Origin of the sequence: Bradyrhizobium denitrificans (assembly GCF_013179005.1) — a bacterium.
GTDB lineage: Bacteria > Pseudomonadota > Alphaproteobacteria > Rhizobiales > Xanthobacteraceae > Bradyrhizobium > Bradyrhizobium denitrificans.
In genome coordinates, this window is record NZ_JABFDP010000004.1 from 229,962 (window position 1) to 287,632 (window position 57,671).

The following is a 57,671-nucleotide window of genomic DNA, read 5'->3' on the forward strand; positions in this document are numbered from 1 at the left end:
TTCGCCATTGCGTTCTCTCACCATCGCTGTCGACGGGTTCGGCGCGATATCGGCCTTGCTGCTGGCTCCGTCGCAGATGCGGGCCTGCTTCGTGTTCGCTCATGGCGCCGGGGCCGGCATGACGCACGGCTTCATGACGGGCGTGGCCGAGAGCCTCGCCGCACACGGCGTCGCAACGCTGCGTTTCCAGTTTCCCTACATGGAGAAGGGTAGCAAGCGTCCCGACCCGCCCGCGCTGGCGCAGGCGGCGGTGCGCGCCGCTGTCGCCGAAGCCGCGCGCCTCTATCCGGATCTGCCGCTGATCGCGGGTGGCAAATCCTTCGGCGGTCGGATGACATCGCAGGCGCAATCTGTGCGTCCGCTGCCGCGGGTTGCAGGCCTCGCCTTCTTCGGCTTTCCGCTGCATCCGGCCGGCAAACCGTCGGTGAGCCGCGCCGAGCATCTCGATGCGATCGCGGTGCCGATGCTGTTTTTGCAGGGCACGCGTGACAAACTGGCGGACATCGCACTGCTGGAGCCCGTCGTAAGGCGGCTGGGGCCGCTTGCGACGCTGCATGCGATCGACCAGGCCGATCACGGCTTTCATGTTCCCGCACGCTCCGGCCGCAACGATCAGGCGGTCATCACGGAGTTGACCGCGGCGTTCGCAGCATGGCTGGATGGCGTGATATTGGCACGCGAAAGCTGAAGCGGCGAGGATTGCTCGAAGCGCAGTCGCAAAATTTGCCGCGACAACAAGCGGGAAATATTGCAACAAGTCCCGCGCCACCGGCGGTCGGGCCCGCCTGTGACAGGATCTTGGAGAGCTGGATGTTCGGATACGCCAAAGTCGTGCTGGGAACCTTCCTCGCCCTGGCTTCAATCGCCGCTGCGCGAGCGGACGAGACCAAGCTTCGCATCGGCGTACTCAGGCTGTCGTCCTCGGCCCCGGTGTTCATCGCGCTCGACAAGGGCTATTTCCGCGACGCCGGGCTGGACGTCGAGCTGAAGTTCTTCGATGCGGCCCAACCGATTGCGGTCGCGACGGCCACCGGTGATGTCGACGTTGGCGTCACCGCGTTCACGGCCGGCCTCTACAATCTTGCGGGCAAGGGAGCCTTGAAGATCATTGGGGGAATGAGCCGCGATCGTCCCGGCTTCCCGCTGATCGGCTACTTCGCCAGCAACAAGGCTTATGAGTCGGGCCTGAAGACGCCAAAGGACATCGCCGGCAAGCGCGTGGCGATGACCCAGGTGGGATCGAGCTTTCACTACTCGGTGGGGCTGCTCGCCGAGAAATACGGCTTCAAGCTCGCCGACGTGAAGATCGTGCCGCTGCAATCGATGTCGAACATGGCAGCCGCGATCAAGGGGGAGACCGTCGACGCGGCGCTGATGCCGGTCTCCGCAGCGCGCAAGCTGATGGACGAGGGCGCCATCAAGCATCTCGGCTGGGTCGGCGACGAGACCCCCTGGCAGGTGAGTGGCGTCTTTGCCGGTCCGAAGACCCTGGCGAATGCGGCGTCGGTCAGCAAGCTGCTCGCCTCGCTGCAGCGCGCCGAGCGCGAATATCATGACGTGGTGCTGGCGTCGGTGAAGGATGGCACCGCCGCGATCGACGACAGGACGAAGCCGCTGCTGGACATTATCGGCAAGTACACCAATTTGCCGGTCGATCAGGTGGTCGGCAATTGCGCCTATATCGATCCCGACGGCAAGCTCGACGTGAAGAACATCGACAGCCAGATCAAATGGCTGCAGGCGCAGGGCTTTGCGGACCCGGGCTACGATGCCGCAGCGATCATCGCCAAGGACTATGTGAAGCCGGATTGACCGGAGCGAGGCTCCCGGAGCTGCAGCGGAAGCAACTGACATGGATCTGATCGCGCAGGGCATCAGCCATCGGTTCGATCGGCTCGAGGTGCTCGATGACGTATCGTTCACGGTTGCGGCCGGCGAGGTGGTTGCGATCGTCGGTCCGTCCGGCTGCGGCAAGAGCACGCTGCTGTCGATCCTCGGCGGGCTGCTCCAGCCGAGCGCGGGACAGGCGCTGCTGCGCGGCGCCCCGCCGCCGGGCTGCCTCAATCCTCTGACCTTCGTGTTCCAGGATTTCGCCCTGCTGCCCTGGGCGAGCGTCGCCGAGAACGTCGCCTTCCCGCTCCTGCATACGTCGCTGTCGGTGGCGCAACGCACCGCTGTCGTCGACGATGTCCTGCAGCGGACCGGACTGAGCGACTTTCGCGCCGTCTATCCCAAGCAATTGTCTGGCGGCATGCGGCAGCGCGTCGGCCTTGCCCGCGCATTGGCGGTCCGTCCGGCGATCCTCCTGATGGATGAGCCGTTGTCCGCGCTGGATTCGCAGACCCGCGAGCTGCTGATGGAGGATTTTGTCGACCTGCTGGCCGACGGTACGCTGGGCGCGGTCTATGTCACGCATAATCTCGAGGAGGCGGTGCGGCTCGCCGATCGCATCGTCGTGCTGTCGCGCCGTCCTGGCCGCATCCGCAAGATCGTCAATGTCGCATCACCCCGTCACAGCCGCGGTGATGCCGCGACGCGGGCGCAACTCCTGGAGCTGCAGAACGAGCTATGGGTGCTGATCCGGGACGAGGCGATCGATGCCGAGCGCGAGGTTCAGCATGCTTGAGCGGACCTCGAAGGATCCGACCGAGACGGCCGGCGTGCAGCCGGCGCGACACGTGCCGTTCCGCGGCGCTGGCTTCACGCCGGCCGCGAGCCGCTGGGCCGGTTGGCTTGGGCTCGCCGCGGTGCTCGTTGTCTGGCAGTTGGTCGGTGGTCTTGCACTGGTCAATCCGTTGTTCCTGCCGACCCCGGCGATGATCATGCGCGCATTGTATCGGCTGGCGGCGAGCGGTGCGCTGTGGCAGCACGTCTCGGCGTCGTTCGTGCGCATCGTCGCCGGCTGGGCGCTCGGCACGGCCTCAGGCATCGCCGTTGGCTTCGCCATCGGCCTGTGGCGGATCGCACGCAGCATCGGCATCACCTTCGTCTCGGCGCTGTTTCCGATCCCAAAAATCGCCGTGCTGCCGCTGCTGATCCTCTGGCTCGGCATCGGCGAGCAGCCGAAGATCGCGACCATCGCGCTGGGCGTGTTCTTCTCGACCACGATCTCGGTCTATAGCGGTGTCGATGCCGTGCCGCGCAACCTGATCCGGATGGCGCAGAGCTTCGACGTGCCGTTTCCCACGATCGTGCGCAAGGTGATCTGGCCCGGTGCGCTGCCGTCCATCCTGGCGGGATTCCGCATCACTGCGTCGGTTGCACTGATGCTGGTGGTCTCGGCGGAGATGATCGGCGCCGAGACGGGCATCGGCACGTTCGTGCTGCAGGCCGGCAACCTGATGCAGACCGATCAGCTGATGGCCGGCATCCTGGTGCTCTCATTGTTTGGCCTTGCCGTCGGCCGGCTGATCAGCCTGCTCGAGGCGCGGCTCCTGCACTGGCGCTGAGCGCGTCAGGCGTTGCCGCGGTCCTCCCGGAACAGATCGAGCTTCTCCTGCACCGGCCGGTCGGAGAACGAGAACAGCACCGCATCCTCGTCAGCCTCATGGCTGACCCATTGCCAGCTCGGGACGACGAACAGATCGCGCGGACCCCATTCAAACGTGTGGTCGCCGATGCGGCTGCGGCCCTTGCCCTCGATCGCGGTGAACACGGTCGCATCCGTCGACCGATAGCGCGCCGTCTTGTATCCCTTCGGGAGCAGCTGAATGAAGGTGCCGATCGTCGGCATGGCGAAGTCGCCGGTCTCCGGGTTGGAGAATTTCAGCTTCAATCCGTGGCACGCATCCCACTCCTCGCGCCGCTTCGCGCTCTCCAGCGCCTCGCGCGTATAGGCGTAGGGATAGTTGAAGATCGGCGAGGTCCTGGATCGGCGCTTGGCGTCGACCGGCAGCAGATTGTGGCCGTAGCGTGCGAAGCTGTCACCGGCCGGCCGCGCGACCTTCTGTTGATCCTCCGCCGACCCTTGCGCAAACGAGGCGTCGAGGAACTGCACCAGCGGAATGTCGAGACCGTCGAGCCAGAACATCGGCTCGGAGGTCTCGTTGCCATGATCGTGCCAGGTCATCGATGGCGTGATGACGAAGTCGCCGGGCTGCATCAAGGTGCGCTCGCCGTCGACGGTCGTGAATGCGCCCTGGCCTTCCAGCACGAAACGCAGGGCCGACTGGCTGTGCCGATGCGCGGGCGCGATGTCGCCGGGGATCACCATCTGGATGCCGGCATAGAGCGAGGTGGTGATCTTGGATTGGCCGCGCAGGCCTGGATTTTCCAGGATCAGCACGCGCCGCTCCGCCTCCTTGGCGGTGATCAGCCGCCCGGCTTCGATCATGTAGTCGCGAATGGCCGCGAACTGCCAGAGATGCGGCCGGCATGCGCTTTTCGGCTCCGGCGTGATGAGATCGCTCATCACGGTCCACAGCGCAGTCATGTTCTCGCCGTCGATCTTCTTGTAGAATGCCTCGCGTTCCGGCGTCGAAACTGCGGCCATGCCTGCCTCCCGGGATCAGATGTCGTTCTTGATTGACAGTATACTGCCAATTTGATTACCGTCAAACACAACCAGAGCCATGATATCGGGAGGAATGCCATGATGAAGCTGCACGGCTATTTCCGCAGCAGCGCGTCCTATCGCGTGCGGATCGCGCTGAACCTCAAGGGGCTCACGGTCGCGCATCTGCCGCATCATCTCCGCAAGGGCGAGCAGCGCGCCGCTGCCTATCTCACGCTCAACCCGCAAGGCCTCGTTCCGACGCTCGAGGACGACAGCGGCACCGTGCTGATCCAGTCGCTTGCCATCATCGAATGGCTGGACGAGACGCATCCCTCGCCGCCGCTGCTTCCGCAGGACCCATTGCGCCGGGCGCAGGTCCGCGCCTTCGCGCAGGTGCTGGCGTGCGACACCCATCCTGTTCAGAACCTGAAGGTGCTCGCGCGGTTGCGCGAGCTTGGCCTGCCTGAGGACAAGGTCACGGGATGGGCGGGCTGGGCCAATCGCGAGGGGCTCGCGGCCTGCGAGGCGCTGGTCAAGCATGAACCCGGTCCGTTCTGCTTCGGCGCGACGCCGACGCTGGCCGATCTCTGTCTGGTGCCGCAGCTCGGCAATGCGCGCCGCTTCGGCGTCGATGTCGCGGCCTTCCCGCGTCTGTTGCAGGCCGAAGCTGCAGCGAAGGCCTTGCCCGCTTTCGCAGACGCCGCCCCGGAGCGCCAGCCAGATGCCGAGTAAGCCGTCCGACATCACGATGGACGCGGTCTACACCAAGCCGGGCTATCTGTTCCGGCGGATGCAGCAGATCGCCGTCTCGATCTTCGTCGAGGAATGCCGGGAGTTCGATCTGACACCGGTGCAATATGCGGCGCTGGTCGCGATCCAGAATCACCCGGGCATCGATGCGACCAGGCTGTCGGCCGTGATCGCCTTCGACCGCTCGACCCTCGGCAGCGTCATCGAGCGGCTCGAGGCCAAGGGCCATATCGAGCGCAAGCCGTCGGCCGAGGACAAGCGCGTCAAGCTGCTTTATCTGACCAAGGCCGGCGCGACACAGCTGCGCAACATCCTGCCGTCGGTCGATCGCGCGCAGGCGCGCATGCTGGCGCCGCTGAAGGCCGCAGACCGCAAGACATTGCTGGCCTTGCTGGGGCAACTGGTCGACCTCAACAACGAGGTGTCGCGCGTGCCGCTGCGGGCCGAGGATGCGCTGGAACATCTCGGCAGGACCGGCTGAGCGCAGCGAGGGGCGAAGACCGCCTGCAGTCGCGCTCACAGCCGCATCACCGCCTGACGGTCGATCTTGCCGGTGCCGGTCTTCGGCAGCTCGTCGATGAAGACGATCTCACGCGGATATTTGTAAGGCAGCAGCTTCGCCTTCACATAATCCTGCAACGCTTTCGTCATCGTCGGCTCATCGCGGGCTTCGCCGTTGGTCACCACCACCGCCTTCAGGCTCATGCGCCGGTCCGGCAGCTCATGCGCGAACACGGCGCATTCGCGAATGTCGGGGTGCTCGGCGAGGCAGAGCTCGACCTCCAGCGGATAGACCCATTGTCCGGAGATCTTCACCAGATCATCGGCGCGGCCGCGGAAGAAATGAAAGCCGTCGGCGTCGCGGACGAAGCGGTCTCCGGTGTAGATCCAGCCGCCGTCGCGGATCGTTTCCGCGGTCTTGTCCGGACGGTTCCAATATAGCGGCGTGTTGGAATCGCCGCGGACCCAGAGAATGCCCTCTTCGCCGGTCGCGACCTCGTGCCCCTCGCTGTCGCGCAAGGCGATCTCGTAGCCGGGGACGCGCAGGCCGGCGGCGCCAAGCTTCTTCCGGTCTTCGCGATTGGACAGATAGACGTGCAGCACTTCGGTCGAGCCGAGACCCTCGACGATCTCGAGGCCGGTGAGGGTCCTCCAGCTGTTGAAGACCTCGGCCGAAAGCACCTCGGCCGCGGACACCGCCAATCGCAGCGACGAGAAATCGGTCTCCCGCGCGCCGTCCGCCTTGGTCAGCGCCGTGTACAGCGTCGGCAGCCCGAAAAACACGGTCGGGCGGAAGCGGCCGATGGCGTTGAAGATCGCGGCAGGCTTCGGCTGGCCCGGCAACAGCAGCGTGGTGGCGCCAGCGGAAAACGGAAAGGTGATCGCGTTGCCGAAGCCATAGGCGAAGAAAATTTTCGGCACCGAGAAGCAGATGTCGTCCGGCCTGAGACGCAGCACGTTCCGTGCGAACGCCTGCTCGCTATAGGCCATGTCGTGCTGCAGATGGACAATGCCTTTCGGACGGCCGGTCGAGCCGGACGAATACATCCAGAACGCCATCTCGTTGCGGTGGGTGTCGGCCTCGGCCAGCTCCGTCGCGAAGCCGTGCAGCCATCCATCGGCCGTGAGCGTCGACGGTGCCGACGTGCCTGGCGTCACGCCGTTCACGACGATCAGCGTGTGCAGCGCGGTCTCTGCGCAGGCCTGCGCGTCGAATCGCGCGGCGAAGTCCGCGTCCGCGACTGCGATCTTGGCGCCGGAATCGGCGAGATAGAACTGCAGCAGATCTGGCGGGGTGAGCGTGTTGATGAGCAACGGCACAAAGCCGGCCCGGACCGCGCCGAAGAACGCGGCCGGATAAGCGGGCGTATCGTCGAGGAACAGCAGGACGCGGTCGCCGCGCGCGAGTCCGAGCGATGCGAAGCCGTGCCCCCAGCGGCAGGCGTCCGCGCATAGTTCGGCATAGCTGCGCTGTCCGGCCGGACCGATCAGCGCGGGCTTGTTCGCGTTGCCCCGGGCGAGATTGTCGAACAACACCCGGCTCGCATTGTAACGATCGGGAATCGCGAAGCCGATTTCGCGGGCGCCAGCGCTGTCGCGCGGCACCTCGTCTGCAATCCCGGTCGTCATGCGTGGGCTCCCGCTTTGCGCGACGCCTCGTAGCGCTGCATGAATTGCGGCGCCATGGCCCGCAGCCTCGCGTCATCGATGCGGCCAGAGCGGGTGATGTAGCTGTAGGCGAAGTCCATCAGATCGAGCTTCATGTGGGTTGGAAACGATTCGTACCAGCCGGCACTGGTGCGGGCGGCGGTCACGAGCTTCTTGACGATGGGCTGCCGTTCGGCCTGGTAGCGGGCGAGACCTTCGGGGAGCTTGTCTTCGGCGTCGAGCGCCTTGACCAGCGCGATGGCGTCCTCGATGGCAAGCCGCGTGCCCGAGCCGATCGAGAAATGCGCTGTATGCAGCGCGTCGCCGATCAGCACCATGTTCCGGTGCCACCAATGCTCGTTCCACACCCATGGGAAATTGCGCCATACCGACCTGTTGGAGACCAGCGCGTGACCGTCGAGCACGGGCGCGAACACCTGCTCGCAGACGCGCCGGGACTCGTCGACCGACATCTCGGCAAAGCCATAGGCCTGCCACGTCGTTCGATCGCATTCGACCAGGAACGTGCTCATGTCCGATGCGTAGCGGTAATGATGCGCGTTGAAAGTGCCGCGGTCGGTTGCGACGAAGGTCTGGGACAGTGTCGGAAAGGTCTTCGAGGTCCCGTACCAGGCGAACTTGTTGCTGGAGTAGGACACCGAGAAGCCGAAATCACCTTCGAAGCTGCGGCGTACGAGCGAGTTCAGCCCATCGGCCGCGACGATCAGATCGTAGCCCTGCAACTGGTCGAGTGATTGAATGGGCGTGCCGTAGCGTGCGCTGACGCCGACGCTCTCGGCGCGCGCCTGCAGGAGCTTCAGCAGTTCGAGCCGGCCGATCGCGGAGAAGCCGACGCCGTCGATCTCGACGCTCTCGCCATGCAGAGTGAGCGTGATATTGCGCCAGCTTTCCATTTGCGGCGCGATCGCGTCGACCGTCTCGGGATCGTCTGCGCGCAGGAACTCGAGCGCCTGGTCGGAGAAGACCACGCCGAAGCCCCAGGTCGCGCCGGCCGGGTTCTGCTCGAACAGGTCGACGATTGCGGCGGGATGCCGCTTCTTCCACAGATAGGCGAAATACAGCCCGCCAGGGCCGCCGCCGAGCACGGCGATGCGCAAGGACGTTCTCCCAATTGACAGTATACTGTTTATTTTGGATCGGAGACTAATGCCTCATTCGGATCCAGGCCAGCGAAATCTTATTGCCGGCGAGTGGACCGAAGGGCTGCAATTCAGCGGGGCTGGTGGGTGCCAAAGATCTTGTCGAGCGCCGCGACATACGCCGCCTCGACCAGTTCCGGCGCGTGCTGTCCGAGCGCCTCCATCTTCACCCCGGAATTGATTTCCAGCACCTGCCAGTGCCCGCCGGCCATGACGACGTCGACCGAGGCGTAGCGGATGTCGATGACGCGCGCGGCCTTGCGCGCCAACGCGGAGCAGGTCTCGCGCACCGGGCCGTCTGTCAGCAGCACCGGCTGGGCTCCGAATTCGAGATTATGCCGCCAGCTCAGCAGACTCTGCTCGCCTGGAGGGATGATCGCGTGCAGCGCCGACACGTCGAATTCGTCGGCGAGGCGCCGCAGCAGTTGCGCGTGCTGCTGGGCCGGCGCGATCGCGAGCGCGAGCTCGCGCAGCGAATGAACGCCGTCTCCGGTCACGACCGGCCGCTGCTTGCGATAGACGATCAGCGGCACATCATCGAGCATGATCACGCGAACCTCGTCGGCGATCTCCAGCAGAGGTGCGATGGCCACGCTCGCGCCCGTTTTGAAGATGTGCGTGACGGCGTCCTTGAGTTCAGCGGGAGATGCCGCACGCCTGACCGCACGGCCCGACGTCCCTTCATTGGGCTTCACCACCACCCCATGCGGGTGCGCTTCGAGCAATTCCAGGATGGCGGTCCAGGCCGGCTCGGCGGCGCCGGTGACCGCCGGCGCGAGGAAGAACGCGTGAGGCACCGCGGGAACGCCGGATGCGGTCAGCAGCCCGGCGGTGGCCGCCTTGTCGCAGGCAATTCTGTGCGCCACTGCACTGTTCAGGCCGAGATCATAGCCGAAGATCAGGTGACGCCGGGTGGCATCCTCAAGCGATAGCAACCAGCCGCCGTCGCGGATCTCGAGACGGAGGCCGCGTTTCGCGCAATAGCGCGTGACGGCGGCCAACTGAAGATGCGGATGGTTAATCATTGCTCAAGGATTGGGCCGGAGATGCGGAATTAAAGTGCTGGAAAACCACAATCTCGGCAAGTAAATTACCCATATCGTTTGTGTACGAATGAACGGCCGATCGACGCAATCCGGCACGAGCCGGCATGCGTTTGATCGTGATCAATGGTGCGTCCATGCGGGTTGATTATTCGCTGTTTTCACGTACATCAGGCGCCGAAATCGCTGGATCTATAGGGTTTTTGCGGTCTTGCCTCCGTCACGACTTGTTTCTTCCAACTTCAGCCCACGTGAAAAAACAAACGACATGAGCGCGTTCTATAAAGAGAAAGTTCTTTCCGTTCACCACTGGACGGACACTTTGTTCTCCTTCCGGGCGACCCGTGATGCGGGCTTCCGTTTCCAGAATGGCCAGTTCGCGATGATCGGCCTCGAGGTCGAGGGCCGCCCCTTGCTGCGCGCCTACAGCATGGCGAGCGCCAATCACGAGGAGGAACTCGAGTTCTTCAGCATCAAGGTCCAGGACGGCCCGCTGACCTCCCGGCTGCAGAAAATCAAGGAAGGCGACACCATCCTGGTCGGCCGCAAGGCGACCGGCACGCTGATCCCGGACAATTTGCTGCCCGGCAGCCGGCTGCTGCTGCTGTCGACCGGCACAGGGCTGGCGCCCTTCGTCAGCCTGATCAAGGACCCGGATGTCTACGACCGCTTCGAGAGCATCGTCCTGGTGCATGGCTGCCGTCAGGTCGCCGAGCTGGCCTATGGTGAGAGCGTGGTCGCCAAGCTGCGCGAGGACGAGTTGTTCGGACCGCTGCTCGACGGCAAGCTGCAGTATTATCCGACCGTCACCCGCGAGCCGTTCCGGAACCGCGGCCGGATCACCGACCTGATTTCCTCGCAGCAGCTGTTCAACGATATCGGCCAGCATGAGCTCGATATCGCCAAGGACCGCATCATGATGTGCGGCAGCCCGGCGATGCTGGAAGAGCTCAAGGGCATGTTCGAGTCGCGTGGCTTCCTCGAGGGCAGCGGCAACGAGCCCGGTCATTTCGTGATCGAGAAGGCGTTCGTCGAGCGCTGAGCCGCGAACCGTCCGATCCTGGACGTCGTCAAAGAGCGCCTCGACGCAATCGGGGCGCTCTTTTTGTTGGCAATATCCTCCTTGCACGCGTGGAACTGGCTGTGCGATTTTCACGCGCAGAACCGGACCCTCAGACGTCCGGCGCGAAGGGAGGGGAGTTGGATTGCCCGAACGGCGGCCATCCCCGTGACAGCAAGGGGAACGGCCATGGATTCCATCGTTCGCAGGCAAACGCTCGGTGACCTCCTGCGGCGGGGCGCGGCGCGCACGCCGGGCAAGACCGCCGTCATCTGCGGCGAGACCAGCTGGACCTATGCCGAGTTCAACGCCATCGTTGACCGCCTCGCGGCCGGCCTCGCCGCCCGCGGCGTCGTCAAGGGCGAGCGCGTCGCCATCCTCGCCCGAAATTCGCATGCATTTGCCGCCCTGCGCTTCGCGCTGGCGCGGCTCGGGGCCGTGCTGGTGCCGATCAACTTCATGCTGAAGCCGGAGGAGGTTGCCTACATCCTCAAGCATGCCGGCGCGCGGATGCTGGCCACCGACAGCGGCTTTGCCGGAGTGGCGCGCGACGCCAAGGCGCTGGCGCCGGCCGTGGAGCAGCTCATTTGGCTGCCGTCGGAAGAGCCCAGTGAGCGGCAGACGGATATGATCGATTTCGCCGATCTTGCCTCGTCCAAGGCGCAAGTGCCGGCCGTCGAGATTGCCGGCAGCGACGTCGCGCAGATCGTCTACACCTCCGGCACGGAGTCGCTGCCGAAAGGCGCGATGCTGACCCATGACGCGGTCATCTGGCAGTATGTCAGCTGCGTGGTCGATGCCGGCATCGCCGCCGAGGACGTGACGCTGCATGCACTGCCGCTCTATCACTGCGCGCAGCTCGATGTGTTCTTCGGTCCCTCGATCTATGTCGGCGCCACCAACATCATCACCGCATTCCCGACACCGGACAATCTGCTGCCGCTGATCGCGAAGTACCGCATCACCTCGTTCTTCGCGCCGCCGACCGTGTGGATCTCGATCCTGCGCTCGCCGCTGTTCGAGACCACCGACGTCTCGACCTTGCGCAAAGGCTATTATGGCGCATCGATCATGCCGGTCGAGGTGTTGCGCGAGCTGGCGCAGCGGCTGCCGAAGGTGCGCTTGTGGAATCTGTATGGCCAGACGGAGATCGCCCCGCTGGCGACGATGCTCGGTCCTGAGGACCAGCTGCGTAAGCCCGGCTCTTGCGGCCGCGCCGTACTCAATGTCGAGACCCGGGTCGTCGATGACGACATGAACGACGTCGCGCCAGGCGAGGTCGGCGAGGTCGTGCACCGCTCGCCGCATCTGATGCTCGGTTATTTCCACGACGACGAGCGTACCGCGGCGGCCTTCCAGGGCGGCTGGTTCCACTCCGGCGATCTCGCGACCATCGACGAGGAAGGCTACATCACCATCGTCGACCGCAAGAAGGACATGATCAAGACCGGCGGCGAGAACGTCGCCAGCCGCGAGGTCGAGGAGGCGCTGTATCTGATCCCGGAAGTGTCGGAGGTCGCCGTCGTCGGCCTGCCGCATCCACGCTGGGTCGAGGCCGTGGTTGCGATGGTGGTGGTGAAGTCGGGCTGCGATCTGACGGAAGAGGCGGTGCTGAAGCAGGCATCGGCCAAGCTTGCGACCTTCAAGACGCCGAAGCGGGTCGTGTTCGTTGATGCGCTGCCGAAAAATCCAAGCGGCAAGCTGCTGAAGCGGCAGTTGCGCGAAGCCCATGCCGGGCTGTTCGCCGAGGGGTAAGCGGCTGCCGCCTCAAATCGCCGGCTGCCCTGTCCGCGTCTCGGGAGGCCGGTCCGGCGCGGCGGACCGATACCGCAGCGCCGCAGCGGGTGGCCTGCGGCTGTCGACGTCGTGATCAGAGCGGCGGCCGATCGCGCGTGCTTGTGTAACGAATGTTTCGCGATACGCGTAGTATCGTGATGATCGACCTTTCGCGAGCCGCCCTGAGGCCTCCCCATGGATACGCTGCTGCTTCCGTTCTCACCGCGCTATATCGTGCTGACGATCTGTGCTTCGGCGACGGCGCTGCTGCTCATTCTCGGCGTCTACGACCGCAAGATCCTCGATCTTGTCCTCATTCCCCTGCTGATCTTCGGTGCGCTGACGCTGCTCGGCGTGCGCGATCTCTTGCAGAGCAGTCACGCCGTCCTGCGCAATTATCCGATTTCAGCACATCTGCGTTTCCTGCTCGAAGAGATCCGGCCGGAGATGCGGCAGTATTTCTTCGAGAGCGAGAAGGACGGCATGCCGTTCTCGCGCGACACCCGCGCGGTGGTCTATCAGCGCGCCAAGATGGTGCTCGACAAGCGGCCGTTCGGCACCCAGGAAGACGTCTATCGCGAGGGCTATGAGTGGATGCATCACTCGGTGGCCCCCAAGCCGCGTGCCGAGGAGAAATACCGCATCACCATCGGCGGGCCTGATTGTGCCAAGCCGTATTCGGCCTCCGTCTTCAACATCTCGGCGATGAGCTTCGGCGCCTTGAGCCCGAACGCGGTGCGCGCGCTGAACGGCGGCGCCAAGCGCGGCGGCTTTGCGCATGATACCGGCGAAGGCGGCTTCAGTCCGTATCACGCCGAAATGGGCGGGGACATCATCTGGGAAATCGGCTCCGGCTATTTCGGCTGCCGGCATCGCGACGGCAGCTTCGATCCCGACGCCTTCGCGCGGGTTGCGGCGACCGAGCAGATCAAGATGGTCGAGCTCAAGGTCAGCCAGGGCGCCAAGCCCGGCCATGGCGGCGTGCTGCCGGCGGCGAAGGTGTCGGAGGAAATCTCCAAGATCCGCGGCGTCGCCATGGGCGAGGACTGCATCTCGCCCCCAGCGCATCGCGCCTTCTCGACGCCGATCGGCATGATGCAGTTCATCGGCGAGATGCGGCGGCTGTCGGGCGGCAAGCCGGCCGGCTTCAAGCTGTGCATCGGCCACCCCTGGGAATTCCTCGCGATCTGCAAGGCGATGCTCGAGACCGGCATCTATCCGGATTTCATCGTCGTCGACGGCAATGAGGGCGGTACCGGTGCGGCGCCGCTGGAGTTCATGGACCATCTGGGCATGCCGATGCGCGAGGGCGTCAACTTCGTGCACAATGCGCTGATCGGGCTGAATGTGCGCGACCGCATCAAGATCGGCGCCTCCGGCAAGGTCGCCACCGCGTTCGATATGGCGCGGGCGATGTCGATCGGCGCCGACTGGTGCAATTCCGCCCGCGGCTTCATGTTCGCGCTCGGCTGCATCCAGTCGCTGAGCTGCCACACCGACCGCTGTCCGACCGGCGTCGCGACGCAGGATCCGACGCGGGCCCGCGCGCTGGTCGTGCCGCACAAGGTCGATCGCGTCTACAACTATCATCATGCGACCCTGCATGCGCTGGCCGAACTGCTCGCTGCCGCCGGCCTTGAACATCCGCAGGACCTGCGCCCGATCCATTTCTCGCAGCGGACCTCGACCACGGAGGTCGCCTCGTTTGCCAAGCTCTATCCGTCACTACGCCCAGGCGAACTGCTCGACGGCACCCAGGATGTCCGCTTCCGCGACGCCTGGGCGATGGCGCGTCCGGACACGTTCGCGGCGGTGCAGTGAGGCGCCTCGCGCGATCTTTTTTGGGAACCTCCGGGCTCGAATTCCATCTAAGCCAGGTGTGCTCAGCTGGGATGATCGACAATGCCTTGGACCACCACAGCCTCTGCGGTGCCGAGCGGCGAGGATGACCTGATCCGACGGGCGAGAGCCCGCGACGAGGCCGCCATTCGAGCCATCCTGCAGGCCAACAACCGCCGCCTGTTCCGGATCGCCCGCGGAATTTTGCGCAATGACAGCGAGGCGGAGGATGTCGTGCAGGACACCTATGTCCGTGCGCTCACCCATCTCGGCGAGTTTCGCGGCCAGTCCAGCCTGTCGACGTGGCTGGTTCGGATTGCGATGAACGAGGCGATGGGGCGCCTGCGTGGAGCGCGGCCGGCCTTGCCATTGGACGAGCAGCGAGAGGACAAGTCGGGCGCCGAGGTGATCGAATTCCGCGCAACATCGAGCGATCCGGAGAAGTCCGTGGCGCAGCGCCAGATCCAGGCCGTCGTCGAGCAGGCCATCGATGATTTGTCCGAGCCGTTTCGCCTCGTGTTCATCGCCCGGGTCATCGAGGAGATGAGCATCGACGAGACGGCGGACCTGCTCGGATTGAAGCCCGAGACCGTCAAGACGCGCCTGCATCGTGCCCGCGGTATGCTGCGCGAGAACGTCGAGAAGGAAATCGGCCCCGTCCTTCTGGACGCGTTTCCCTTTGCCGGACAGCGCTGCGAGCGGCTGACGGATGCCGTGCTCCGGCGTCTGGGACTTTCGACCTGAAGATTCTCGGGAACGCCGGCGGAGATTTTTCATCCAATCGCTGTGCAGCCATTCACCCGCCGGCGACGAGATCCGGCGGCACAGGAGATTGAAGCCATGTTCAAGCGTATCGGCACGACTATCGTCATGCTCTGCCTCACGAGCAGCGTCGGGCTGTCCCAAGGCGCCAAGCTCAGCGATCCGCAGATTGCGCATATCGCCTACACGGCCGGTGAAATCGACATCAAGGCGGCGAAGCAGGCGTTGGGCAAGGCCAGCAGCAAGGAAGTCAAGGAGTTCGCGCAAGGCATGGTGCGCGATCACGAGGCGGTCAACATGCAGGCCCTCGCGCTCGTCAAGAAGCTGAAGGTCACGCCTGAAGACAACGACACCAGCCGCGCGCTGTCGAAACAGGCCAGCGAGATGCTCGACGAACTGGGCAAGCTCAAGGGTGCCGCATTCGACAAGGCCTATATCACCAACGAGGTCGCCTACCATAAGACGGTGAACGGTGCGCTGGACACGCAGCTCATTCCGTCGGCAAGCAACCCCGAGCTGAAGGAGCTTCTGCAGGCCGGCCTAAAGCTGTTTCAGGGACACGAGCAGCATGCCGAGCATGTCGCGGCGGATCTGAAGTAGGATCAGCCCATGTTTCCCGAGCGTATTGCTCTCCTGAGTGTGGTCGTGCTCGGCCTGATCGTTCCGGCGCGCGCGGCCTCGATCCGGATTACGATAGACAAGCTCGTGTTCTCGCCGACCATGGCTTTGGCCAAGGTCGGCGACACAGTCGAATGGATCAACAAGGATGCGCTGACCCATACGGCGACGGCGCAGAATGGCAATTTTGACGTCACTCTGCCGCCCAGCAAGACAGTCAGCTCGGTGCTCAAGAAGGCAGGCACGGTCGACTACTATTGCCGCTTTCACCCGAACATGAAAGCGACCCTGACCATCGCGCCGTGACGCCGCAAGGCTCAATGCGGATTTTCCAGGCTGAACGTCTCGGACTGCTCGTCATAGGCGAACAGCTCGGCGTAGCGCCCCCAGGAGACGATGGTCTGCAGGGTCTCGTCGGCATATTGCTCGGACATGTAGTCCTCGAGCTCGATGCGGAAGCGCGCGGCGGGGGCGGCGTGCGAGGGGCGATCGTCGAGCACGCGACGGATCAGGCCCATCAGCGGCACGTTCTCCATCAGATGCGCCGCGAACAGCTTCTTGCGCTCGTCGGTCTCGAGATGCGCGAAGCGCTGGCCGGCCTCCGTCAGGGTCAGGTCGCCCTCGCTGAGATGGGCGAAGCGCAACAGCTGCAACGCCTCGGCCAGCGGAAAGATCTCGTCGACCTCGAGCTGCAGATGTCCGGCGAGCACCGGCAGATCGGCGTGGCCATTATAGGGTTCGCCGGCCAGCGCCTCGATCAGGCCGGAGATCGAGTTGGAGGAGACATGGCTGAGCACCATGCCGACGCCGGCGTTCGCGGTGCTCGGCAGCTTCGGCTCGGGCCGCTGCGTCATGCGGGCATAGAGGCTGTCGACCAGCTGGCGGAATGCCGGGTCGAGCCGGTTGCGCGGATGCGGCAGGTCGACCTTGAACTCGGCGGCGACGCGGCCGGGATTGGAGGAGAACACCAGGATGCGGTCGCACATCAGCACCGCCTCCTCGATGTTGTGCGTCACCATCAGCACCGATTTGATCGGCAGCCGTCCGTCGATCCAGAGATCGACGAGGTCGGTGCGCAGGGTCTCGGCGGTCAGCACGTCGAGCGCGGAGAACGGCTCGTCCATCAGCAGCAGGTCGGGATGCACGACCAGCGCGCGGGCGAAGCCGACGCGCTGGCGCATGCCGCCGGAGAGCTCCTTCGGGAAGGCGGATTCGAAGCCGTCGAGACCGATCAGGTCGATCGCCGCCAGCGCGCGCTTGCGCCGCTCGGCGCTGTCGATACCGAGCGCCTCGAGGCCGAGTTCGACATTCTGCAGCACGGTCAGCCAGGGAAACAGCGCGAAGGATTGAAACACCATGGCGACACCGCGCGGCGGGCCCGCGATCGTTTCGCCGCGGCATGTCGCTTGGCCCGAGGAGGGCGACACCAACCCGGCGATGATCCGCAGCAGGGTCGATTTGCCCGACCCGGAGCGTCCGAGCAGACCGACGATCTCGCCGGCGCGGATCGTCAGATCGACCTTCTCCAGCACGATGAGATCCTCGCCGCTGCCCTTTGGAAACAGCCGGCTGACGCTCTTGATCTCGATCAGCGATGTTTCTTTGACCTGGTCGCGCATGAACATCTCTCCCGGTCAGCCGAGCCGCAGCCGGCGTTCGCCGAAGGCATAGAGCGGCCGCCACAGCAGCCGGTTGAACAGAGTGACGAGAATGCACATCACGGCGATGCCGAGCACGACGCGCGGGAAATCGCCGCGCTCGGTCGCAGCCGCAATATAGGCGCCGAGCCCCGAGGCGGTGAGATGAGTGTCGCCCCAGCTCGCGACCTCGGCGACGATCGCCGCGTTCCACGAGCCGCCGGAGGCGGTGATTGCACCCGTGATGTAATAGGGGAAGACGCCCGGCAGCACGACCTTGAACCACCAGCGCCAGCCGGTGAGGTGCAGGCTCGCCGCGGCCTCGCGCAGGTCGGTCGGGAAGGCGCTGGCGCCGGCGATGACGTTGAACAGAATGTACCACTGCGTGCCCAGGATCATCAGCGGGCTCAGCCAGACATTGGCATTGAGACCGTAGCGCACGATCAGCACGACGAAGACCGGGAAGGCGAGATTGGCCGGGAAAGCCGCGAGGAATTGCGCCAGCGGCTGGATGCGCTCGGCGAGCTTCGGCCGCAGTCCGATCCAGACACCGACGGGAACCCAGATCAGCGAGGCCAGCGCGATCAGCACGGCGACGCGGATCAGCGTGATCAAGCCGTAGCCGGTCGCGCTGAGGACGTCGGAGGGCGCCAGGGTCGCCGAGAGGTAGAGATAGGTCTTCCAGCCGGCATAGGCGCAGCCGATCACCACGACCGCGAGCCAGAGGCCGTCGACAAGCTGCGACGGCGGCGCGCGGCGCACCGGTCCGCTCCACGCCGTCGGCCAGTTGAGGCGCAGGTTGGAGAACGCGCGATTGAGCGCTGCGAAAGGTACGGACAGCTTGCGCAATGCGCGCGTGCGCCGGAACAGATCGAGCATCCACGAACTCGGCGGATCGCCGGAGGCGGTCTGCTCGAAGCGGAATTTGTCGGCCCAGGCCACGATCGGGCGGAACAGCAGCTGGTCATAGGCGGTGATGACCAGCAGCATGGTCAATAGCGCAGCGCCGATCGCGGCGAGGTCCTTCTGCTGAATCGCCAGCGCGACATAGGAGCCGATGCCGGGCAGCGTGACGGTGGTGTTGCCGACGGTGATCGCCTCCGACGCCACGACGAAGAACCAGCCGCCGGACATCGACATCATCGCATTCCAGATCAGGCCCGGCATCGCATAGGGCACGTCGAGCCGCCAGAACCGCTGCCAGCCGGAGAGGTGGAAGCTGCGCGTGGCCTCCTCGAGATCCTTCGGCACGTTGCGCATCGACTGGTACATGCTGAAGGTCATGTTCCAGGCCTGGCTGGTGAAGATCGCGAAGACGCAGGCAAGCTCCGCGCCCAGCACCTTCCCCGGGAACAGGTTCATGAAGAACACGACGGTGAAGGTCAGGAAGCCGAGGATCGGCACCGATTGCAGGATGTCGAGCAGCGGGATCAGCACGATCTCGGCGCGCCGGCTCTTGGCCGCCAGCGCGGCGTAGACGAAGGTGAAGACCAGCGAGCAGGTGATGGCCAGCAGCATGCGCAAGGTGGTGCGCAGCGCGTAGAGCGGCAGGTTGGACGGGTCGAGCGAGACCGGGGCGGTGTCCAGCGCCGACAACGGCTGCGTGGTCTGCTCGCCGCCATAGACGATCAGCACCATCGCGCCGACCACGATGATCAGCGCGACCACGTCCCAGATGTTGGGGCGCACGGTCTCTCGCAGCACGGCCGTCCGAAAATCCTGGAGCATCATCTGCGTGTCTCGTGTCGTCCCGCAACCATCGGCGGTGGCTGCGGGGGTCTCCTTGTGATGGCGCTGAGAGCTGGTTCGAGCCGGCGGATCTGCCAGCCGAATCCGCACCCTAAGTGCGCTGTGTGATGGTTTGATTGCAAGCGGGGACCGCCGGAACTGGCCCCCTGTGCCGGCCTATCAAAGGATACGCCGGCCGCATCTTCACGTTCCCGCGACGTCGGATATCCTGGTCATGCACGGTCGTCGACCCTAACCCCGGCAGACAGCGCGTCAGTTGCGAAACGCGCTACCCCACATTCGGCTCGCCGCCGTCCGCTGCCAGCTTCGTGGCCAGGATCTTGTCGATGCGGCGGCCGTCGAGGTCGACGATCTCGAAGCGCCAGCCGTCCAGTTCAAAACTCTGGCCGACCTCCGGCACGCTGCCGAAGTGCTGCAGCACCAGGCCGGCCACGGTGTGATAGCCGCGATGCGGCGGCACCTCGATCGCGAGCAGATCGGCGAACTCGTCGAGCGGCATCCAGCCGGAGACCAGCAGCGAGCCGTCGTCGCGCCGGACACAGGCCGGCTCAGGGGGGCCTTCCTCGGAAGAGAAGGCGCCGACGATGGATTCCAGAATGTCCGCCGCCGTCACGACCCCCTCGAACGCGCCGTACTCGTCATGCACCAGCCCCATATGCACGGGGGCGACCTTGAGAATCGCAATGACGTCGCGGGCGTCGACCGTCGAGGGAATGATCGGCACCTCGCGCACCAGGCTGCGCAGATCCGGCGTCTCGTCACGCAGATAGGCGGCCAGCAGGTCCTTGGCCTGCAGGACGCCGATCGGACGGTCGCGCTCGCCGTCGGACACGGGTAGCCGAGAATGCGGGCTCCGGGCGAGCAATTCGCGGATCGCCTTGGGATCATCGTTGAGATCGACGACATCGACCTCCGGGCGCGGCGTCATGATGGCGCCGACCGGGCGGTCGCCGAGCCGCATGACACCGGCGATCATCTCCTTCTCGCCGGGCTCGAGCACGCCGGCGGTCTCGGCCTCGCGCACCAGATGGTGAATCTCCGCTTCCGAGACTTTTTCCTCGGCCTCGCCAGACCGGCCGAGCAGCGCCAGGATCAGCTTGCCGGACATATCCAGCAGCACCACCAGCGGCAGCGACACCTTTGCGAGCACCTGCATCGCGGGCGCGACGCGCACCGCAATCGCTTCGGGATCGCGCAGCGCCAGCTGCTTCGGCACCAGCTCGCCGACGATCAGGGTCGCATAGGTGATGATGGTGACGACCAGGCCGACGCCGACGATATCGGCGACAGATGCGGACAGTCCGAGCTCCAGCAGCCATTGCGCCAGGCGCTGGCCGAGCGTCGCGCCGGAGAACGCGCCCGAGAGCACGCCGACCAGGGTGATGCCGATCTGGACGGTCGACAGGAAGCGGCCGGGATCGGACGCCAGCGCCAGCGCCCGCCGTGCGCCACCGATGCCCTTTTCGGCCAGCATCGCCAGCCGGGCTGGCCGCGACGACACGATCGCGAGTTCAGACATCGACAACAGGCCGTTGACGACGATGAGGACGACGATGATGGCGAGTTCGGCTGAGAGCATTGCGACCTGGTGTGGCGCCCGGAGGGGCGGGAATGGAAACAGGTCCTAGCATATGGGGATGGCAGGCGCCCATTGCCTGTGCGGTGGCCGCATGGCGGCCTGCGGCGGCGGTCGACTTGGCAGGACAGGCACCGGTGGGGCCTAAACCCCGCTGTTATCCCGGGCAAGCGTTTGGCGGCACCCCGCCGAAGCTGGTGCGCCGGGCAGGGCTGGCCCGGGATGACGGCGATTGTGGAGCGCGCGGTGTGGCTCGTACCGGCATCCAGATGCTGAGTGCCGCACCGTGCGAGCAGGCTGGCCTCAGAAATCCCCGTGCAGCCGTCCCGAGAAGATCGAGACCGGGCCGCGGTCGGCGTTGTAGGCGGGGTTGTTGACGAACTGATAGTCGGCCGTGAAGGTCAGGTACTTGTTGATCGAGTAAGCGTAGTAGGCCTCGATGATGCTCTCGCGGCGATAGTTCAATGCGCCGTCGCCGATCAGCGGGCCCAGGCCGCCTGCGGCAAGGAAGGCGCGGTGGTCGCGCGACAGGCCGTTGGTCACACCGGCGAGGCCGATCGTGTCGTCGGGGCGGCCCCAGCGGTTGCCCTTGATCGAGGCGCCGAGCGACAGGCTGTTGTCGATGTCGGTGAAGGCCATGATCTCGGTCTTGCCGTCGTTCCAGCTCCAGCGGCCGAACAGGCCGAACTCGTCCGATAGCGCCTGGTCGAAGCTGACGACATAGCCATATTTGCTGCGGCCGCGGCGGGTCTGGCTGATGTCGGCATTGAGCGCGGGATTGTCGAGCGTTTCGCGATAGCTGCCGGAGAACACGCTGTTGAACCAGCCGATGGTGCGCAGATGCCCTGGCTGCGAGAACAACTGATAGCGCATCTCCAGCTCGACGACGTAGCTGCCGCGGCGGAAGACGTTCATGTCGAAATTGTTCGAGTTCGAGACCGCGTCCATCAGGAAGTAGCCGGAGCGCAGCGCCCAGCTCTTCTGGTTCAGCTCGGCGGTCGCGCCATAGGTCAGGCCGAGCTTGTCGGCCGCATAGTCGAACGCGCCGGGCGCCCAGATCGACCAGTTCATGAAGTCCTTGCGCGCGTCCTTGGCGTAGGCGTTGCCGTCGAACACGTCGAGCACGGGGAATTTGCCGATCTGCAAGGTGAGCCGCGACACGTCCTGCTTGCCGGAGAGCTGCAACTGGCCGGAGCCGAGCTGCTCCTGCTCGCCGCCGAAGCCGAAGGTCTGGCGCAGGAAAAGCCGCGAGGTGTTGTAGTGCGGATAGGGAAAGTCAGACTTCTGCGCCTCGCCATTGGCGAAGCCGCCAAGCCCGACCGTGTTGCTGAGGCCGAAGCCCTGCAGCAGTTCGGGATTGTAATAGACCTCGCCGCCGTCCCACAGCCGCGCATTGATGAACAGGCTGTTGCTCCAGGTTTCCTGGAACTGGCGTGCCGGGGTCAGGCTGTTGGTGCCGGTGTAGGGAGCACGAAACGACGGATATCCCTGGCCGATGACGGTGGCCTGGCCATGGATCTCCCAGCGATCCGACTCTGGATCGGACGGATCGCTCTTGAGCTTGAGATCCGGGCCGTCTGCAAAATCGAGCTTGCGGTTGAGCCCGACGCGCAAGGTCTGAAATTCGAGCGTGGAAGTGTAGCTGGCGCCGTTGGAGAAGCGCACGCCGCCGTTCTCGAACTGGCTGTAGAGATATTCCAGCCGCCAGCTCCAATGCGGCGCGAGGCGCGCTCGATGCCGGCGCCGGCCGTCCAGCCGACCCGCGTCGTCAGCAGCTTCTCGTCGCCCGCCGCCGTCGTGTTGATGAAGCGGCCCCCGGTCCATGCAAGGCCGCCGGTGGCATAGACCAGCCAGTCGCCCTGGGCGTAGCCGATCCGGCCGCGTGCCGATGCGACATAATCCCACAGCTCGGACACGCTCGATCCCGGCCTGTTCAGCATTGCGACGGTGTGGTTGGAGGTCAGCGAGTTCGGGAAGCTGAAGTCGCCTTCGAATCCGAGCAGCAGGCCGGAGCGGGTCACCCAGTTGTAGCCGGCCTGCACGCCGCCGGTGAGGCCGCTGAACCGGCTGCCCGCGCCTGCTCCGCCGATCGGATCAATCAGGGAGGCCTGGGCATGGTCACGCGTGTAGCCGGCGTGCGCGCCGACATAGATCCCGCTCCAGTCGAACACGGTCTGCGCCATCCGCGCCTTGACCGGGAGATCGGCGGCGGCAGCCGGCGCTGCCAACGGACCAAGCGCGGCAATGGTGCCGGCCAGGACCATGTCCCAGGTGCGGTTCGAGCGAATCATGGTGGCAGAGTCCCCAAAGCAAAGCTCACGGCGCGAGCCGATTCAGAACCCCATTGCCCGCGCACAGTCACGAGAAGATTACGAAGTCGCCCATGATCGACCGGAAATGTGGATGACCAGGGGCGATTTGTGGATCATCTTTATTGCGATTAATTTGCAAAAGCAAGATCGCGGTGAACGTTCGGGCGTCTTCCCTTGGGGCTGTCTGTATTGGGGCTGTCTGTAAAAGAAGCAGCCCGTCCGGGGCGGCCGGACGGGCTGTCAAAACATCTAATCGGCCGATGAGGATCGGCGGCGGGGCCAGGGGAAGAGAGGGACAGGCTGCTCCGCCAATGGTGGCCGTCACTCCAGGACCATCAATAGCGGCAGGTCCGGACGCGACCGACATACTGGCCGTAGACGTCGTATTGCGGCACCCAGCGGCAATAGCGATAGCCGCCGTAGTAAGGGCCCTCGTTGCTGGCGGCGATAGCGCTGCCGACGACAGCGGCTCCGACGAGGCCGGCGCCGACGCCCCAGCCCCAGTGATGAAAGCCGTGAGCCTCGGCAGGGGTGGAGGTCGCTGCGACACTGCCGGTGACGGCGAGCGTGGCAAGCGCGAGGGCGGTAATCCTGGTCCTGATCGACATGATGAAAGCTCCTGTTTTGCGTTGGAGCGGCCGGTAGCCGGCCGCTTGCACAATTGGACGGAGGCTTCTCGAAAGCGGTTCGAATCGCCCGATCGCCATCGGGGCGCGCGGAAAATTTGTGATGCCGCTGAAGGGGTTGGGAGAAGTTCAAAGACGTGCAAGCGGGCCGGCGGCAAGCCTGTTCACGTCGAAGTGTCCGACCTCCTCCAGCAGCGTGCAGAACGCGCGTGCGCCGTGTGCGAGCACGCGCTCGCCCTTTTCGGCCGAGGCCTGCGTGGCGTCGCCGACCGCACCGCTCGCATTGAGATCCTGCGTCTGCCAGGCGAGCGGTGCCGGCCGCTGCGTCGACAAGACGCGATAGGTCTTTTCCATCTCGGCAGCCGACGATGCGAAATCGGCGATGGCTTCACTTCGTACCAGCTCCGGATGGCAGGCGAGCATGATCGAGGTTTCGACCGCGCCGCCATGGATGCCGTGGCGCATCTCGTCGGCAGAAAACAGGCCGTCGGGGACGCCGAAGCGCGACCATGACGTCGTCACCACCAGCATGCGATGGACGGCGCGCAGTTCCTGGGCGACCAGGGTCATCGCGGCGCTGTTGCCGCCATGGCTGGTGACGATCACCAGCTTGCGGAGGCCGGCGCGCGCGACGCTGTCGCCGATCGCCCGCCAGCTCTGCAGCGCGATCTCGGTCGGTACGGTCAGCGTGCCCGGATAATCGATATGCTCGGTCGAGATGCCGACCGGCTGCACCGGCAGGATCGTCACCGGCAGCGTTGCCGGCAGCAACGTGCGGACTCGGGCAAGATAGGCGCTCGCAATGTAGACATCCGTGCCCAGGGGAAGATGCGGCCCATGCTGCTCGGTGGCGGCCAGCGGCAGCACCGCGATCCAGCGCGCCGCCTCGGGCGTTCCCGAGGTGGACGTTCCGAAAGCGGGCCAATGTAGCTCGGTCCAGTCGCGGGGCAGGGTCATCGCGCGGGCAGTTTCCTTCGTCCGTCGGGCAGGGTAGTTATCACGTGACCAATCTTAGCATGTTCAGCCTGAAAGAACCGGGGAGACCAGACATGGCGCAGGCGCTTCTGTCGCGAACGTTAATGGCGGCATGGCTGGTCGCGGGCGCGATGGTCGGGGCCGTCCAGGCCCAGACCCTCGACAAGGTCTCGTTCGGCACCAATTGGGTGGCCGAGGCCGAGCATGGCGGCTTCTTCCAGGCGGTCGCCGACGGCACCTACAAGCGCTACGGCCTCGACGTGACCATCGTGCCCGGCGGTCCCAACGAGAACAACCGGATGCTGCTGATTTCCGGCAAGATCGAGTTCTTCATGGCGGCGAACACGCTGATGGCGTTCGATGCGGTCGCCAACAACGTGCCGGTGGTGTCGATCGCGGCGATGTTCCAGAAGGACCCGCAGGTGTTCCTGACGCATCCGGAGTCCAAGATCACCAAGCTGGACGAACTGAAGCCGCTGACCCTGTTCGTCTCCAAGGAGGGCATTTCCAGCTATTATCAATGGCTGAAGTCGGAATACGGCTTCTCCGAGAAGAACGTCCGGCCCTATACCTTCAATCCACAGCCTTTCATCGCCACCGCCCAGAGCGCGATGCAGGGCTATGTCACGTCGGAGCCGTTCGCGGTCGAGCGCGCTGCAGGCTTCAAGCCGGGCGTGATCCTGCTCGCCGATTACGGCTTCAACACCTATTCGACCTTGATCGAGACGCGGCGCGACCTGATCGAGAGCAAGCCGGACCTGGTCCAGCGCTTCGTCGATGCCTCGATCATCGGCTGGTACAATTACATCTATGGCGACAACTCTGCAGGCAATGCGCTGATCAAGAAGATGAACCCGGAGATGACCGACGACCTGCTGGCCTATTCGGTTGCCAAGATGAAAGAGTACGGCATCGTCGATTCCGGCGACAGCGTGGAGAAGGGCATCGGCGCCATGACCGAGGAGCGCATCACCAGCTTCTTCGACAAGATGGTCCGGGCGGGCGTGGTCAAGCCGACCGTCGATTATCGCAAATCCTACACCTTGCGTTTCGTCAACAAGGGCGTCGGCGTCGATCTCCGGCCGAAGAAGTAGGACGCGTGACCGGCGCTTTCAGCAGATGAGCTCGTCCCCTTCGCCCGAGCGTGCCGCCGATGTCGCGGTGCGCCTGCGCGGCGTAACCAAGATCTATGAGTCCGGCGTCGCTGCGCTCGGGCCGATTGATCTTTCGATCGGCAGGGGCGAGTTCGTCTCGCTGCTCGGCCCGTCCGGCTGCGGCAAGTCGACGGCGCTGCGGCTGATCGCGGGATTGGCCAGCCCGAGCAGCGGCACGCTCGACATTGCCGCGGCGTCCTCGGCACCCCGCCCCGGCCATCGCATCGGCTTCGTGTTCCAGGAGCCGACGCTGATGCCCTGGACCAGCGTGCGCGACAATGTCGGTCTGCCGCTGAAGCTTGCCCATGTGCCGGCGGCCGAGGCGCGAACGGGCATCGATGCGGCGCTGGCGCAGGTCGGCCTGTCCGACTTTGCCGATGCCTTTCCGCGCGAATTGTCCGGCGGCATGAAGATGCGGGCGTCGCTGGCGCGGGCGCTGGTGACGCGGCCGGACATTCTCTTGATGGACGAGCCGTTCGCGGCGCTCGACGAGATCACGCGTTTCCGCCTCAATAACGACCTGCTGGCGCTATGGCGCAGCCTCAGCATGACCGTGTTGTTCGTCACCCATTCGGTGTTCGAGTCGGTCTATCTGTCGCAGCGCGTGCTGGTGATGACGGCGCGGCCGGGCCGGCTCAGTGCCGAGATCAAGATCGACGCCGATGCGCCGCGGGATGATGCGTTCCGCGCATCCGCCGCTTATGCCGGCTATTGCCGCCGCGTCTCGGATGCCCTGGCGCCGGCCTATACCGGAGTGCATGCGCTGTGACCGGCCCCCGTGAGCGAGGCGCATTCGTCTCCGGTGCGCGGCTGGCGAGCCTGGCCGTTCCGGCTGTCGTCTTCGTTGCGGCGCTGACGGCGTGGGAGGTGGTGGTGCGCCTCAATGGGATCCAGCCTTATGTGCTGCCGGGACCGCTGTTGGTGTTGAAGACGCTGGTCAGCGACTGGGACATACTGGCGCAGTCGCTGCTGACCACGCTCATCACGACGCTGGAAGGTTTCATCGCCGCAGCCCTTGGCGGCATCGCGCTGGCGCTGCTCTTCAATCAGTCGCGCTGGCTGGAATGGGCGCTGTTTCCCTACGCCGTTGTGCTGCAGGTGACGCCCGTGATCGCGATTGCGCCGCTGCTGCTGATCTATCTGCCGCAGCAGACGGCGGTGGTGACCTGCGCCTGGATCGTCGGCTTTTTTCCAGTGCTGTCCAACACCGCGCTCGGGCTCAACTCGGTCGACCGCAATCTCGCCGGTCTGTTCCAATTGTATGGCGCCTCGCGCTGGCAGACCTTGCGCTATCTGAAGCTGCCCGCCGCCTTGCCCTATATTCTCGGTGGGCTGCGCATCGCCGGTGGCCTGTCGCTGATCGGTGCCGTCGTCGCCGAGATCGCCGCGGGCAGCGCCGGTGCCGGCTCGGGCCTTGCCTATCGCATCGCGGAATCGGGTTACCGACTCAACATCCCCCGCATGTTCGCAGCGCTGGTGCTGCTGTCGGTCGCCGGGATTGTCATCTATGGCTTGCTGGCGCTAGTTTCCCACCTCGTTTTGCGGCGCTGGCATGAGAGCGCGCTTGGAAAGGACAGCTGATGGCGGCCACTTCGTCTGACAAGATCGATGTTCTGATCTATGGGCCGCTGCGGCCGATCCTGGAGAAAGGGTTCCCGGACAGCTTCAACGTGCACCATGCGACGACGCAGGCCGATCTCGAAGCGCTGCCGGCGGAGGTGAAGGGCCGGATCCGCGGCGTCGCCGTGACCTTCCACACCGTGAAGACCGATGCCGCCGTGATGGCCTCGCTGCCCAGGCTGGAGATCATCGCGAGCTTCGGCGTCGGCTACGATCACATCGCAGCCGCCCACGCCGGTCAGCACGGCATCGTTGTCACCAACACGCCGGACGTGCTGACCGAGGAGGTCGCCGACGTCGCGCTCGGCCTGCTGATCGCGACCTGCCGCGAGTTCATCAAGGCCGACCGCTTCGTGCGCTCGGGCGAATGGACGTCAAAGCCGTATCCGCTCAGCGTCGGCTCGCTGCGCGACCGCACCGTCGGCATGGTCGGCATGGGTCGCATCGGCCAGGCGATCGCGCGCCGGCTCGAAGCCTCGCTGGTGCCCGTCGTCTATCATTCGCGCAATGCCGCCGCCGGCGTCGCCAACAAGCACTATCCCGACCTGCTGCAGATGGCGAAGGACGTCGACACCCTGGTCGTGATCGTTCCCGGCGGCGCCAGCACCAACAAAATCGTCAATGCCGAGGTGCTGAAGGCGCTCGGACCGCGCGGCGTCGTCGTCAACGTCGCCCGCGGTTCGGTGATCGACGAGGCGGCGCTGGTCGATGCGCTGAAGTCCGGCACCATCCTGGCCGCCGGCCTCGACGTGTTCGAGAAGGAGCCGGCGGTCCCCGACGAGCTCAAGGCGATGGATAATGTCGTGCTGCTGCCACACATCGGCTCGGCTGCCATTGTAACCCGCAACGCGATGGATCAGTTGGTGGTCGACAACCTGAAGGTCTGGTTCGCCGGCAAGCCACCGCTGACGCCCGTTCCCGAAACGCCGGTGAAAGGCCGCTGATGAACCGAGCTCTCTCCTTGCTGATCGCGCTTTCGTCGTCGGTGGCTGTGATCCCTGCCGTTGCGCAGGATGCGACCAGCCTGAAGAAGGCGATGATCGGCCAGTGGGAGCTCGCGACCACCGAGCGCAGCAAGACCTGCGTTCTGACCTTGAAGCCCGACGCGGCGCCGCGCGGGCAGAAGCTCGAACTGGAGCCGGGCTGCGCCGCCGCGCTGCCCTTCACCAAGGACATCGCAGGCTGGACCGTGAAGGGGCTCGACATCGTCAGCCTGCAGTCCGCCAATGGCGAGGCGGTGATCGACTTCACCGAGGTCGAGTCCGGCATCTTCGAAGGCCTGCGCCAGGGCGAGGGTGTCTACATCCTGCAGAACCTGGCGGCGGCGCGATCGCTTGCCAAATCGATGGACCAGATGATCGGCGACTGGGCCATGGTGCGCGGCAATGGTGCCACGATCTGCAGCCTGGTGCTGACCAATAACGACGCCGGCAACGACAACTTTCAGGTGTTCGTGAAGCCGAAATGCGATTCCGCGATCGCGGCGTTTGCGCCGTCGCAGTGGCGGCTCGAGCACGGCCAGATGATGCTGATGTCGGATCGCGGCGAGACCTGGCGGTTCGAGGCCGACGACAATGCGCAATGGCGGCTGGTGCCGGACAGCGCCAATCCGCTCATCATGCTCAGGCAGTGAGGTCGACGCCCGGCGGGCGTTAACAATCGCGAAACCCGGGTTAACGATTCGTTGCGACTTGCTGTGCCGCTTGGAACGTGTCGTTTACAGATCTTGCGTCTGATGGTTGTCTCCGCGCTGGGAGCCAGCCATGCAAGCCGTGTTGCGCAGGTTCACCAATTCACTGCCGTCCTTCGACCTCAACGACAAGATTTCCGCCGCTGCGGCCGGCTTTGCCGTCCTTGTGATGTTGTCGACGCTGGGTGCGCTGTCCGCGCTCCGTGAGCAGCGCCTGTTCTACGACCGGCTCGAAGCCCTCGCCGCCGCATCGCGCAACATCGAGCGGGCCAATGCGACGATCTACGCCGTCGTCATGGAGTCGCGCGGCATCTACATGTCGGCCGATCGCAACGTGGCGCGGCGCTACGCTGATTCATTGCTCGCGAAACTCCGGCAACTGACCAAGATCGTCGAAGAGTGGGAAGCGCTGCTGCCTGCCGACGATGCCGCGACATTCGCGCCGTTCCGGCAGCGGATCGATCAATTCGTCGCCTTCCGCACCGAGATGGCGCGCCGTACCATCTCGGTCGGCTCATCCGCGGCGCGCGAGCTCGGCGACAATGACGAGAACCGCGCGGTGCGCACCGCGTTGAACGAGGACCTCGAAACATTGTCACAGCTCTACGCTGATCGCATCCGCGAACTCGGTGAGGCCGCCGACGCGCGCGGTATGGTGGCGTTCTATCTGGGTGGACTTGGCCTCCTCATCATCGTGCTGATTGCGGCTGCAGCGCTGGCGCTGCGCTGGGGCGTCCTGATGCCGCTTCTGGACATCGCCCGCGTGACCGATCGTATTGCTGCGGGACGGATCAAGCTGAAGATTCCGCATGCGCGGCGCCATGACGAGATCGGCCATGTCGCCCATGCCGTCGAGACGTATCAAGACAATGTATTCCGGCTGCAGGAACTTGAAGAGCATGAGATCGAGATCGAGCGGCAGCATGCCGTTATCCTGCGCCAGCACGAGCGGCTGGAGCAGGGCGCGCTCAGCAGCCAGCAGCGCCTGGATGCCGCCGTCGCCAACATGGCCCAGGGGCTGATCATGCTGGACAGCTTCTGTTATGTTCTGATGGTCAACGACCAGTATCGTGCGCTGTATGGCCTGCCCGCCTCGATCGCGCGTCCCGGCACGCATATGCGCGACATCCTTGCGCATCGCGCGCGGCAGGGGCTCCTGCGCGAAAAGCCGGCCGATTTTCTCGCCTCATTGCGCGAGCGCATCAGAGAGGGCAAGCCGGCGATCTCCGAGTTCGAGCTCGGCGACGGTCGCATCATCCGGGTCTGCGAGCGTCCGATGGATGGGGGCGGCTGGATCGCCACGCATGAGGACTTCACCACGCAGCGGCGCAATGAACGGATTCTGGCGCGCGCCGAATATTTCCTCGCTGCGCTGTTGGAAAACATCCCGCAGGCGGTCGTGGCGAAGGATGCACAATCGCTGCGCTATGTCTTCGTGAACCACGCGGCGGAAAAGCTGTTCGGTCTGCCGCGTGCGCAGATCATCGGCCGCGCCGCCCGCGAGCTGTTCCCCGAGCCCACAGGCGAGCTGCTGGAGAGCTTCGATCGCGCTCATCTCGATGAGGTCGGCGACGAGACGCCGAAGGCGCATAGCATCGACACGCCCGGCAATGGCAAGCGCGACGTGGTGGTCCGCCGGCTCCCGGTGACGGTCGGAGAGGGGCAGCCGAAATATCTCCTCAGCATCGTCGAGGATCATACCCAGGATCAGCGCGCCGCGGCCTGACGCACGGCGCGGAATCCGGATTCTGCTGCCTTGACCTCGCCTTGATCTGCATCAAGAACGGCCCGGCCGGGCTGACTAGCGTGCTCGGAACGGAGGCCCGCTCATGATCCGACACCTGGGGATACGCTTTGCCACCCGTCTCGGCGCCGTCGCGCTGCTGACCTTGGCGACTGTCGCGCCGCTGCATCAGGCCGCCGCGCAGGACGCGCTGGGCGGCGCCATTCTCGGCGGCGCGGGCGGCGCGATCCTGGGTGGCGCGCTGGGCGGCGGACGTGGCGCGGCGATCGGGGCCGTGATCGGAGCCGGAACGGGAGCCGTCATCGGCGCCGAAGGCGAGCGTCGCCGCAGCGGCTATTATTCATACCGGAACGGCTGCTACCTGCAGCGCGGCGACGGCGCCTGGGTGCGCGTGCATCCGCGCTATTGCTACTAGGCTTCAGCTCCCCTCGAAACCCGAGCTGCGTTGCCATGCGCGACTTGCGCAATGGCGCGTTCCAGCACGGCCATCACGCGCGCATCCTCGCAATGCGCGACGTTGAACCGCATCATGGCCGCGGCTGATTGCGCCGCGCTGAACACGTCGCCGGGCGCCAGTACGACATCGTTCGTGAGCGCCGCCTGCGCCACGTCGATCGCCAAGCATCCATCCGGCAGCCTGCACCAGAGGTGAAAGCCGCCGCGCGGCATCAGCCAGGGCACGATGCTGAGGCGCTGCAGCCGTGCGGCGACGCGCGGCCGTGCCCGGGCCAGACGCGCGCGCAACTCGTCGACATGCTTGCGGTAGCTGCCGCCGGTCAGGATCTGCGTCAGCGTCTCTGCAGCGAATTGTCCGGGGCCGCCGAAGCCGGTCGCGATCTGGAGGTCGATCAGCGGTTCGATCCAATCGGCGCGTGCGGCGATGAAGCCGCAGCGCAGCGCGGCCGACAACGTCTTGGAGAAGCTGCCGACCAGGATCACGCGCGCCAGCCCGTCGAGCGCGGCGAGGCGCGGCGACGGCTCGGGCGCGAAATCGCCGTAGATATCGTCCTCGATGATGATGGTGTCGTGCGCCGCGGCGGCGTTGAGCAGACGATGTGCGGTCTGCGCGGATAATGTCGCGCCGGTCGGATTATGCAGCCCGGAATTGGTGATGTAGAGCCGCGGGCGCTCGGCCGCGAGCACCGCCTCGAATTGCGCGATATCGGGGCCGCTCGGCGTCATCGGCACGCTGACGATCCGGGCTTGGTGTGCGCGCAGCAGCGCCAGGAAATTGAAGTAGCAGGGATCGTCGACCAGCACGGTGTCGCCGGGGCGTAGCAGCATGCGACAGATCAGGTCGATGGCCTGTGTACCTGACGAGGTCAGCACGAGTTGCTCGCTCGTGGCCTCGATGCCAAGGCCGGCGAGGCGGGACTGCAGCACGCGGCGCAGGCTCGCCGATCCGCGGGCGGCGCCGTAATGCGTCAGCACCGGGCCGTCGTTGCGCGCCAGCGCGCGAACGGCGCGGCGCAGCGCCTCCTGCGGCATCCAGTCGGCCGGCAACCAGCCGCAGCCCGGCATCAGCGTGGTCGCATCGGCATCGAGTGACTGCCGCGACACCCAGAACGGATCGACCGCGCGTGGACGGCGCGGTTCACTCCCGGCCAAGGCGAGCGGTTCCGGCGCCATGTCGGCGACATAGAAGCCCGACCCGCGCCGGGCACGGATGATTCCCTCGGCCGCCAGCCGATCATAGGCCTCGACGACGGTGGCTGGCGCGACGCCCATCAAGGCTGCGAAGGCGCGGATCGATGGCAGGCGCTGGCCTGGCCCCAGGCTGCGCGTCGCCAGCCGCTGCCGGATGGCTTCGACGACCGCTGTCGTTCTGAGGCCGGCCGGACGCGGCTCTGAGGTCGAAGGGCGCAAGTGTATCACCAGATAGGCCAGTACAGTTTTGCCGGATTGTATTGCTCTGTGGCTGTCACGGCAAGGCGCGCGGAGCTAAGCAGGAGCCTCGACGGAGGCTCACATGAAGGGATCGATCGACGGCTGGGGCAGCGGCGCCATCGGTATGACCATTTTCAGCGGCTCGCTGCCGGCGACGCGCGCCGCGCTCGATGGCTTCGCGCCGCTCTTTCTGACCGGCGCGCGTGCCACGCTCGCGGCGCTGCTTGCGTCACTGTGCCTCGCAGCGCTGCGGCAGCCGCTTCCGGGACGGCGCGAATTGCCGTCGCTGATGATCGTCGCGCTCGGCGTGGTCATCGGCTTTCCGCTGCTGACCGCGCTCGCGCTCCAGCACGTCACCTCGGCGCATGCGATCGTCTTCATCGGCCTGCTGCCGCTCTCGACCGCCTTGTTCGGCGTGCTGCGCGGAGGGGAACGGCCGCGACCGTTGTTCTGGCTGTTCGCGGGTCTCGGCGCGGCCGCTGTGTCGGGCTTTGCGCTTTCGCAGGACGACGCGGCTTCGCCCATCGGCGATCTCGCGATGATCGCCGCCATTGTCGTCTGCGGCCTAGGCTATGCCGAAGGCGCCGTGCTGACTCGCCGGCTGGGGGGCTGGCAGGTGATCTCGTGGGCGCTGCTGCTGTCGTCGCCGGTGATGCTGACGCTGTCGCTGCTGACATGGCCGCAGTCGGCACAGCCCATCACCGCGCCGGCCTGGCTGGGGCTCGCTTATGTCTCCGTCTTCAGCATGTTCATCGGCTTCGCCTTCTGGTACCGCGGGCTGTCGCGCGGCGGCACGGCCAGCGTCGGCCAGTTGCAGCTGCTCCAGCCGTTTCTCGGACTGGCCTTTGCGAGCCTGCTGCTGCACGAGCCGGTGTCCGCCACCATGCTCGGCGCCGCAGCGATCGTGGTGCTCAGCGTCGCGATGGCGCGGCGGTGGGCGTGAGCAGTCGCGCGCGCGGGAACGGTTGCGCGCGACGCGGCAGGGCTGCTCGATCAGAAGTTCAATTCGATCTCCAGCCGACTTCCGGCCGCCAGTCGTTTGCCGATCCCATCCGCGACGGCCGCATAGCTGCCGAACCGGACACCGATGCTCGAATGTCTGTAGTGGCCAAGTGTTTGTAGCGGCTCGTGGCCGAATTCCGCTTTGTCCTGGTCGATCGTGGTCATGTTGCAGCGATAGCACACGTCCACGAAGCGGAGAGCGACATCACCGACATAAGCGCGCGCAAAATAATCCTCGCCGTAGGCGTCGACGCCCTCGATCACGATGTTGGGCCTGAAGCGGTTCATCGGCACGCCGGAAGCGAGTCTGCTGTTCAGATCGGCGCGCGACGCCTCCGAGACGACCAGGATTCCGTAATTATCGACGAAGCTGGTGGGCGCATCGTCTCGCGACGGATATTGGACTCCGCCCTTCCGAAGAAATCGCTGGTCGCGCGAGACAAAGCTGAAATGTCCGCCCAGATAGTCGCTGAACCAGCTCGAAGGCTCGTCGCCCGCGATGATCGCGGGGATCTTCTCGCCGAACAGCTCGACGTCGCGGCTTTGGCTGGAGCAAGTCTTGCGTGGAACGGCCAGATCCTGCATGCCGGGAGCCTTCAGGATGAGCTCGTCGGCGGTGAGCGTCGGCTCGACCAGAGCAAGCTTCGGATGTTCCCGCTGGGTGACGAATACGCCGGCTTCGTCGATCACCATCCAGTTCCGGTCGTCGAGAAAGCCGGTCGGTGACAGCTCGACCTCGGACACTTTGATGCCCTTGCACGATTTGACGGGATACACGAACAGATCCTTGATGCTGATCATGAGGCAGTCCTTCTCTGGATTGAGATGAGGCGGGATGTAACGATCATCGATGATCGAAGCTGTCCGCAAAGAAGCGGTCTGGCCGGGCGCCCCGCGAGCACACGGCCTTGTACGTGGCGTTAACCATGTGAGGATTTCCGCAGGCGTAGACGTCGATACCCGACAGGTCGGCGAAGTCCTGCAGCACGGCCTCATGCACCAGTCCGGCGCGTCCCGTCCAGCTGGCATCGGGCACCGACAGCACCGGAGCATAGGTGAGGCCGTGAATTGCCGCGCAGAGGCTCTTGATCTCGCCGTCGATATAGAAGCCGTTCCGGTTGCTGCTGCCCCAATAGAGATGAAGCGGTGAGCTTGATATCTCCTGCGTCAACGCTTCAAGGATGGCGCGGATGGGCGCGATGCCCGTACCGCCGGCAACAAAGATCGAGGGACGTTGCTGAGACGAATAGACGAAGCTTCCGAACGGGCCGTTCACCTGCAGGATCTCGTTGATCTTCAACTGCTCGAACACGTGTCCGGTGAAAGCACCACCGGCGACACGTCCGATGTGCAACTCGATCGAGCTGTCCTCGCGGGGGGCATTTGCAATCGAGAACGAGCGGTCAAAGCCGTCGGAATGGCGAATGCCGATGAATTGGCCGGGCGTGTAGTCCGGCTTTGCGAACGGAGGAAATCGGAGCGTGACGCGCATGACGTTTTCGGTCTCGCGCTTCAACGCGATCACCCGAGCGGGAACCGTTGGTCTTTCACGCGCTGGCGGCTCGGACAGCTCAGCGATGTCGATGGTGATGTCGGTGAGCGCGCTGGCACGGCACAGCAGCGCCGCAGCCGGGTCATCGGTGCGGCCGAGGCTGCTGGTCGACCCGCGATGAACGAACTCACCCGTGATGATTCTGGTCCTACAGCTGCCACATGATCCCACGCCGCAGGCGCTCGGCAGCCAGACGCCTGCTCGCGTCGCGGCCGCGAGAATGGTTTCGTCCGGCCGCGCCTCGAACGTTCGTCCTGATGCAAGTGTTACTCTGGTTGTCATCACGCAACGGCCTTGGTCACCGACCATCAACTTGGTCGCGTCGATCAATAATCCGGGAAACGGAAACGAGCCGTGGTCCAGTTTTTCCGAACTCAGATGGTCCAGCGGACCGTTGCTGATGAAGGAGTCGTGTCCGCAGCTCAGGAGGCGATCGCCGCCTTCATCCGTCTGACCGCTTCGCGCAATCCTGCATCGTCCAGGGCGGCAAAGCCGATCCGAATTCCGCGCCGGCCGTCGGGCCGGCCGGAAAAGCTGCGGCTGGGCAAAAACTGCAAGCCATGCTTCGGCGCAGTTTGCTCCAATCGATCCAGGTCCGACGTCCGGACAAAAGTGAGCCAGAACGCCAGACCGCCGTCGGGAAGGCGGAAGTCGACCGTGCCGTGAAGCTCAGCGCGCAACAGCGCTGCCAGCTTCTTTCGTCGAGTTGCGTAGATCTTACGCGCCCGGCTGGCGTGGCGTCTGACCTCGCCGGTCTCGACGAGCTCAGCGACGGCCTGTTCGGTGACGGGATCGCCCTGCCGGTCGATGAGACAGATTTCCTGCGCCGCCCGTTCGATGAATTTCGCAGGCGCAAACATGTAGCCGAGCCGGAGACTCGGAGACAGCAGCTTTGACATCGATCCGATATAGAGGACCGATGGATCGAACGACGCCAACGGCAGCAGAGGCTGATGTTGGAAATGAAATTCGTGGTCGTAGTCGTCCTCCACGACGACGAAGCCGAAGCGCGAGGCGAGCTCGAGCAGCCGCAGCCGCCGAGTCGGACTCAGCAGCACAGTCGTTGGGAAATGATGGTGAGGCGTCAGATAGACCAGACGGACCCGATGACGTCGGCAGACCTTTTCGAGGCTTGCCATATCGGTGCCATCGTCGTCGACGCGCACCCTGAGAATATTGGCGCCCGCCATTCGAAACGCCTCGCAGGCGGGCGGATAGGTGAGGTCGTCCACGACAACGTGATCACCCGGGCGAATCATGAGCCGCGATACGAGATAGATCGCCATCTGGCTGCCTCGCGTGAGGCAGATGTGCTCAGGGGTGGTTGCGAGGCCTCTGTCGACGTTCAGCATGCGCGAGATCGCGGACCTTAAACTGAGATTGCCGCGGGGATCGCCATAGCCGAGCTTCCCGACCTTGCCTCCCACCGTCATGATGCTCCGATAGGCGCGTGAGAAGCTCATCGCGGGGAACAGTCGAGTATCGGGCGTTCCATCATCGAGCAGCAGCATGCCCGGCTGCGGGAAGATGACAGGAAGCTGCACCGCCGGCGCCAGCCTGCCGATATTCCTTGCTTCGTTCCGTGAGCGCACGCCATCGTTGCTCGATTCCGATGGCCTCGCCTTGGGCTCCGGAAGTTTTGCGGAGACGAACGTCCCTTTGGTGCCACGAGACGTCAGCCAGCCCTGAGCAATCAACTCGTCATAGGCGATCATGACGGTCTTGCGGTTGACGCCGAGTCTTTGCGCCATCTCCCGCGAACCTGGCAGCACTTCCCCCGGGATGAGCCGTCCGCGCCTGATTTCGCCAAGGAGACCGTGAACAATCTGAAGATACACAGGGACGTCGGCCGGTCCGCGTTTCAGATCAAGCTTCAGGTTCAGCCGCCACCCGCGAAGCGCCATTGTTTCCTCATCTGGCCCGGATGAGATTCTATATTCCAGCTGGGAGCTGGTCCAGCTTAGTCCTGGCTCGAGCCGTCCACTGCACCCGACAAGCACCCCGCAACGGCTCAAGAGGCGCGATGGTGCGCGGATGAGAGCGAGCTGTGCGCGCTATCTGCGATGGTACAGCCCGGTGAAGCTGACGCCGGCGCCGCCGCAATCATTGTTGTCCTCGACCAGCAGCAGGGCGCCGATTCGCTGCAGGCGCACGCGGCATTCGTCGGCGCCGTTCGGTTGCTCGAACGGCGTGGTGCCATCCTCGACGAAGGCGATGACGCCGCCCTTCGGCTGCGCCGTGGCGGCGATCGAGCCGTTGTTGAGATCGCGGCCCGCCGGCACGACCTGGTCGCCTTCGATTCTGAGCCGGCCTCCGCCTGCCGCCTTGATCGTGAGCTGGCCGCCGGGATGTACCCAACTGCCGGTCCAGTCCGAAAGCGTTGGCGCAGCCATCGGCGCGACGGGCGCGAGCGCCGCTCGCGGCAACCAGCCGCGGGCCCAGGTCTGGCTCTTCGTGCGCGGCGGCTGGTAGGTGACGCAGGTGAAGTTGCCCCTGGTCCTGCCGACCAGCACCCAATCATCGCTGACGAGGTAGCTCTTCTTCCGGCAGGCCTCGGTCGGCACGGGGCAGCTCGCGGCCTTGAAGTCGTCGTCATAAGGACTCTTGACGAAGTTCACGCGCGGCTGCCCAGTCACCCGGGCAACCGTCAGCGGCCGGGCATCGTCCCAGCCGATGCCCGTGCAATTGGCCGGGTCGGTGGCGTCATAGGCGCTTGCCGCGCTGACCGCGAGAAGGTTCAGGGCAAAAAGGTTCAGGAGTCCGAGCCAAGCCGCTCGCATGCGTGATCTCTCCGTTCAGGCCTCACCCGATTGGGTGACGCTTCACAGTCGATCGGTTCAAGTGGAGGTCGTGCAGCTCACCCGCCCGCGATCCTGGCGGCCTCCGCCGCGGCCCGCTGCATGCTGTCGACATCTCGGTCGTCACGGTGCTCTGCTCCTCGACCGCGGCAGCCGTTGAGGTGACGTATTCGCTGACATTGTGGATCGCCTGCGTGACCTTCCACGATCTGCCGGGCTGCGACAGGGACGCTGCGCGCGGCTGAGGTGATCGCCTGCCGTGCGGCGAGGCTGATCACAGCCGCATCGGCGGCTCACATCAGCCCCGATCCCTTGAGGCTGATGTGCCCGTTCCGACCGACGATGATGTGGTCGTGAACGGTGATGCCGAGCGGCTTGGCGATATCGACGATCGTCTTGGTCATGCGGATGTCAGCCTGCGAGGGCGTCGGGTCGCCCGACGGGTGGTTGTGCACCAGGATGATCGCCGTCGCCGACAGCTCCAGGGCCCGCTTGATGACTTCGCGCGGATAGACCGGCGTATGGTCCACGGTGCCGGTCTGCTGCACTTCGTCCGCGATCAGCTGGTTGCGCTTGTCGAAGAACAGCAGCCTCAGCTGCTCCTTTTCGGCGAAGGCCATGCTGGTCCGGCAATAAGTGATCACCTCCTGCCAGGACGACAGCGCGTGCTTGTGCTTCACCTCGCCTTTGGCGATGCGGTGCGCGGCGGCGGCGATCAGCTTGAGCTGGGTGATCGAGGCCTCGCCGATGCCGTCGATCTCGCGCAGCCGCGGCTCCGGTGCGTGGATCACTTCGGCAAACGAGCCGAACATCTTGAGCAGGGCCTTGGCCAGCGGCTTGATGTCGCGCCGCGGCAGCGCCGCGAACAGCACCATCTCCAGCAGCTCATAGTCGTTCAGCGCATCGGGGCCGGCGCTGTGAAAGCGCTCGCGCAGCCGCTGCCGATGGCCGTGATAATGCGGCGTCTCGGGTGGCGGAGCGTCGGCCGGGAGGGATTTGTCTGCCATCGGTACCAGCATGCCGCGGCGGCGCGCTTTTGCAACCTCGAACTGTCGCGGCCTGCGTCGGAAATGGACGGTCGCGCTCGCCCGACGCGTCGAATCACGCGCGTCGCACGGATCGAGACATTGTGCTCACATGGGCAGGCTGGCGAGAAACGCACCGATCTCCGCGATGACTGGCTGCTGCTCGCCGGCGAACATCCAGTGATCGGCGCCCTCCAGCTCGACGAACCGCGCATCACGGATGTGACTGGCGAGATGCCGGCCGGCCCCGATGACCACGGCGCGGTCGCGGCGCCGGTGCAGCACCAGGGTCGGAACGGACACCAGCGGCAGCAGTTGCCGGACGTCCATGTCCCGGAACGCCTCGAGCAGGCCCTTGATGGCGCCGGGACTCGATGCCGCCCGCAACAGGCCGGCCCACCAGGCGCGGGCCTGGGCATCGCCGGCGAGGCTCGGCGCGAAGGTCTCGATCCCGGCGGGCCCGCCCCATTCGGTCACCAATTGTCGCAGCCACCGATCATATTGCGCAGCCTGCAACGCATGCGGATAGTCGGCCGTCGCGCTGCCCTTGGCCAGCGACGCGAACAGGATCAGCCCGGCGACGCGCTCGGGGTGCTCGGCGGCGAAGGCGATGCAGGCGGGGCCGCCCTCGGAGGCGCCGAGCAGGACGGTGCGCCGGCTGCCGGCGGCGTCGAGCACGGTTGCGATGTCTCGCGCGGTGGCGGCCACGCTGGGGCTGAAGCCGACGCGATCCGACAGCCCGATGCCGCGGCGGTCGAACAGGATGAGACGGCCCATGGTTGCGAGTGTGGACAGCAGAACCCGGCAATGCGGCTCCTCCCAGACCCGTTCGACATGCGAGACGAAGCCGGGCAGCAGCAGAATGTCGAGCGGGCCTGCGCCATGGATCTGGAATGCGAGATGAACGCCGTCGCCGGCGACATAGTGCGTCGTCGGCGCATCGTCGGTTCGCAGAGCCGGGCTCAGCAGCGCCAGAGTCTCTGGCTCAGGCGCCACACCGAGCTCGTCGCGCAGCCGCACTGTGAGGGCGTCGAGCTGCCGCTCGGCCGCGCTGCGGTCTCCGGCCAACATCAGGTTGCGGATCAAAGCGCGGCCATACACCTCGCTCAGCGGGTCGAGCGCGACCAGGCGGGCGGCATGGGCTGCGGCCGCAGCGTAATCGCCGGCGGCGTTCTTGTCCTGCACCACGCGTTCCAGCGCCTGGACGGCCCGGCCGCGCAGGGCTTCGCGCCGAAAGAAAGCCCATTCGTCGAATTGCGGGCAACCGTTCGGCGTGAAGCCGGCGAGAAATTCGTCGGTCTGGAGACGGCCGGCGAGCTCGAACGCGCCGCGATCGCAGGCCGCCTCGAACAGCGCCGAATCCACCTCCAGATCCACCGATGGCGCCCAGCGGATCGTCGACCGGTCGATGCTCAGGCAGTCATCGCCGAGCGTCAGTTGAATGCGGTGCAACAGCCGTCGCAGCCGCCCGCGCGCAACGCCTTCGGAGCTGTCTGGCCAGAACATCGTCGCGGCGACCTCGCGTGCGACCGCGCTCTTGGTCTCAGCCAGGTAGACGAGCAATGCGAGCCCCTTGCGCAGCGGCAGGCGGCACGGCTCGCCGTCGCGCCGGATCTCCGGATAGCCAAATGTCCTGATGCTGAACCGCGCCATCTGGATGCGACCTGCTGGATGCGACCTGCAATGACGGCGTCCGGGGACGCTCGGGGGACGGTCGCCTGCTAGCGATCAGGTCCGATCGCGCGCGCCGCCCCAAACCGTCGACGTTCCACGGTCGGCAGCGCTGCGGACCACATACCAGGGAACCGTTTCATGATCGCACGTCTCTTCATCATGTTCTACGCCATTGCGAGCTACGCCGTCTTTTTCGTGTCCTTCATCTGGGCGCTCGGCTTCGTCGGCAACTATAACCAGTTCATTGCCAAATCGATCGACACTGGTCCTCCGGGGGATTGGGGGGAGGCGATCCTGATCGACGTCGCGCTGCTTGCGCTGTTCGCGCTCCAGCACAGCGTGATGGCGCGGCCGGCTTTCAAGCGATGGTGGACGCGCGTCATTCCGGCGGCGGCCGAGCGCAGCACCTATGTGCTGCTGACCAGCCTGATGCTGCTGTTGCTGTTCTGGCAATGGCGTCCGATTCCGGCACCGGTCTGGCAGGCCGAGGGCATCGTGGCCGCCAGCCTGACGGGCATGCATTGGCTGGGTTGGCTGATCGTGCTGGCCTCCACCTACATGATCAATCATTTCGACCTGTTCGGGCTGCGCCAGGCGCTGTTCGCGCTGCGTGGCACCGAGGCGCCGCCGGAACCCTTCAAGGCACCGCTGCTGTACCGTCTGGTGCGGCACCCCCTGATGCTGGGTTTCCTGCTCGCTTTCTGGGCCACGCCGACGATGACAGTCGGCCACCTGCTGTTCGCCGTGCTGAATACGGCCTACATCCTGGTCGGGCTGCAATTGGAGGAGCGCGATCTGATCGCCGCGTTCGGCGAGACCTATCAGCGCTACCGCGAGCGGGTTCCGATGCTGCTGCCGCGACTCATCGGCGGCCGCCGGCCCGCCGCCTCCGAGACCGGCGTGCCTCGCGCGCCCTAGAGAAACCGAACGGCGTGTGCCTGCCGCGATCGCGCAGGCGCACGCCGGTTGTGTTTCCTGCTTTCGTGTGACTCCTGCCCGTTGCGGCGCCCACGCAGACGTGAATTGGTGCGGCGGATGGCCAGCACCTATGTCAGGCCTTCCAATGTCGCGATGCAACATCGCGGCCAAGGCTTTCATTTCGCGATCAGGACATTCCGGTCCCGCCCCGGGAGACGCTTCCATTGACCACTTTGACGTCCGACTCCGCCGACAGCCTGTCGGCCTGGATCACGCTGCTACTGGCCTTCTCCTGCGGGCTGATCGTCGCCAACATCTATTATGCGCAGCCGCTGATCGGGCCGATCAGCGCTGATCTCGGCTTGAATCCGCAACTGGCCGGACTGCTGGTGACCATGAGCCAGATCGGCTATGGCGCGGGCCTCCTGCTGGTCGTGCCGCTCGGCGATCTCATCGAAAACCGCAAGCTCGTCATCACCACCATCATCGTCGGCGCGGCCGCGCTGACTTGCGCCTCGCTGGCGACGAGCCCTGCCACGTTCCTGTTCTCGGCGCTGCTGATCGGCTTCGGCTCGGTCGCGGTGCAGATCCTGATCCCCTATGCCGGACACATGGCGCCGGAGGCGATCCGCGGCCGCACCGTCGGCAACGTCACCACGGGGCTGATGCTCGGCATCATGCTGGCGCGTCCCGTCGCCAGCTTCGTCGCGGCCCATGCGTCCTGGCACGTGATCTACGCGGCGTCGGCGGCAGCCATGGTCGCCCTGGCCGTGGTGCTGCGCCTGACCCTGCCGCCGCGCACGCCGCAGGCACGGCTGAGCTACGGCCAGCTGCTCGGGTCGATGGTCGAGCTCTATCGCGACACGCCGGCGTTGCGTCGCCGGGCGCTGTACCAGGCCGCCTTGTTCAGCTGCTTCAGCGTATTCTGGACGACGTCGCCGCTGCTGCTGGCGGGACCCGACTTCCGGATGTCGCAGACCGGGATCGCGCTGTTTGCGCTGGCCGGCGTGGCCGGCGCGATCATGGCGCCGATCGCAGGGCGGATCGCCGACCGCGGCTGGACCAGGCCGGCGACCATCGCCGCGATGCTGCTATGCGCCATCGGCTTCGCGCTGACGCTGGTCTTTCAGCCGGGCAGCAACTGGTCGCTGACCATGCTGGTCGTTGCCGCCATCGCGATCGATTGTGGTGCGCAGCTCAGCCTCATCCTCGGCTATCGCGTGCTGTTCGTGCTCGGTGCCGCGCAGCGCAGCCGGCTCAACGGCCTTTACATGACCACCTTCTTCGTCGCGGGCGCAGCCGGCTCCGGCATCGGCGCCTTTGCCTATGCGCATGGCGGCTGGACGCTTGCGGCCGCGCTAGGCACGGCCCTGCCGCTTGCGGCGCTGGCCTATCTGTTCAGCGAGCCGAGGTGATCAGAATGGGCTGCGCTTCAGCCCGGGCACCAGCGCCGCCAGCCGGTCCTTGATCCACGGTGCCGGCGGCAGCTTGCCGGTTGGCATCTCGACCGGCGCCGCTGCCTTGCGGCTCACGGCCAGCGTCAGCGTGGCCAGATAATGGTCGCGCTGTTCCTTCACGGCGCAATAAGCGCGGTGCTCCGGATCGGCTTCGCTGGCGACACGATCATTGGCGTTGATGACGAAGCGCTGTTTCGGCCGGCCGGTATAGTCCGGCACGTTGGTGTAGATGAACTCGTTCAGCGCCTCTGGGAAGAAGGTCTGCCCGGTCAACACCGTGGCGTCGTCGAGAATGACGCGGAAGTGGATGTGGGTGGCGCGTCCGGCATACCAGCCGGGATAGATGGTCTTGAAGCCGGCCCAGCCCGCGATGTCGGCCATCTGCGTGCCGCGCAGGAAGGTCTTGCCGCTCTCGTCCACCTTATGATTGTCGCTCTGGCCCGGGAAGCCGGAATAGACGCCACGGGCGTCGCAATGCCAGATATCGACTCGGGCGCCGGCGAGCGGCGTGCAGGATCCGGCCTCGATGATGCGCAGCCGCAACGCCAGCGGCACGCCCGACCGTCCCTCGGCGATGTCGGCGCGGACCAGCTTGGGGTCGAGATAATAGGGGCCGGATTCGGATTGCGGCGTCAGGATGCAGGCATCATCGGCGCTGCCCGATGCCGCAGGTGTCTCGGCGGCCCGCGACGGCCGGGACAGCAGCGCGGCGCTCGCCGAGAGAAGGCCAAGGACACCACGGCGTGTTGCGATCGTCAGAGCTGCCTCCCGCAGTCGCATGCAAGGGAGGAACAGTCGAGCAGCCGGGCATGGCAACAATCGGACCGCGGCGACAGCAAGCGGCCGCGCGCCGCTCACACCTGCGTCAGCGGCTTCTCGCCATGCCGCTCGGAGAGCGTGAAGATCTCGACGCCATGATCGGTCACGCCGACCGAATGCTCGAACTGTGCCGATAGCGAACGGTCCCGCGTCACGGCGGTCCAGCCGTCGGACAGAATCTTCACATGCGGCTTGCCGAGATTGATCATCGGTTCGATCGTGAAGAACATGCCGGGCTTGAGCAGCACGCCCTCACCGGGGCGGCCGACATGGATGATGTTCGGCTCGTCATGGAACAGGCGACCCAGGCCATGGCCGCAGAAGTCGCGGACCACGCTCATGCCCTGCGGCTCGACGAAGCTCTGGATCGCATGTCCGATGTCGCCGGTGGTGGCGCCGGGCTTCACCGCAGCGATGCCGCGCATCATCGCTTCGTAGGTGACCTCGATCAGCCGCTCGGCTTTGCGCGAGATCGGACCGATCGCATACATCCGGCTCGAATCGCCGTACCAGCCATCGAAGATGAAGGTCACGTCGATGTTGATGATGTCGCCTTCCTTCAGCGGCCGGTCGTTCGGCATGCCGTGGCAGACCACATGATTGATCGATGTGCAGGTCGAGTAGCGGTAACCGCGATACATCAGCGTCGCCGGATAGGCGCCGTGGCTGAAGGCGAAATCGCGGACGAAGTCGTCGATCCGCGAGGTCGGAATGCCCGGCTTGACGATGTCGGTGAGCGCATCGAGGCACTTCGACACCAGCGCGCCCGCCTTGCGCATGCCGGCAAAGCCGCTTGCGCCATGCAGCTTGATTTGGCCGTTTTTGCGCGCAGCGGTGTCGGTGGCTTCGATATAGCTCATGGACCTGTTTCGTTCCCGGATGTCGTCAGGTGATCGCCTAATTTAATGATCGTGCCGGCCTGTGCAAGTCGGGTGTGTACGGCCGGATCAGCAGGACCCTAGCCAGTCGGGACCTCCACGGTGGTTTCCACCGGGAGTGCGCCGCCGCGAACGCGAAGCTCTCGCACCGGGTAGGGCACCCGGATCCCCTCGCGCTTGAACGCCTCCCACAACGCCAGCATCACCTCGCTCTTGACGCTGTCCATATAGCTGGGATCGGCGATCCAGCAGGTCAGCGAAAACTTCATGCCGGCCTCGGTGAACTCCGTCAGCAGGCAGCTCGGCGACTTGGATTTCAGCGTGCGCGGGGTTTCGTTGGCGATTTCGATTGCGAGCTTGCAGACCACCCGCGGATCGGCATCGTAATTGGTGCCGAAATTCACTTTCACCAGCGTGTTCTTGTCGGTGTAGGTCCAGTTGGTGACCTTCTGGGTGACCAGGTCCTCGTTCGGGATCAGGAACTCGCGGCCATCGCCGGCGGCAACCGAGATATAGCGCGTGTTCATGGCGCTGATCCGTCCTGAACTGTCCCCGATGGTGACGAGATCGCCCGGCTTCACCGATTTGTCGGCAAGCAGGATGATGCCGGCGACGAAATTCGCGACGATGCGCTGCAGGCCGAGACCGATACCGACACCGGCGGCACCGGAGAAGATCGCGAGTGCCGACAGGTTGATGCCGACAGCGCTGATGGCGATGGCGACGCCGAGAATCATCAGGCCCATGCGGACCATCTTGATCAGCAGCACCTGGATCGACGGTGTCAGGTCGGTCGAGCGCGTGATGCGGCTTTCGACGAAATTGCTGGCGACATTGGTGAGCCAGAGCACCCCGAGCAGCAGGACACCGAGCTTGATCACCAGCAGCGGCGTCAGCCGGAGGCCGCCGAGCACGACCGACACCGAATCGAGCGCGTCGACGACGTTGTCGAGCTGGCCGATGATGCTGAGCGCCGCCACCAGCCAGGCCGAGATCGACACGATCTGGACGATGAAGGTGTTGCGGATCACCGAGGTGATCAGGCGGATGACCAGCCAGGCCATCGCCAGCTTGAGCGCGACGGCCAGCAGATAGCTGCGGCTCGGCCACGTCCACAGCACCATGCCGGTGCGGGCGATCCGCATCAGGATCACGAACACGACCGTGGTGACGCTCTCGAGCAGCACGCGCAGCAGCTGCCGCAGCGGGCCCGGCCAGCCCAATGCCAGCGAGGTCACGTCGATGCGTGCGCGCACCGCCGCGCTGGTCGCAAAGGCGATGCCCGCGCCGCTCAGCACCAGCCCGAGCTGGAGGTAGAACCAGGGCGAGGTCACCTCGGCGCCGATGGAGCGGGCGACGGTCTGCAGGAGTTCGAGAACGTCTTTTAAGTCAAAGTCCATCGGCGGGTCTCGGAAATGAACGGAAGGGCACGGACGCCCGGCGCTTAGGATTTAGCTCGTTTTCGTCACAGGCGATTGCCATGAAATATACCGCGAACCTGCACAAGGATGGAAAAATGGGCAAATCGCCGCGATATGAGCAAATCCGGTTGGCGTGCAAGTGTGGCGACGATAAGGATGTAAAAGTCGGATTCATCAACGTTTTTTCATGACATCACTCGACGCCGTCAGCATTGCCATCCTTCTTGGCGCGGTCCTCGTCATGGCCGGCATCCTGTCGAGCCTGCTGGCCTTGCGCTTCGGCGCGCCGCTGCTGCTGGTGTTCCTGGTGATCGGCATGCTGGCGGGTGATTCCGGCCCTGGTCATATCGAATTTCAGGATGTCCGTACCACTTATCTGGTCGGATCGGTCGCCCTCGCGCTGATCCTGTTCGATGGCGGCCTGCGCACCCGCTTCCAGAGCATCCGCACCGTGCTGGCTCCGTCGATGGTGCTTGCCACCGTCGGTGTGCTGATGACGGCGTTCATCACGGCGCCGGTCGCCAAATATGCCCTGGACCTCGGCTGGACCGAGGCCCTGCTGGTTGGGGCCGTCATCGCGTCGACCGACGCAGCCGCGGTGTTCCTGCTGGTGCATGCACAAGGCCTGCGCTTGAGGCCGCGCGTCGGCGCGACGCTGGAGGCGGAGTCCGGCAGCAACGATCCGTTCGCGGTCTTCCTCACCCTGATGCTGGTCGAGCTGATCTCGGTCGGCCACGGCTCGTTCGGGCATTTTCTGTTTGAACTCGTTCGTGAGGCCGTGCTCGGCACGTTGTTCGGCATCGTCGGCGGCCGCTTGGTCGTGATGGGGCTCAACCGGGTGGCGCTGCCGCAGGGCCTGCACGCGCCGTTCGTGACGACGGCCGCGCTGGTCATCTTTGGCATGGCGCAGATCGTCCATGGTTCCGGCTTTCTCGCCGTCTATCTTGCCGGAATCATCATCGGCAACCGACCGACGCGTGCGCATAATTCGGTGGTGACTTTCCTCGACGCCGCAACCTGGCTGGCCCAGATCGTGATGTTCGTGCTGCTCGGGCTTCTGGTGTCGCCGCAGCGGCTGCTCGACAGCCTGCTGCCGGCGATCGCGGTTGCCTTGATGCTGATGCTGGTGGCGCGGCCCGCCGCGGTGTTCTTTTGCCTTTATCCGTTCCGTTTCAATTGGCGCGAGAAGGCCTTCATCGCCTGGACCGGCCTGCGCGGCGCGGTCGCGATCTTCCTCGCTTCGATCCCGATGCTGGTCGGCCTGTCCAACGCCTATCTCTATTTCGACGTCGCGTTCGTCGTGGTGATCATCTCGCTGCTGGCGCAGGGCTGGACGCTTGCGGTGGCGGCGCGCAAGCTGCATGTAGCTCTGCCGCGCACCGATCGCGGCCCGCGCCGCATCGAACTGGATCTGCCCGGCCAGCTCGAGCAGCAGCTGGTCGGCTACGCGATCCGCCCGAAGAGTCTGTATTTCCGCCGCGGCCTGATCCCGTCCTGGTCGAAGCCGACGCTGGTCATCCGCAACCAGCAGATCCTGTCGCCGGCCGAGGCCGAGCCGATCGCGCCGGGCGACTATCTATATCTGCTGGCTCCGCCCGAAAAGGCCGAGTCGCTCGACCGTTTCTTTGTCGACATGCCGCCGTCCTCGGCGCCCGATCCGCATCTGCTCGGCGACTTCATGGTCTCGGCCGAACACACGCTCGACGAGGTCGCCGGCATCTACGGGGTCAAGCTCGGCGAAGGCGAGGAGCGACTGACCTTGGCGGATTATTTCGACATCCATCTCGACAACGCCCCGAAAGAAGGGGCGACGGTCGCGCTCGACACCATCGTGCTGGTCGCCCGCTCGATCTCCGGCGGCCGCGTCAATGTCGTCGGCTTGCGCCTGCCGGAGGACGAGGAGGAGGTGCCGGTGCTCACACGCAAGGAGCAGGTCAAGCGCAGGCTCGCCGATGTCTGGTCCTCGGTGGCGGGTGTGTGAGGGCGCGCGGCGCTGATCGCGCTGTCGGTCGGCCGGTCCGCCTCACTCCGCGGGCAGGATGGCGAGAGAGATCGCAGCCTCCGGGGCGCCGCTGAGCTGCAGCACGAAAGGCTGCGCGCCGAGCTCGTATTTCACGGTCTTGCGGATGCCGTCGCAATCGATGGCGCCGCTGAAGGCGAGTGGCTTGAGGATCTTGCCGTCCTGCACGAGGTCGATCCAGGCAGGCGCCGAGAGACTCACGGTGTAGACGCCGGCCTTCGGCGTGCCGCTGATGCGGATGGCGCCGGCGAACGTGCCGTCCTTCGGCGCGCGTTCCGGCGCGTTCGGCAGCTTGGCGTCAGCGAGCGGGCGCAAGGTCAGCAACAGGCCGGCAGCGGGCACCGTTGCGAGATCCACGCCGGACTCGCGCTTCTGGCGATCGGCCGCCATCAATGCGGCACGCTCGCGCGCGATGTCCCATTTGAACTTGTCGCAGCCGCTCGGCTCGGCCGCGAAACTGGCATGACTGACGGTGAGCGCGAGGAGAGAGGCGGTCGCGGAGAGGCGGAACCGGATCATGACGGACTCGTCCAAAATGGGTCACGCAGCGAGACCGCCGCACGTGACATCGTTACCTGGCTGGGACCGTCATCCCGATTGCAAACATCACGCTTACGGCGCGACGCCGCCAGTCTAGCGGATCGGAGCGCGAGACCGCGACTCTCTTCTGCGTGTCTCGCGGCTCAATTCTTGGCGTCCGGCGCATGCAGCACCGCGCGGCAGCTCGGTGGCAGCTGCGCCATGGTGATCGGCTGCGGCGGCTTGGGCGGCTCCTTCGGCGGCGGTGGATGCAGCACCGCATCCGAGAACCAATAATCGAGCTCGTTGCAGCCGTCACCGCCCTCCTGATCGGTCTGGCCGTGGCAGTCGGGATTGCCCGGCGGACAGAGCATCCGGATGTGGAAGTGGTAGTCGTGGCCCCACCACGGCCGCACCTTGGTCAGCCAGCCGCGATCGCCCTTGGCGTCGCGGCACAACGCCTTCTTGATGGCGGCATTGACGAAGATGCGCTGCACCGACGGCTCCTGCGCGGCGGCGCGGATCACGGCCAGATGGCCCCGGGTGAACACCCGCGGATCGACGTCAAGCCGGTCCTCTCGCACCATCATCACCGCCGACATCTCCTCGCGCTCATTGCGCGACAGCCTGTGCTCGGGCATCGGGGTCAGCCAGATGTCGGCGTCGAGCCCGATCTGGTGGCTCGCATGGCCGCTCAGCGCCGGCCCGCCGCGCGGCTGCCCGATATCGCCGACAAGGATCCCGGGCCAGCCGGCATCCTTGTGCGCGCGGGCCGCCAGGCGCTTGAGCAGCGCGATCATCAGAGGGTGACCGAAATTGCGGTTGCGGGACAGCCGCATCACTTGCCAGCCCTCGCCGTTGATCGGCATTCGCTCGGCACCGGCGATGCAGCCCCGATTATAGGTGCCGATCACCTTGGTCGGTTGGGCCGACGGCAACAGCTTGCGGGCGAACAACTCCTTGGCCGGCGTGCTGGGATCGTCGGGGTGGGCCAGGGGGGGAAGCGCCTTGGGCTCCACGGTCCCCTTGTCTTGGGCATGAGTCGGCGCTGCTGCGGTGAGTGCGGCCGAACTCATGATGGCAACCAGAATCAGGCGGACATGCATGGCGCCAGTCTAGCGGCTGCTGTCCCCCAGGAAAGGTCAGGCGAGCGCCAGGACCTCGCTGCCTTCGCCCGCTGACTGATCGTGCGATTTACCGTCCCGTAACCCTGCTCTTGAATTGGAGGAACCCGCCGAACAAGGCTCAATTACCTGAGTTTGTTCAGTAGATGGGCGCCGTCCCGGTGCGGTCCACACGGAATGCGTGTCTTTTAGATGTTTCGGCAACCGTGTCCGCTTACCCGTGGTTGTAGAGCCGCTCCTGGTTGATCGCGCCCCGAGTCATCATCTCTCGCTATCCGAGAGTGTGTGGTTGAATACACGTAACTGTCGGCTGCGGCCTTCTGCATCGAGATACCATTTTTTCAGACACTTGGCCGAAGACTGCCCACCGAGAAGGAGAGTGAGGCACGCGATGCGGCCCGTTCGGCCAATTAAGCCCAAGAAGCTCAATCGCGTGCCCCGTGCTCGTGATGCAATCCGCCCGGTCAAGCCAACCCCGAAGCTGGCACAGCACAACCTGGGGACGACTGCCGTCATCGATGAGGTCGCCGGCAGACGTGCCGAGGCGGAAGCCGCGATCGCCGAGGCGGAGAAGGCTCACGACCGGCTGATCGAGGCGATCGACATTCTCCCCGAAGGGATCGTGTTCCTCGATTCCGAGGGCCGCTACATCCTCTGGAACAAGAAATACGCCGAGATCTACAATCGCAGCTCGGATCTCTTCAAACCCGGTGCCCGGCTGCAGGACACGATCCGGATCGGCGTGGCGCGTGGCGACTATCCGGAAGCCGTCGGGCGCGAGGATGAATGGGTCGCGGAGCGTCTCGATAAGCTGTTTAGACCGAAGGGCCGGCACGAGCAGAAGCTGGCGGATGGCCGCACGATCCTGATCGATGAGCGGCTCACCAGCGACGGCGGGATCGTCGGTCTGCGGGTCGACATCACCGAGCTGAAGCAGCGGGAGGAATCATTCCGGCTGCTGTTCGACGGCAATCCGGTGCCGATGATCGTATGCGCCAGGAGTGACGGCCGTGTGCTCGGCGTCAACGAGGCGGCCGCCCGGCATTACGGCTACAGCCGGGCGGCATTCGAGCAGCTCAACATCCGCAATCTGCAGGCCTATGAGAGCGAACCGCCCTGGGCGGCGGAGCATTCCGGTGAGGAGCAGGCGGCCCGGACCTGGAAGCATGTTCGTGCCGACGGCGCCCTGATCGACCTCGCGATCTACTCGCGCCATCTGGTTCACAACGAACAGCCTGCCGTGCTGCTGGCGCTGATGGACATCACCGAGCGCAAGCGCGCCGAGGCGCGGCTGGCCTTCCTGGCGCAGCATGATGCGCTGACGGGCCTTCCGAGCCGAAACCTGCTGCGTCAGAAGATCGAGGACAAGCTTGGGCAGATGCGGCGCGGTTCCGAGAAGATGGCGGTGCTGGTGCTCGGGCTCGACAATTTCAAATCGATCAATGACACGCTGGGGCATGCCGCCGGCGACCGGTTGCTGCGTGGGGTCGGCAAGCGGCTGCGCTCCATCCTGCGCCAGGAGGACGTTGTCGCGCGCTTGAATTCGGACGAGTTCGCCATCGTCCATGGCGGGCTGGCCCGGCCGGAGGATGCGGCCCAGCTTTGCCGGCGGCTGCTGCAGGCGATCGCCGATCCCTATCTGATCGACGGCAGCTCCGTGACCATTGGGGCGACCGTTGGCATCGCGATGGCGCCGAATGACGGTGACGATGCCGAGAAGCTGCTGAAGAACGCCGACATGGCGCTGTCGCGGGCCAAGACCGAGACGCGCGGCAGCTTCAGCTATTTCGAGACCGGAATGGATGCACGCGCGCAAAGCCGGCGCAAGATCGAGATCGAGCTGCGGGACGCCATCCAGCGCGATGTATTGCAGCCTTATTATCAGCCGCTGATCGACCTCTCGACCGGACGCATCACCGGCTTCGAGGCATTGGTGCGTTGGCCGCATCCGGAGCGCGGCATGATCCCGCCATCCGAATTCATCCCGGTCGCCGAGGACACCGGCCTGATCTCCGCGCTCGGTCGCGTCATGCTGCGCCGGGCCTGCAATGATGCCGCGAACTGGCCGGACGAGGTTCGGGTCGCGGTCAACATGTCGCCGCTGCAGTTCCGCGTCGGCAACGTGCTGTCGTTGGTCATGGACGTGCTGAAGCAGTCGGGCCTGCCGCCGAGCCGCCTCGAGCTCGAGATCACCGAGACGCTGGTGCTCGAGAAGAGCGGCCAGGTGCTGGCGACGCTGCATGCGCTACGCGCGCTCGGCGTGCGCATCTCGATGGACGATTTCGGCACCGGCTATTCCAGCCTGAGCTATCTGCGCAGCTTCCCCTTCGACAAGATCAAGGTCGATCAGTCGTTCATCCGCGATCTCGCCGCCAATCGCGAGGCCCAGGCGATCGTCCGCTCCATCGTCAGCCTCGGCAAGGGGCTCGGCGTGACCATCACGGCGGAGGGCGTCGAGACCGAAGCGGAACTGCGCTGTTTGCGCGCCGAAGGCTGCCATGAGGGGCAGGGCTATTTGTTCAGCCGTCCCCGGCCCAACGCCGAGATCGTCGGCCTGCTCGAGGCGCAATCGGCGGCCGATCGCCGGGTGATGGTGGCCTGAGACACGCGAGGCGATCTGCTGTCGAGCGATCGCCAGCAGGCGAGCGGCATGCGGCACGAATCAAAGAGCCCCGTTGCGGCCGATCCGCAACGGGGCTCTTTCGTAATTGTAGGGGCCGCGCAGGCCGTCAGGCGGCGCTGCGCAGGCCAGCCAGGAACGTGTCGACGCTTCTGAACAGCTCGTCGGCTTGTTTCCCGAGATCGCGCGTGGCGACCATCACGCCGTCGGCCAGCCGGCGCGACTGCTCGGCGGCATCGCTGGCGCCGACCACGTTCTGCGACACGTCTGCCGTACCCGTCGCCACCTGCTGGACGCTGCGCGCGATCTCGCGCGTGGCCGAACCCTGTTGCTCGACTGCGGCTGCGATGGTCGCGGCAATGCCGCTGATCTCCTGGATCGTGGTGCTGATGCCGCCGATGGCGGTGACGCAGTCGGACGTGGCCGCCTGGATTGAGGTGACTTGGCCGGCGATTTCCTCGGTCGCCTTCGCCGTCTGTCCGGCCAGCTCCTTGACCTCGGCGGCCACGACGGCGAAGCCGCGGCCGGCTTCCCCGGCGCGCGCCGCCTCGATCGTGGCGTTGAGCGCCAGCAGGTTGGTCTGGCTCGCGATTGCATCGATCAGGCGCAGCACGTCGCCGNTCGCGATTGCATCGATCAGGCGCAGCACGTCGCCGATCTTCTCGGCGGCGGCAGCGAGGCTGCCGACCATCTCGGTGGTCTGCCGCGCCTTGATCACGGCGGCATCGGCGACCTTGCTCGAATGCGTCACCTGGCGGCCGATCTCGCTGACCGATGATGCGAGCTCCTCGGAGGCGGCCGCCACGGTCGACACGCCGCTGGATGCCTCCTCGGAGGCGGCGGCGGCCGCCGCGGCGCGTTGCGAGGTGCCGTTGACGCTGGCGGTGATCTCGTGGACGACGCGCTCCATGTCTGCGGTCGCCTTGGCCACGGTGGACACCACGCCCTTGACGTCGGCCTCGAACCGGTCGGCCATCTGCCGCTGCAGCGCCTGCTTCTCCTGCTCCGCGCGCTGCTGCGTCGCCTGCTGCGCCTCGCGCAATGCATTGGTTTCGATCATGTTGCGACGGAAGACGTCGACGGCCTGGGCCATGGTGCCGAGCTCGTCCTTGCGCTGCCCGCCAGGAATCGCGACCTCGGTGTCGCCGCTCGACAGCCGGTGCATGACGGCGGTGATTGCCACCAGCGGACGCGAGATGCCGCGCGCCACGAACAGTGCGACCATGACGGCGAGCAGCAGGATGACGATGGTTCCGATGATCAGCTGGTGCTGCGCGCCCGCCGCGGCGGCCTCATAGGCGGTGGTGTCCTTGATCAGTTCGAGCACGGCGATCGGATCGCCGGCATAGTTCCTGATCTGGCCGACATAGACCGCAGCCGGCCGGCCTGACAGGATCCCGTCCCGCTGCAGCGGGGTGCCCTTGAACACCGCGAGCACCTCCTCGGGCGTGGCGACGACGTCGTCGCCAAACGTCGAGGACAGCCGCTTCGGCTGGCCGTTGTCGATCCAATAGACGGCGAGATCGATGCCGAAGCGCTGCTTGGCGCGATCGACGAACTCCTTGCCGAAGGCCGCGCCGACATCGACGGTGGCGATGGCCTTGCCGTCGCGCATGATCGGCGTCATGCCGAAAATGCCGAGCGACACCCGGCTCTGCTCGACGCCGGCGATCTGCCGCCCGGTCTGGTTGGCCTGCACCACGGTCAGCCGCCGCTTGGAGGTGTCGTCACCGAACAATTTCGGCTCATGCACGCGATAGAAGTTGGTGGCGGGCGGCGCCCACACATTGACCAGCGGAATGCCCTGCGCCTTCAGCGAGGTCATCGCGCCGCCGAGCAGGGCGCCCAGCGCGTCGCGGTCGCCTTTGAGATAGGCGTCGGCAACGGGCGGTAGCGCGGCCAGGGTCGAGCTCACCGCGAGCGCAGCGCGGCCTTCGTAATCGATGCCGGCGGTCACACTGTCGAACTGCAGCTTGAGCTGCTGCTCCAGCGCCAGGCGGGTCAGAGCGCGCTGCTGGATGACGGAGAAGGTGCCGAGCACGGCACAGGCAATGGCCACGGTGAGCGACAGGGCAATGATAAGACGAGCGGAGATCGACCGAAGGCGGGACATTGGGGCATTCCTTGCTACGCCGCAAAGCGTCCCAAAATACCATTAAGGAACAGATACCGTAGATTTACGGGAACGCGTATTTGTCCCTCAAACTCGCGTAGATCGCCTCACAAGTCAGCATCCTTTGGATGACGCCAGACAACACTTCTTCTCATGATTGAGTTCGACGTCGGCCAACAGACCGGGATGACCGGGAGGTGTGCACTCGGACCGATGCGCAAAACTTGATCGAGACAGGCCGCCGGAGCAGCGTGCGCGGCGAAGCGGCGAGACGCGTTTGACCGGGGCTCCCGGCACCGCGCCGCGGCCTCGGCCTCAGCTATCGACCTTGAGCGCGGCGATGAAGGCTTCCTGCGGGATGTCGACCTTGCCGAACTGCCGCATCTTCTTCTTGCCTTCCTTCTGCTTCTCCAGAAGCTTCCGTTTGCGGGTGATGTCGCCGCCATAGCACTTCGCGGTGACGTCCTTGCGCAATGCGCGCACGGTCTCGCGCGCGATCACCTTGCCGCCGATCGCCGCCTGGATCGGGATCTGGAACATGTGCGGCGGGATCAGGTCCTTCATCTTCTCGACCATGGCACGGCCGCGGCCTTCCGCACGCGTCCGATGCACCAGCATCGACAGCGCATCGACCGGCTCGTTGTTGACGAGGATCTGCATCTTCACGAGGTCGGCCGGCTTGTAGTCGGTCAGGTGATAGTCGAACGAGGCATAGCCCTTGGACACGGATTTCAGCCGGTCGTAGAAGTCGAACACCACCTCGTTCAGCGGCAGGTCGTATTTGACCATCGCGCGAGAGCCGACATAGGTCAGCTCCTTCTGATTGCCGCGGCGGTCCTGGCACAGCTTGAGCACGCTGCCGAGATATTCGTCCGGCGTCAGGATCGTCGCCTCGATCCAGGGCTCCTGGATCTCGGCGATCTTGACCACGTCGGGCATGTCGACCGGGTTATGGATCTCGATCTCCTGACCGTCGGTCAGCTTCATCTTGTAGATGACGCTTGGCGCAGTGGCGATCAGGTTGAGGTCGAATTCGCGGGACAGGCGCTCCTGGATGATCTCCAGGTGCAGAAGGCCGAGGAAGCCGCAGCGGAAGCCGAAGCCGAGCGCGGCCGAGGTCTCCATCTCGAACGAGAAGCTGGCGTCGTTGAGCCTGAGCTTGCCCATCGCCGCGCGCAGCGTTTCGAAATCGTCGGCGTCGACCGGGAACAGGCCGCAGAACACCACCGGGATCGCCGGTTTGAAGCCCGGCAGCATCTCCGAGACCGGCTTGCGGTCGTCGGTGATGGTGTCGCCGACGCGGGTGTCGGCGACTTCCTTGATCGCCGCGGTGATGAAACCGACCTCGCCGGGACCGAGCTCGTCGACCTGCTGCATTTTCGGGGTGAAGAAGCCGACGCGCTCGACGTCATAGGCCGCGCCGGTGCCCATCATGCGGATGCGCTGGCCTTTCTTCATCACGCCGTCGACGATGCGCACCAGCACGACGACGCCGAGATAGACGTCGTACCAGCTGTCGACCAGGAGCGCCTTCAGGGTCGCCTCGCGGTCACCCTTCGGCGGCGGCAGCCGGGTGACGATGGCTTCCAGCACGTCGGGAATGCCGAGGCCGGTCTTGGCCGAGATCATGACGGCATCGGAGGCGTCGATGCCGATCACGTCCTCGATCTGCTGCTTGATCTTTTCCGGCTCGGCCGCGGGCAGATCGATCTTGTTGAGGACCGGGACGATCTCGTGATTGTTGTCGAGCGCCTGGTAGACGTTGGCGAGGGTCTGCGCCTCGACGCCCTGGCTGGCGTCGACCACCAGCAGCGAGCCTTCGCAGGCGGCCAGCGACCGCGACACTTCGTAGGCGAAGTCGACGTGGCCGGGCGTGTCCATCAGGTTGAAGATGTAATCCTTGCCGTCCTTGGCGCGGTACTGCAGGCGCACGGTCTGCGCCTTGATCGTGATGCCGCGCTCGCGCTCGATGTCCATCGAATCGAGCACCTGCTCCTTGCCGGCCATCTCGCGGTCCGACAGGCCGCCGGTCATCTGGATCAGGCGGTCGGCCAGCGTGGACTTTCCATGGTCGATATGGGCGACGATGGAGAAGTTGCGGATGTTGGGAATGGGGACGGTCGTCATGGGTCGCGCAGATAGCATCCCGAGCCCCCAACCAGCAACCATATTGCTGAATTTCCAGGGCCTTTCTTCACGCCAAGCTGATTCCCCGGGCGCCGAAAACAGGCTACCGAGGGCGGATGTCGAGTACCTCTCTTCCGCCTCTGACGGCGCGCCTGCGCGGCCGTTTCGGACCGCAGCGCCTCGCCGCCTGGCTGGTCGCGCGCGCCACCGCGCCGGCAACCTCGGTCTGGGTCGTGATCGGCTTCGCCGCCGTCCACGCCGTGCTGTGGACGGCGATCCTGACCAATCTGAAGGCGGCTCAGGACATCCATATGGACGTCGCCGAGGCCTATGCCTGGGGCAGCCGCTTCCTGCTGGGCTATGGCAAGCATCCGCCGCTGTCGGGCTGGATCGCGGGCCTGTGGTTCACGGTGTTTCCGGTCAAGGACTGGGCGACCTACGCGCTGGCGATGGCGATGGCCAGCAGCGGGCTGGTCGTCGTCTGGTTCGCAAGCCTGAAAGTGGTCGACCGGCGCCGGGCGTTCTTCGTCCTGGTGATGGTCGCACTGTACCCGATCTTCAATTTCAAGGGTTTCAAATACAATGCCGACCTGGTCCAGCTGCTGACCTTGCCCCTGGTGGTGCTGGCCTATCTCCATGCCTTCGAGAAGCGCAGCGTCGCCTCCGGTGTCTGGCTCGGTCTTGCCGGTGCGGCCGCGATGATGACCAAATACTGGGTGCTGACGATGATCGGCGCGATCGGGCTCGCGGCGCTGCTGCATCCGGACCGGTTGCGCTTTCTGGCTTCGCCCGCACCCTGGGTCGCCATCGCCACGATGCTGGTCGCGATGATTCCCCATCTGGTCTGGCTCTGGCAGGTCGATTTCGTCCCGCTCACCTATGCCGGCGACGTCTATTCACTGTCGGATCGCGGTCGCGCCGCCGGGCTGGTGCTCGGCTATGTCGGTCACAATGCGGCATTGCTGGCCTTGCCGATCGCGCTG

General features: G+C 65.3%; 48 protein-coding genes and 1 pseudogene (2 of these 49 cut by a window edge). 25 read left to right on the forward strand and 24 right to left on the reverse strand.

Translation table 11 applies throughout. From position 1 onward, the window contains the following. The 4 genes from HL671_RS05805 to HL671_RS05820 all read left to right on the forward strand — a co-directional run. Nucleotides 1-688, forward strand: the 3' portion of a protein-coding gene (locus HL671_RS05805) for an alpha/beta hydrolase family protein (RefSeq protein ID WP_172235859.1). 8 nt of this gene lie to the left of the window's left edge; the window shows 688 of its 696 coding nt (coding positions 9-696); its start codon lies beyond the left edge, outside the window; it ends in the stop codon at nt 686-688. A 122-nt stretch (nt 689-810) separates the two neighbouring features. After that, nucleotides 811-1,812, forward strand: coding sequence for an ABC transporter substrate-binding protein (locus HL671_RS05810; protein ID WP_172235860.1), 1,002 nt, complete (start codon nt 811-813; stop codon nt 1,810-1,812). Between the two features lie 40 nt (nt 1,813-1,852). Continuing rightward, the gene (locus HL671_RS05815) at nt 1,853-2,626 is read left to right on the forward strand and encodes an ABC transporter ATP-binding protein (protein WP_172235861.1); all 774 of its coding nucleotides are present in this window, start codon (nt 1,853-1,855) and stop codon (nt 2,624-2,626) included. Then, nucleotides 2,619-3,449 (forward strand): ABC transporter permease, encoded by an 831-nt coding sequence (locus HL671_RS05820; protein ID WP_172235862.1) that lies wholly within the window; start codon nt 2,619-2,621, stop codon nt 3,447-3,449. Before HL671_RS05815 ends, HL671_RS05820 begins: the two co-directional genes overlap by 8 nt. 5 nt (nt 3,450-3,454) lie before the next feature. Here the strand turns inward: HL671_RS05820 and gtdA are convergent, their stop codons facing one another. Beyond that, on the reverse strand, nt 3,455-4,492 hold the full coding sequence (gene gtdA, locus HL671_RS05825; RefSeq protein WP_172235863.1) for a gentisate 1,2-dioxygenase: 1,038 nt from the start codon (nt 4,490-4,492) through the stop codon (nt 3,455-3,457). Nucleotides 4,493-4,594: 102 nt separating this feature from the next. Between gtdA and maiA the strand changes: the two genes are divergently transcribed. Both maiA and HL671_RS05835 read left to right on the forward strand, forming a co-directional pair. Then, entirely contained in the window at nt 4,595-5,227 is a 633-nt protein-coding gene (gene maiA, locus HL671_RS05830) for a maleylacetoacetate isomerase (protein WP_012047243.1), read from the forward strand. Then, nucleotides 5,217-5,726: a MarR family winged helix-turn-helix transcriptional regulator gene (locus tag HL671_RS05835; protein ID WP_012047242.1), complete on the forward strand. Its 510-nt coding sequence runs from the start codon at nt 5,217-5,219 to the stop codon at nt 5,724-5,726. Before maiA ends, HL671_RS05835 begins: the two co-directional genes overlap by 11 nt. 35 nt (nt 5,727-5,761) lie before the next feature. On the opposite strand, the gene HL671_RS05840 is transcribed toward HL671_RS05835, so the two are convergent. From HL671_RS05840 to HL671_RS05850, 3 genes are all read right to left on the reverse strand, one after another. Next, on the reverse strand, nt 5,762-7,375 hold the full coding sequence (locus tag HL671_RS05840; protein ID WP_172235864.1) for a benzoate-CoA ligase family protein: 1,614 nt from the start codon (nt 7,373-7,375) through the stop codon (nt 5,762-5,764). Continuing rightward, nucleotides 7,372-8,511, reverse strand: a complete 1,140-nt coding sequence (locus HL671_RS05845; protein ID WP_172235865.1) for an FAD-dependent monooxygenase — start codon at nt 8,509-8,511, stop codon at nt 7,372-7,374. The genes HL671_RS05840 and HL671_RS05845 overlap by 4 nt, the downstream gene beginning before the upstream one ends. A gap of 113 nt (nt 8,512-8,624) precedes the next feature. Then, nucleotides 8,625-9,578: an ATP-grasp domain-containing protein gene (locus HL671_RS05850; RefSeq protein ID WP_172235866.1), complete on the reverse strand. Its 954-nt coding sequence runs from the start codon at nt 9,576-9,578 to the stop codon at nt 8,625-8,627. Between the two features lie 286 nt (nt 9,579-9,864). Here HL671_RS05850 and HL671_RS05855 point away from each other — a divergent pair, with 286 nt between their 5' ends. The 6 genes from HL671_RS05855 to HL671_RS05880 all read left to right on the forward strand — a co-directional run bounded on the left by HL671_RS05855 (nt 9,865) and on the right by HL671_RS05880 (nt 15,957). Then, nucleotides 9,865-10,638: a ferredoxin--NADP reductase gene (locus HL671_RS05855; RefSeq protein WP_041751105.1), complete on the forward strand. Its 774-nt coding sequence runs from the start codon at nt 9,865-9,867 to the stop codon at nt 10,636-10,638. Nucleotides 10,639-10,845: 207 nt separating this feature from the next. Further along, nucleotides 10,846-12,411, forward strand: coding sequence for an acyl-CoA synthetase (locus HL671_RS05860; protein ID WP_172235867.1), 1,566 nt, complete (start codon nt 10,846-10,848; stop codon nt 12,409-12,411). A 216-nt stretch (nt 12,412-12,627) separates the two neighbouring features. Further along, nucleotides 12,628-14,253 (forward strand): FMN-binding glutamate synthase family protein, encoded by a 1,626-nt coding sequence (locus HL671_RS05865; RefSeq protein ID WP_172235868.1) that lies wholly within the window; start codon nt 12,628-12,630, stop codon nt 14,251-14,253. 81 nt (nt 14,254-14,334) lie between these two features. After that, nucleotides 14,335-15,015: an RNA polymerase sigma factor gene (locus HL671_RS05870; RefSeq protein WP_012047235.1), complete on the forward strand. Its 681-nt coding sequence runs from the start codon at nt 14,335-14,337 to the stop codon at nt 15,013-15,015. Nucleotides 15,016-15,111: 96 nt separating this feature from the next. After that, nucleotides 15,112-15,633, forward strand: coding sequence for a DUF4142 domain-containing protein (locus HL671_RS05875; RefSeq protein WP_172235869.1), 522 nt, complete (start codon nt 15,112-15,114; stop codon nt 15,631-15,633). A gap of 9 nt (nt 15,634-15,642) precedes the next feature. Further along, the gene (locus HL671_RS05880) at nt 15,643-15,957 is read left to right on the forward strand and encodes a cupredoxin domain-containing protein (protein WP_012047233.1); all 315 of its coding nucleotides are present in this window, start codon (nt 15,643-15,645) and stop codon (nt 15,955-15,957) included. A gap of 11 nt (nt 15,958-15,968) precedes the next feature. Here the strand turns inward: HL671_RS05880 and HL671_RS05885 are convergent, their stop codons facing one another. From HL671_RS05885 to HL671_RS05910, 6 genes and pseudogenes are all read right to left on the reverse strand, one after another. Next, nucleotides 15,969-17,270 carry an ABC transporter ATP-binding protein gene (locus HL671_RS05885; protein ID WP_012047232.1) on the reverse strand — a complete coding sequence of 434 codons (1,302 nt, stop codon included), beginning with the start codon at nt 17,268-17,270 and terminating at the stop codon, nt 15,969-15,971. 15 nt (nt 17,271-17,285) lie between these two features. Further along, nucleotides 17,286-19,019, reverse strand: a complete 1,734-nt coding sequence (locus HL671_RS05890) for an ABC transporter permease (RefSeq protein WP_012047231.1) — start codon at nt 19,017-19,019, stop codon at nt 17,286-17,288. 286 nt (nt 19,020-19,305) lie between these two features. Further along, complete coding sequence (locus HL671_RS05895; RefSeq protein WP_012047230.1) at nt 19,306-20,616, reverse strand: hemolysin family protein; 1,311 nt, start codon at nt 20,614-20,616, stop codon at nt 19,306-19,308. 300 nt (nt 20,617-20,916) lie between these two features. Continuing rightward, nucleotides 20,917-22,904: pseudogene (locus tag HL671_RS05900) on the reverse strand (carbohydrate porin). 356 nt (nt 22,905-23,260) lie between these two features. Further along, on the reverse strand, nt 23,261-23,533 hold the full coding sequence (locus tag HL671_RS05905) for a hypothetical protein (protein WP_012047228.1): 273 nt from the start codon (nt 23,531-23,533) through the stop codon (nt 23,261-23,263). Nucleotides 23,534-23,680: 147 nt separating this feature from the next. Beyond that, nucleotides 23,681-24,508 (reverse strand): creatininase family protein, encoded by an 828-nt coding sequence (locus tag HL671_RS05910; protein WP_012047227.1) that lies wholly within the window; start codon nt 24,506-24,508, stop codon nt 23,681-23,683. A 122-nt stretch (nt 24,509-24,630) separates the two neighbouring features. Between HL671_RS05910 and HL671_RS05915 the strand changes: the two genes are divergently transcribed. From HL671_RS05915 to HL671_RS05945, 7 genes are all read left to right on the forward strand, one after another. Further along, nucleotides 24,631-25,620: an ABC transporter substrate-binding protein gene (locus HL671_RS05915; RefSeq protein WP_012047226.1), complete on the forward strand. Its 990-nt coding sequence runs from the start codon at nt 24,631-24,633 to the stop codon at nt 25,618-25,620. A 25-nt stretch (nt 25,621-25,645) separates the two neighbouring features. Next, complete coding sequence (locus HL671_RS05920; RefSeq protein WP_012047225.1) at nt 25,646-26,449, forward strand: ABC transporter ATP-binding protein; 804 nt, start codon at nt 25,646-25,648, stop codon at nt 26,447-26,449. Between the two features lie 41 nt (nt 26,450-26,490). Then, entirely contained in the window at nt 26,491-27,261 is a 771-nt protein-coding gene (locus tag HL671_RS05925; protein WP_041751756.1) for an ABC transporter permease, read from the forward strand. Next, nucleotides 27,261-28,244 carry a 2-hydroxyacid dehydrogenase gene (locus tag HL671_RS05930; protein ID WP_012047223.1) on the forward strand — a complete coding sequence of 328 codons (984 nt, stop codon included), beginning with the start codon at nt 27,261-27,263 and terminating at the stop codon, nt 28,242-28,244. The genes HL671_RS05925 and HL671_RS05930 overlap by 1 nt, the downstream gene beginning before the upstream one ends. 92 nt (nt 28,245-28,336) lie before the next feature. Then, nucleotides 28,337-28,933, forward strand: a complete 597-nt coding sequence (locus tag HL671_RS05935; protein WP_012047222.1) for an AprI/Inh family metalloprotease inhibitor — start codon at nt 28,337-28,339, stop codon at nt 28,931-28,933. A 130-nt stretch (nt 28,934-29,063) separates the two neighbouring features. After that, on the forward strand, nt 29,064-30,716 hold the full coding sequence (locus HL671_RS05940; RefSeq protein WP_012047221.1) for a PAS-domain containing protein: 1,653 nt from the start codon (nt 29,064-29,066) through the stop codon (nt 30,714-30,716). A 103-nt stretch (nt 30,717-30,819) separates the two neighbouring features. Further along, complete coding sequence (locus HL671_RS05945) at nt 30,820-31,149, forward strand: glycine zipper domain-containing protein (RefSeq protein ID WP_012047220.1); 330 nt, start codon at nt 30,820-30,822, stop codon at nt 31,147-31,149. Here HL671_RS05945 and HL671_RS05950 read toward each other — a convergent pair. Continuing rightward, nucleotides 31,146-32,600: an aminotransferase-like domain-containing protein gene (locus HL671_RS05950; RefSeq protein WP_012047219.1), complete on the reverse strand. Its 1,455-nt coding sequence runs from the start codon at nt 32,598-32,600 to the stop codon at nt 31,146-31,148. The genes HL671_RS05945 and HL671_RS05950 overlap by 4 nt on opposite strands. A 103-nt stretch (nt 32,601-32,703) precedes the next feature. On the opposite strand from HL671_RS05950, the gene HL671_RS05955 reads away from it, so the two are divergent. Then, nucleotides 32,704-33,564: a DMT family transporter gene (locus tag HL671_RS05955; RefSeq protein ID WP_172235870.1), complete on the forward strand. Its 861-nt coding sequence runs from the start codon at nt 32,704-32,706 to the stop codon at nt 33,562-33,564. A 50-nt stretch (nt 33,565-33,614) separates the two neighbouring features. Here the strand turns inward: HL671_RS05955 and HL671_RS05960 are convergent, their stop codons facing one another. The 6 genes from HL671_RS05960 to HL671_RS05985 all read right to left on the reverse strand — a co-directional run bounded on the left by HL671_RS05960 (nt 33,615) and on the right by HL671_RS05985 (nt 40,651). After that, on the reverse strand, nt 33,615-34,424 hold the full coding sequence (locus HL671_RS05960; RefSeq protein ID WP_172235871.1) for an MOSC domain-containing protein: 810 nt from the start codon (nt 34,422-34,424) through the stop codon (nt 33,615-33,617). Between the two features lie 43 nt (nt 34,425-34,467). After that, nucleotides 34,468-35,457, reverse strand: a complete 990-nt coding sequence (locus tag HL671_RS05965) for a 2Fe-2S iron-sulfur cluster-binding protein (protein WP_041751755.1) — start codon at nt 35,455-35,457, stop codon at nt 34,468-34,470. A gap of 140 nt (nt 35,458-35,597) precedes the next feature. Further along, a complete protein-coding gene (gene pdxR, locus HL671_RS05970) occupies nt 35,598-37,190 on the reverse strand; it encodes a MocR-like pyridoxine biosynthesis transcription factor PdxR (RefSeq protein WP_210263780.1) in 1,593 nt (530 codons plus the stop codon). 39 nt (nt 37,191-37,229) lie between these two features. After that, nucleotides 37,230-37,955 carry a hypothetical protein gene (locus tag HL671_RS05975; protein WP_172235872.1) on the reverse strand — a complete coding sequence of 242 codons (726 nt, stop codon included), beginning with the start codon at nt 37,953-37,955 and terminating at the stop codon, nt 37,230-37,232. Between the two features lie 311 nt (nt 37,956-38,266). Continuing rightward, a complete protein-coding gene (gene radC / locus HL671_RS05980) occupies nt 38,267-38,980 on the reverse strand; it encodes a RadC family protein (RefSeq protein ID WP_172235873.1) in 714 nt (237 codons plus the stop codon). 126 nt (nt 38,981-39,106) lie between these two features. After that, on the reverse strand, nt 39,107-40,651 hold the full coding sequence (locus tag HL671_RS05985; protein WP_172235874.1) for a bifunctional AfsR/SARP family transcriptional regulator/alpha/beta hydrolase: 1,545 nt from the start codon (nt 40,649-40,651) through the stop codon (nt 39,107-39,109). Between the two features lie 159 nt (nt 40,652-40,810). On the opposite strand from HL671_RS05985, the gene mddA reads away from it, so the two are divergent. Further along, entirely contained in the window at nt 40,811-41,590 is a 780-nt protein-coding gene (mddA, locus tag HL671_RS05990) for a methanethiol S-methyltransferase (RefSeq protein WP_041751082.1), read from the forward strand. 224 nt (nt 41,591-41,814) lie between these two features. Beyond that, the gene (locus tag HL671_RS05995; RefSeq protein ID WP_012047147.1) at nt 41,815-43,005 is read left to right on the forward strand and encodes an MFS transporter; all 1,191 of its coding nucleotides are present in this window, start codon (nt 41,815-41,817) and stop codon (nt 43,003-43,005) included. Here HL671_RS05995 and HL671_RS06000 read toward each other — a convergent pair whose 3' ends face one another. From HL671_RS06000 to HL671_RS06010, 3 genes are all read right to left on the reverse strand, one after another. Then, nucleotides 43,006-43,806 carry an intradiol ring-cleavage dioxygenase gene (locus HL671_RS06000; protein ID WP_172235890.1) on the reverse strand — a complete coding sequence of 267 codons (801 nt, stop codon included), beginning with the start codon at nt 43,804-43,806 and terminating at the stop codon, nt 43,006-43,008. 95 nt (nt 43,807-43,901) lie between these two features. Then, on the reverse strand, nt 43,902-44,726 hold the full coding sequence (gene map, locus HL671_RS06005; protein ID WP_172235875.1) for a type I methionyl aminopeptidase: 825 nt from the start codon (nt 44,724-44,726) through the stop codon (nt 43,902-43,904). A 98-nt stretch (nt 44,727-44,824) separates the two neighbouring features. Further along, nucleotides 44,825-46,144, reverse strand: coding sequence for a mechanosensitive ion channel family protein (locus tag HL671_RS06010; RefSeq protein ID WP_012047144.1), 1,320 nt, complete (start codon nt 46,142-46,144; stop codon nt 44,825-44,827). 208 nt (nt 46,145-46,352) lie between these two features. Here HL671_RS06010 and HL671_RS06015 point away from each other — a divergent pair, with 208 nt between their 5' ends. Then, on the forward strand, nt 46,353-48,146 hold the full coding sequence (locus HL671_RS06015; RefSeq protein WP_012047143.1) for a potassium/proton antiporter: 1,794 nt from the start codon (nt 46,353-46,355) through the stop codon (nt 48,144-48,146). A gap of 42 nt (nt 48,147-48,188) precedes the next feature. Here the strand turns inward: HL671_RS06015 and HL671_RS06020 are convergent, their stop codons facing one another. Beyond that, nucleotides 48,189-48,704: a hypothetical protein gene (locus HL671_RS06020; protein ID WP_172235876.1), complete on the reverse strand. Its 516-nt coding sequence runs from the start codon at nt 48,702-48,704 to the stop codon at nt 48,189-48,191. A 164-nt stretch (nt 48,705-48,868) separates the two neighbouring features. After that, a complete protein-coding gene (gene mepA, locus HL671_RS06025) occupies nt 48,869-49,810 on the reverse strand; it encodes a penicillin-insensitive murein endopeptidase (protein WP_012047141.1) in 942 nt (313 codons plus the stop codon). Nucleotides 49,811-50,219: 409 nt separating this feature from the next. Between mepA and HL671_RS06030 the strand changes: the two genes are divergently transcribed. Then, nucleotides 50,220-52,430: a putative bifunctional diguanylate cyclase/phosphodiesterase gene (locus HL671_RS06030; protein WP_172235877.1), complete on the forward strand. Its 2,211-nt coding sequence runs from the start codon at nt 50,220-50,222 to the stop codon at nt 52,428-52,430. Nucleotides 52,431-52,557: 127 nt separating this feature from the next. Here the strand turns inward: HL671_RS06030 and HL671_RS06035 are convergent, their stop codons facing one another. Then, nucleotides 52,558-54,561: a methyl-accepting chemotaxis protein gene (locus HL671_RS06035; protein WP_172235878.1), complete on the reverse strand. Its 2,004-nt coding sequence runs from the start codon at nt 54,559-54,561 to the stop codon at nt 52,558-52,560. A gap of 315 nt (nt 54,562-54,876) precedes the next feature. Then, nucleotides 54,877-56,688: a translation elongation factor 4 gene (lepA, locus tag HL671_RS06040; protein WP_041751080.1), complete on the reverse strand. Its 1,812-nt coding sequence runs from the start codon at nt 56,686-56,688 to the stop codon at nt 54,877-54,879. Nucleotides 56,689-56,804: 116 nt separating this feature from the next. On the opposite strand from lepA, the gene HL671_RS06045 reads away from it, so the two are divergent. After that, a protein-coding gene (locus HL671_RS06045; protein ID WP_172235879.1) for a glycosyltransferase family 39 protein crosses the window boundary here: on the forward strand, nt 56,805-57,671 show its 5' portion. Its footprint extends 738 nt past the window's final position; only the first 867 of its 1,605 coding nucleotides appear in the window; it begins with the start codon at nt 56,805-56,807; the stop codon falls past the right edge of the window.

Coding starts and splice junctions, on each gene's coding strand:
- HL671_RS05810 (WP_172235860.1), top strand. CDS start 811: ATGTTCGGATACGCCAAAGTCGTGCTGGGAACCTTCCTCGCCCTGGCT.
- HL671_RS05815 (WP_172235861.1), top strand. CDS start 1,853: ATGGATCTGATCGCGCAGGGCATCAGCCATCGGTTCGATCGGCTCGAG.
- HL671_RS05820 (WP_172235862.1), top strand. CDS start 2,619: ATGCTTGAGCGGACCTCGAAGGATCCGACCGAGACGGCCGGCGTGCAG.
- gtdA (WP_172235863.1), bottom strand. CDS start 4,492: ATGGCCGCAGTTTCGACGCCGGAACGCGAGGCATTCTACAAGAAGATC.
- maiA (WP_012047243.1), top strand. CDS start 4,595: ATGAAGCTGCACGGCTATTTCCGCAGCAGCGCGTCCTATCGCGTGCGG.
- HL671_RS05835 (WP_012047242.1), top strand. CDS start 5,217: ATGCCGAGTAAGCCGTCCGACATCACGATGGACGCGGTCTACACCAAG.
- HL671_RS05840 (WP_172235864.1), bottom strand. CDS start 7,375: ATGACGACCGGGATTGCAGACGAGGTGCCGCGCGACAGCGCTGGCGCC.
- HL671_RS05850 (WP_172235866.1), bottom strand. CDS start 9,578: ATGATTAACCATCCGCATCTTCAGTTGGCCGCCGTCACGCGCTATTGC.
- HL671_RS05855 (WP_041751105.1), top strand. CDS start 9,865: ATGAGCGCGTTCTATAAAGAGAAAGTTCTTTCCGTTCACCACTGGACG.
- HL671_RS05860 (WP_172235867.1), top strand. CDS start 10,846: ATGGATTCCATCGTTCGCAGGCAAACGCTCGGTGACCTCCTGCGGCGG.
- HL671_RS05865 (WP_172235868.1), top strand. CDS start 12,628: ATGGATACGCTGCTGCTTCCGTTCTCACCGCGCTATATCGTGCTGACG.
- HL671_RS05870 (WP_012047235.1), top strand. CDS start 14,335: ATGCCTTGGACCACCACAGCCTCTGCGGTGCCGAGCGGCGAGGATGAC.
- HL671_RS05875 (WP_172235869.1), top strand. CDS start 15,112: ATGTTCAAGCGTATCGGCACGACTATCGTCATGCTCTGCCTCACGAGC.
- HL671_RS05880 (WP_012047233.1), top strand. CDS start 15,643: ATGTTTCCCGAGCGTATTGCTCTCCTGAGTGTGGTCGTGCTCGGCCTG.
- HL671_RS05885 (WP_012047232.1), bottom strand. CDS start 17,270: ATGCGCGACCAGGTCAAAGAAACATCGCTGATCGAGATCAAGAGCGTC.
- HL671_RS05890 (WP_012047231.1), bottom strand. CDS start 19,019: ATGATGCTCCAGGATTTTCGGACGGCCGTGCTGCGAGAGACCGTGCGC.
- HL671_RS05895 (WP_012047230.1), bottom strand. CDS start 20,616: ATGCTCTCAGCCGAACTCGCCATCATCGTCGTCCTCATCGTCGTCAAC.
- HL671_RS05905 (WP_012047228.1), bottom strand. CDS start 23,533: ATGTCGATCAGGACCAGGATTACCGCCCTCGCGCTTGCCACGCTCGCC.
- HL671_RS05910 (WP_012047227.1), bottom strand. CDS start 24,508: ATGACCCTGCCCCGCGACTGGACCGAGCTACATTGGCCCGCTTTCGGA.
- HL671_RS05915 (WP_012047226.1), top strand. CDS start 24,631: ATGGCGGCATGGCTGGTCGCGGGCGCGATGGTCGGGGCCGTCCAGGCC.
- HL671_RS05920 (WP_012047225.1), top strand. CDS start 25,646: ATGAGCTCGTCCCCTTCGCCCGAGCGTGCCGCCGATGTCGCGGTGCGC.
- HL671_RS05930 (WP_012047223.1), top strand. CDS start 27,261: ATGGCGGCCACTTCGTCTGACAAGATCGATGTTCTGATCTATGGGCCG.
- HL671_RS05935 (WP_012047222.1), top strand. CDS start 28,337: ATGATCGGCCAGTGGGAGCTCGCGACCACCGAGCGCAGCAAGACCTGC.
- HL671_RS05940 (WP_012047221.1), top strand. CDS start 29,064: ATGCAAGCCGTGTTGCGCAGGTTCACCAATTCACTGCCGTCCTTCGAC.
- HL671_RS05945 (WP_012047220.1), top strand. CDS start 30,820: ATGATCCGACACCTGGGGATACGCTTTGCCACCCGTCTCGGCGCCGTC.
- HL671_RS05955 (WP_172235870.1), top strand. CDS start 32,704: ATGAAGGGATCGATCGACGGCTGGGGCAGCGGCGCCATCGGTATGACC.
- HL671_RS05960 (WP_172235871.1), bottom strand. CDS start 34,424: ATGATCAGCATCAAGGATCTGTTCGTGTATCCCGTCAAATCGTGCAAG.
- HL671_RS05965 (WP_041751755.1), bottom strand. CDS start 35,457: ATGACAACCAGAGTAACACTTGCATCAGGACGAACGTTCGAGGCGCGG.
- HL671_RS05975 (WP_172235872.1), bottom strand. CDS start 37,955: ATGCGAGCGGCTTGGCTCGGACTCCTGAACCTTTTTGCCCTGAACCTT.
- radC (WP_172235873.1), bottom strand. CDS start 38,980: ATGGCAGACAAATCCCTCCCGGCCGACGCTCCGCCACCCGAGACGCCG.
- HL671_RS05985 (WP_172235874.1), bottom strand. CDS start 40,651: ATGGCGCGGTTCAGCATCAGGACATTTGGCTATCCGGAGATCCGGCGC.
- mddA (WP_041751082.1), top strand. CDS start 40,811: ATGATCGCACGTCTCTTCATCATGTTCTACGCCATTGCGAGCTACGCC.
- map (WP_172235875.1), bottom strand. CDS start 44,726: ATGAGCTATATCGAAGCCACCGACACCGCTGCGCGCAAAAACGGCCAA.
- HL671_RS06010 (WP_012047144.1), bottom strand. CDS start 46,144: ATGGACTTTGACTTAAAAGACGTTCTCGAACTCCTGCAGACCGTCGCC.
- HL671_RS06015 (WP_012047143.1), top strand. CDS start 46,353: ATGACATCACTCGACGCCGTCAGCATTGCCATCCTTCTTGGCGCGGTC.
- HL671_RS06020 (WP_172235876.1), bottom strand. CDS start 48,704: ATGATCCGGTTCCGCCTCTCCGCGACCGCCTCTCTCCTCGCGCTCACC.
- mepA (WP_012047141.1), bottom strand. CDS start 49,810: ATGCATGTCCGCCTGATTCTGGTTGCCATCATGAGTTCGGCCGCACTC.
- HL671_RS06030 (WP_172235877.1), top strand. CDS start 50,220: ATGCGGCCCGTTCGGCCAATTAAGCCCAAGAAGCTCAATCGCGTGCCC.
- lepA (WP_041751080.1), bottom strand. CDS start 56,688: ATGACGACCGTCCCCATTCCCAACATCCGCAACTTCTCCATCGTCGCC.